55 protein-coding genes and 1 tRNA gene (2 of these 56 only partly in view) are annotated in these 56,803 nt (G+C 58.6%); 26 read left to right on the top strand and 30 right to left on the bottom strand.

The features are described 5' to 3' along the window. Together HGT1_RS02930 and phaR are read left to right on the top strand one after the other, a co-directional pair. Window positions 1–358, top strand: partial view of a phasin, PhaP gene (locus tag HGT1_RS02930; RefSeq protein WP_176248487.1) — the 3' portion only. 86 nt of this gene lie to the left of the window's left edge; 358 of the gene's 444 nt are visible here — the last part of the coding sequence; its start codon lies off the left edge, out of view; its stop codon occupies window positions 356–358. 134 nt (window positions 359–492) lie between these two features. After that, on the top strand, window positions 493–1,071 hold the full coding sequence (gene phaR / locus HGT1_RS02925; RefSeq protein ID WP_176248486.1) for a polyhydroxyalkanoate synthesis repressor PhaR: 579 nt from the start codon (window positions 493–495) through the stop codon (window positions 1,069–1,071). A 136-nt stretch (window positions 1,072–1,207) separates the two neighbouring features. On the opposite strand, the gene HGT1_RS02920 is transcribed toward phaR, so the two are convergent. The 16 genes from HGT1_RS02920 to HGT1_RS02845 all read right to left on the bottom strand — a co-directional run bounded on the left by HGT1_RS02920 (window position 1,208) and on the right by HGT1_RS02845 (window position 15,659). After that, a complete protein-coding gene (locus HGT1_RS02920; RefSeq protein WP_176248485.1) occupies window positions 1,208–2,386 on the bottom strand; it encodes a DegT/DnrJ/EryC1/StrS aminotransferase family protein in 1,179 nt (392 codons plus the stop codon). Between the two features lie 95 nt (window positions 2,387–2,481). Next, on the bottom strand, window positions 2,482–3,786 hold the full coding sequence (locus HGT1_RS02915; protein ID WP_176248484.1) for an FAD-binding oxidoreductase: 1,305 nt from the start codon (window positions 3,784–3,786) through the stop codon (window positions 2,482–2,484). 75 nt (window positions 3,787–3,861) lie between these two features. Continuing rightward, the gene (locus HGT1_RS02910) at window positions 3,862–5,220 is read right to left on the bottom strand and encodes a glutamine synthetase family protein (RefSeq protein ID WP_176248483.1); all 1,359 of its coding nucleotides are present in this window, start codon (window positions 5,218–5,220) and stop codon (window positions 3,862–3,864) included. Beyond that, window positions 5,220–5,900: a type 1 glutamine amidotransferase gene (locus HGT1_RS02905; RefSeq protein ID WP_176248482.1), complete on the bottom strand. Its 681-nt coding sequence runs from the start codon at window positions 5,898–5,900 to the stop codon at window positions 5,220–5,222. The genes HGT1_RS02910 and HGT1_RS02905 overlap by 1 nt, the downstream gene beginning before the upstream one ends. Window positions 5,901–5,910: 10 nt before the next feature. Then, window positions 5,911–7,245 carry a glutamine synthetase family protein gene (locus HGT1_RS02900; RefSeq protein WP_176248481.1) on the bottom strand — a complete coding sequence of 445 codons (1,335 nt, stop codon included), beginning with the start codon at window positions 7,243–7,245 and terminating at the stop codon, window positions 5,911–5,913. Between the two features lie 98 nt (window positions 7,246–7,343). Next, entirely contained in the window at window positions 7,344–8,150 is an 807-nt protein-coding gene (locus tag HGT1_RS02895) for an ABC transporter permease (protein ID WP_176248480.1), read from the bottom strand. Beyond that, window positions 8,147–8,953, bottom strand: a complete 807-nt coding sequence (locus tag HGT1_RS02890; RefSeq protein ID WP_255200086.1) for an ABC transporter permease — start codon at window positions 8,951–8,953, stop codon at window positions 8,147–8,149. The genes HGT1_RS02895 and HGT1_RS02890 overlap by 4 nt, the downstream gene beginning before the upstream one ends. A gap of 172 nt (window positions 8,954–9,125) precedes the next feature. Beyond that, the gene (locus HGT1_RS02885; RefSeq protein ID WP_176248479.1) at window positions 9,126–9,860 is read right to left on the bottom strand and encodes a transporter substrate-binding domain-containing protein; all 735 of its coding nucleotides are present in this window, start codon (window positions 9,858–9,860) and stop codon (window positions 9,126–9,128) included. A 29-nt stretch (window positions 9,861–9,889) separates the two neighbouring features. After that, the gene (locus HGT1_RS02880) at window positions 9,890–10,666 is read right to left on the bottom strand and encodes an ABC transporter ATP-binding protein (RefSeq protein WP_217902969.1); all 777 of its coding nucleotides are present in this window, start codon (window positions 10,664–10,666) and stop codon (window positions 9,890–9,892) included. 124 nt (window positions 10,667–10,790) lie between these two features. Next, complete coding sequence (locus HGT1_RS02875; protein WP_176248478.1) at window positions 10,791–11,231, bottom strand: TerB family tellurite resistance protein; 441 nt, start codon at window positions 11,229–11,231, stop codon at window positions 10,791–10,793. Between the two features lie 37 nt (window positions 11,232–11,268). Further along, window positions 11,269–11,706 carry a TerB family tellurite resistance protein gene (locus HGT1_RS02870; protein ID WP_176248477.1) on the bottom strand — a complete coding sequence of 146 codons (438 nt, stop codon included), beginning with the start codon at window positions 11,704–11,706 and terminating at the stop codon, window positions 11,269–11,271. Between the two features lie 106 nt (window positions 11,707–11,812). Then, window positions 11,813–12,106 (bottom strand): DUF1330 domain-containing protein, encoded by a 294-nt coding sequence (locus HGT1_RS02865; protein ID WP_176248476.1) that lies wholly within the window; start codon window positions 12,104–12,106, stop codon window positions 11,813–11,815. 9 nt (window positions 12,107–12,115) lie between these two features. Next, window positions 12,116–12,898, bottom strand: coding sequence for a 23S rRNA (adenine(2030)-N(6))-methyltransferase RlmJ (gene rlmJ / locus HGT1_RS02860; RefSeq protein WP_176248475.1), 783 nt, complete (start codon window positions 12,896–12,898; stop codon window positions 12,116–12,118). Window positions 12,899–12,919: 21 nt separating this feature from the next. Then, window positions 12,920–14,569 carry a CTP synthase gene (locus HGT1_RS02855; protein WP_176248474.1) on the bottom strand — a complete coding sequence of 550 codons (1,650 nt, stop codon included), beginning with the start codon at window positions 14,567–14,569 and terminating at the stop codon, window positions 12,920–12,922. Between the two features lie 178 nt (window positions 14,570–14,747). Then, window positions 14,748–15,107 carry a preprotein translocase subunit SecG gene (gene secG, locus HGT1_RS02850; RefSeq protein WP_176248473.1) on the bottom strand — a complete coding sequence of 120 codons (360 nt, stop codon included), beginning with the start codon at window positions 15,105–15,107 and terminating at the stop codon, window positions 14,748–14,750. A gap of 156 nt (window positions 15,108–15,263) precedes the next feature. After that, on the bottom strand, window positions 15,264–15,659 hold the full coding sequence (locus HGT1_RS02845) for a DUF6524 family protein (protein WP_176248472.1): 396 nt from the start codon (window positions 15,657–15,659) through the stop codon (window positions 15,264–15,266). A 194-nt stretch (window positions 15,660–15,853) separates the two neighbouring features. Between HGT1_RS02845 and HGT1_RS02840 the strand changes: the two genes are divergently transcribed. Further along, complete coding sequence (locus HGT1_RS02840) at window positions 15,854–17,146, top strand: adenylosuccinate synthase (protein ID WP_176248471.1); 1,293 nt, start codon at window positions 15,854–15,856, stop codon at window positions 17,144–17,146. Between the two features lie 61 nt (window positions 17,147–17,207). After that, window positions 17,208–17,438: a DUF2842 domain-containing protein gene (locus HGT1_RS02835; protein WP_176248470.1), complete on the top strand. Its 231-nt coding sequence runs from the start codon at window positions 17,208–17,210 to the stop codon at window positions 17,436–17,438. Between the two features lie 61 nt (window positions 17,439–17,499). Here the strand turns inward: HGT1_RS02835 and HGT1_RS02830 are convergent, their stop codons facing one another. After that, window positions 17,500–19,599: a hypothetical protein gene (locus HGT1_RS02830; RefSeq protein ID WP_176248469.1), complete on the bottom strand. Its 2,100-nt coding sequence runs from the start codon at window positions 19,597–19,599 to the stop codon at window positions 17,500–17,502. 137 nt (window positions 19,600–19,736) lie between these two features. Between HGT1_RS02830 and HGT1_RS02825 the strand changes: the two genes are divergently transcribed. Further along, on the top strand, window positions 19,737–20,426 hold the full coding sequence (locus tag HGT1_RS02825) for a thiamine diphosphokinase (protein ID WP_176248468.1): 690 nt from the start codon (window positions 19,737–19,739) through the stop codon (window positions 20,424–20,426). Here the strand turns inward: HGT1_RS02825 and HGT1_RS02820 are convergent. Continuing rightward, entirely contained in the window at window positions 20,362–21,291 is a 930-nt protein-coding gene (locus HGT1_RS02820; RefSeq protein WP_176248467.1) for a DMT family transporter, read from the bottom strand. The two genes, HGT1_RS02825 and HGT1_RS02820, sit on opposite strands and share 65 nt — an antisense overlap. A gap of 114 nt (window positions 21,292–21,405) precedes the next feature. Then, a complete protein-coding gene (locus tag HGT1_RS02815; RefSeq protein WP_176248466.1) occupies window positions 21,406–22,800 on the bottom strand; it encodes a diguanylate cyclase in 1,395 nt (464 codons plus the stop codon). A gap of 101 nt (window positions 22,801–22,901) precedes the next feature. Here HGT1_RS02815 and HGT1_RS02810 point away from each other — a divergent pair, with 101 nt between their 5' ends. The 5 genes from HGT1_RS02810 to HGT1_RS02790 all read left to right on the top strand — a co-directional run bounded on the left by HGT1_RS02810 (window position 22,902) and on the right by HGT1_RS02790 (window position 27,279). Beyond that, the gene (locus HGT1_RS02810) at window positions 22,902–23,183 is read left to right on the top strand and encodes a DUF3572 domain-containing protein (RefSeq protein WP_176248465.1); all 282 of its coding nucleotides are present in this window, start codon (window positions 22,902–22,904) and stop codon (window positions 23,181–23,183) included. After that, window positions 23,180–23,890 (top strand): HAD family hydrolase, encoded by a 711-nt coding sequence (locus HGT1_RS02805; RefSeq protein ID WP_176248464.1) that lies wholly within the window; start codon window positions 23,180–23,182, stop codon window positions 23,888–23,890. Before HGT1_RS02810 ends, HGT1_RS02805 begins: the two co-directional genes overlap by 4 nt. A gap of 107 nt (window positions 23,891–23,997) precedes the next feature. Then, a complete protein-coding gene (locus HGT1_RS02800) occupies window positions 23,998–25,560 on the top strand; it encodes a trimethylamine methyltransferase family protein (protein ID WP_176248463.1) in 1,563 nt (520 codons plus the stop codon). Window positions 25,561–25,705: 145 nt separating this feature from the next. Beyond that, on the top strand, window positions 25,706–26,293 hold the full coding sequence (locus HGT1_RS02795) for a heme NO-binding domain-containing protein (RefSeq protein ID WP_176248462.1): 588 nt from the start codon (window positions 25,706–25,708) through the stop codon (window positions 26,291–26,293). Continuing rightward, window positions 26,290–27,279, top strand: a complete 990-nt coding sequence (locus tag HGT1_RS02790) for a GGDEF domain-containing protein (protein ID WP_255200076.1) — start codon at window positions 26,290–26,292, stop codon at window positions 27,277–27,279. The genes HGT1_RS02795 and HGT1_RS02790 overlap by 4 nt, the downstream gene beginning before the upstream one ends. Window positions 27,280–27,393: 114 nt before the next feature. On the opposite strand, the gene HGT1_RS02785 is transcribed toward HGT1_RS02790, so the two are convergent. From HGT1_RS02785 to HGT1_RS02760, 6 genes are all read right to left on the bottom strand, one after another. Further along, window positions 27,394–29,019: an FAD/NAD(P)-binding protein gene (locus tag HGT1_RS02785; RefSeq protein ID WP_176248461.1), complete on the bottom strand. Its 1,626-nt coding sequence runs from the start codon at window positions 29,017–29,019 to the stop codon at window positions 27,394–27,396. Window positions 29,020–29,318: 299 nt separating this feature from the next. Further along, window positions 29,319–29,393 (bottom strand) — tRNA-Glu (locus HGT1_RS02780). Between the two features lie 75 nt (window positions 29,394–29,468). Further along, window positions 29,469–31,217 (bottom strand): single-stranded-DNA-specific exonuclease RecJ, encoded by a 1,749-nt coding sequence (gene recJ, locus HGT1_RS02775; protein WP_176248460.1) that lies wholly within the window; start codon window positions 31,215–31,217, stop codon window positions 29,469–29,471. 57 nt (window positions 31,218–31,274) lie between these two features. Beyond that, window positions 31,275–32,243 (bottom strand): class II fructose-bisphosphatase, encoded by a 969-nt coding sequence (glpX, locus tag HGT1_RS02770; RefSeq protein ID WP_176248459.1) that lies wholly within the window; start codon window positions 32,241–32,243, stop codon window positions 31,275–31,277. Window positions 32,244–32,284: 41 nt separating this feature from the next. Beyond that, window positions 32,285–33,586: a homoserine dehydrogenase gene (locus HGT1_RS02765; RefSeq protein ID WP_176248458.1), complete on the bottom strand. Its 1,302-nt coding sequence runs from the start codon at window positions 33,584–33,586 to the stop codon at window positions 32,285–32,287. Window positions 33,587–33,689: 103 nt separating this feature from the next. Beyond that, window positions 33,690–33,986, bottom strand: coding sequence for a hypothetical protein (locus HGT1_RS02760; protein WP_176248457.1), 297 nt, complete (start codon window positions 33,984–33,986; stop codon window positions 33,690–33,692). Between the two features lie 79 nt (window positions 33,987–34,065). Here HGT1_RS02760 and HGT1_RS02755 point away from each other — a divergent pair, with 79 nt between their 5' ends. Beyond that, the gene (locus tag HGT1_RS02755; protein ID WP_176248456.1) at window positions 34,066–34,653 is read left to right on the top strand and encodes a TetR/AcrR family transcriptional regulator; all 588 of its coding nucleotides are present in this window, start codon (window positions 34,066–34,068) and stop codon (window positions 34,651–34,653) included. A gap of 26 nt (window positions 34,654–34,679) precedes the next feature. Here the strand turns inward: HGT1_RS02755 and HGT1_RS02750 are convergent, their stop codons facing one another. Further along, window positions 34,680–35,591, bottom strand: a complete 912-nt coding sequence (locus HGT1_RS02750; protein ID WP_176248455.1) for a pirin family protein — start codon at window positions 35,589–35,591, stop codon at window positions 34,680–34,682. A gap of 189 nt (window positions 35,592–35,780) precedes the next feature. Here HGT1_RS02750 and HGT1_RS02745 point away from each other — a divergent pair, with 189 nt between their 5' ends. Beyond that, the gene (locus HGT1_RS02745) at window positions 35,781–36,731 is read left to right on the top strand and encodes an NAD(P)-dependent oxidoreductase (protein ID WP_176248454.1); all 951 of its coding nucleotides are present in this window, start codon (window positions 35,781–35,783) and stop codon (window positions 36,729–36,731) included. Between the two features lie 291 nt (window positions 36,732–37,022). Here the strand turns inward: HGT1_RS02745 and HGT1_RS02740 are convergent, their stop codons facing one another. From HGT1_RS02740 to HGT1_RS02730, 3 genes are all read right to left on the bottom strand, one after another. Beyond that, window positions 37,023–37,703 (bottom strand): nitroreductase, encoded by a 681-nt coding sequence (locus tag HGT1_RS02740; protein WP_176248453.1) that lies wholly within the window; start codon window positions 37,701–37,703, stop codon window positions 37,023–37,025. Between the two features lie 92 nt (window positions 37,704–37,795). Further along, a complete protein-coding gene (locus tag HGT1_RS02735; protein WP_176248452.1) occupies window positions 37,796–39,169 on the bottom strand; it encodes an L-serine ammonia-lyase in 1,374 nt (457 codons plus the stop codon). Next, the gene (locus tag HGT1_RS02730; RefSeq protein ID WP_176248451.1) at window positions 39,169–39,855 is read right to left on the bottom strand and encodes a glutathione S-transferase family protein; all 687 of its coding nucleotides are present in this window, start codon (window positions 39,853–39,855) and stop codon (window positions 39,169–39,171) included. Before HGT1_RS02730 ends, HGT1_RS02735 begins: the two co-directional genes overlap by 1 nt. A 236-nt stretch (window positions 39,856–40,091) precedes the next feature. Here HGT1_RS02730 and rpiA point away from each other — a divergent pair, with 236 nt between their 5' ends. The 7 genes from rpiA to HGT1_RS02695 all read left to right on the top strand — a co-directional run bounded on the left by rpiA (window position 40,092) and on the right by HGT1_RS02695 (window position 47,884). Further along, the gene (gene rpiA / locus HGT1_RS02725; protein WP_176248450.1) at window positions 40,092–40,880 is read left to right on the top strand and encodes a ribose-5-phosphate isomerase RpiA; all 789 of its coding nucleotides are present in this window, start codon (window positions 40,092–40,094) and stop codon (window positions 40,878–40,880) included. Between the two features lie 23 nt (window positions 40,881–40,903). Beyond that, the gene (locus HGT1_RS02720) at window positions 40,904–42,376 is read left to right on the top strand and encodes an FAD-dependent oxidoreductase (protein ID WP_176248449.1); all 1,473 of its coding nucleotides are present in this window, start codon (window positions 40,904–40,906) and stop codon (window positions 42,374–42,376) included. 69 nt (window positions 42,377–42,445) lie between these two features. Further along, a complete protein-coding gene (gene hflK / locus HGT1_RS02715; RefSeq protein WP_176248448.1) occupies window positions 42,446–43,666 on the top strand; it encodes an FtsH protease activity modulator HflK in 1,221 nt (406 codons plus the stop codon). Beyond that, on the top strand, window positions 43,666–44,565 hold the full coding sequence (gene hflC, locus HGT1_RS02710) for a protease modulator HflC (protein ID WP_176248447.1): 900 nt from the start codon (window positions 43,666–43,668) through the stop codon (window positions 44,563–44,565). Before hflK ends, hflC begins: the two co-directional genes overlap by 1 nt. Before the next feature lie 253 nt (window positions 44,566–44,818). Next, window positions 44,819–45,313 carry a GNAT family N-acetyltransferase gene (locus tag HGT1_RS02705; RefSeq protein WP_176248446.1) on the top strand — a complete coding sequence of 165 codons (495 nt, stop codon included), beginning with the start codon at window positions 44,819–44,821 and terminating at the stop codon, window positions 45,311–45,313. 259 nt (window positions 45,314–45,572) lie between these two features. Next, window positions 45,573–47,057 (top strand): DegQ family serine endoprotease, encoded by a 1,485-nt coding sequence (locus HGT1_RS02700; protein WP_176248445.1) that lies wholly within the window; start codon window positions 45,573–45,575, stop codon window positions 47,055–47,057. Window positions 47,058–47,197: 140 nt separating this feature from the next. Continuing rightward, window positions 47,198–47,884 (top strand): TetR/AcrR family transcriptional regulator, encoded by a 687-nt coding sequence (locus tag HGT1_RS02695; RefSeq protein WP_176248444.1) that lies wholly within the window; start codon window positions 47,198–47,200, stop codon window positions 47,882–47,884. A gap of 38 nt (window positions 47,885–47,922) precedes the next feature. Here HGT1_RS02695 and HGT1_RS02690 read toward each other — a convergent pair whose 3' ends face one another. Then, window positions 47,923–48,345 carry a Fur family transcriptional regulator gene (locus tag HGT1_RS02690; RefSeq protein WP_255200075.1) on the bottom strand — a complete coding sequence of 141 codons (423 nt, stop codon included), beginning with the start codon at window positions 48,343–48,345 and terminating at the stop codon, window positions 47,923–47,925. Window positions 48,346–48,518: 173 nt separating this feature from the next. Between HGT1_RS02690 and HGT1_RS02685 the strand changes: the two genes are divergently transcribed. The 7 genes from HGT1_RS02685 to HGT1_RS18270 form a co-directional block, all read left to right on the top strand. Then, a complete protein-coding gene (locus tag HGT1_RS02685; RefSeq protein ID WP_255200085.1) occupies window positions 48,519–49,373 on the top strand; it encodes a metal ABC transporter substrate-binding protein in 855 nt (284 codons plus the stop codon). Between the two features lie 13 nt (window positions 49,374–49,386). Then, window positions 49,387–50,283: a manganese/iron ABC transporter ATP-binding protein gene (locus HGT1_RS02680; protein WP_255200074.1), complete on the top strand. Its 897-nt coding sequence runs from the start codon at window positions 49,387–49,389 to the stop codon at window positions 50,281–50,283. Then, window positions 50,280–51,155: a metal ABC transporter permease gene (locus HGT1_RS02675; RefSeq protein WP_176248442.1), complete on the top strand. Its 876-nt coding sequence runs from the start codon at window positions 50,280–50,282 to the stop codon at window positions 51,153–51,155. The genes HGT1_RS02680 and HGT1_RS02675 overlap by 4 nt, the downstream gene beginning before the upstream one ends. Next, on the top strand, window positions 51,152–52,003 hold the full coding sequence (locus tag HGT1_RS02670; protein ID WP_176248441.1) for a metal ABC transporter permease: 852 nt from the start codon (window positions 51,152–51,154) through the stop codon (window positions 52,001–52,003). Before HGT1_RS02675 ends, HGT1_RS02670 begins: the two co-directional genes overlap by 4 nt. Window positions 52,004–52,095: 92 nt before the next feature. Then, complete coding sequence (locus HGT1_RS02665; protein ID WP_176248440.1) at window positions 52,096–53,253, top strand: acyl-CoA dehydrogenase family protein; 1,158 nt, start codon at window positions 52,096–52,098, stop codon at window positions 53,251–53,253. Window positions 53,254–53,993: 740 nt separating this feature from the next. Next, window positions 53,994–54,284, top strand: a complete 291-nt coding sequence (locus tag HGT1_RS02660) for a hypothetical protein (protein WP_176248439.1) — start codon at window positions 53,994–53,996, stop codon at window positions 54,282–54,284. 89 nt (window positions 54,285–54,373) lie between these two features. Next, window positions 54,374–56,803 carry the 5' end (the start) of a Hint domain-containing protein gene (locus HGT1_RS18270; protein WP_255200073.1) on the top strand. 4,542 nt of this gene lie beyond the right edge of the window, so 2,430 of the gene's 6,972 nt are visible here — the first part of the coding sequence; its start codon is at window positions 54,374–54,376; its stop codon lies off the right edge, out of view.

Here is a 56,803-nt window from a genome sequence, read left to right as displayed (position 1 = left end):
CAAAACAACGGCTACATTGAATGAAAAACTGTCCGGCGTTGCGCTGACAGCTGCCGAGAAATCTGCAGAAATCTCCAGCAAATGGCAGAAAGAAACTCTGGCCAAGCTGGCAGAAATGTCGAAAGCCAAGACCGAGCCAGCCGATTACGCAAAAGCAATGACAGATTTCACATCTGCCTCTGCCGAAGTTGCAGCCGAGCACATGGCCGCATTCGCCGAGATCGCAAAATCCGTCCAGATGGACACAGTCGAGCTGATGATGGCTGCGGGCAAGAACATGTCCGAAGAAGCAACAGCTGCCGTGAAAAAAGCGACAGACGACGCGACAAAAGCTACGAAAAAAGCCACAGCGAAGTAATTCGCCGTCAGGTTAGAGCACTTTCATGAGTGTTAGGGCAGGCTTGCAAAAGTCTGCCCTTTCTTTGTGCCCTTTCTTTTTGAAACGCGCTGCCCTAAGCTGCAATGCAGCACGCAATTTGGGAAGGATCCACCGTGGCCGACACAGACAAGCCTCTGCTTATCAAGCGCTACGCCAGCCGGCGGCTTTATAACACCGAAACAAGCGATTACGTCACGCTTGAGGATATTTCGGGCTTTATCAGGGATGGGCGCGAAGTTCAGATCATGGATTTGAAATCCGGCGATGATCTGACGCGCCAATATTTGCTGCAGATCATTGCAGATCACGAAAGCCGTGGTGAATCGGTTTTGCCGGTTGATGTGCTCAATGATCTGGTGCGCAGTTACATGTCACCTGGCGCAAGCGTTGTGCCGCAGTTTCTGAAAGCCTCCTTTGACATGCTGCGCGACGGCCAGTCGCGGGTGTTGGAGAACATCAACACGATCAACCCGATGTCGAAAATGCCCGGGTTTGATGTGATGCAGGCCCAGCAGGAAGCCTTTATGAAAGCCATGACCGGAAATATCCCGGCAGCATGGCCCGGCATGCCCAAGAAAGAGCCGGAGAGTTCTGCCAAAGCGGGCAAATCCGCCAAGGATCAGGACGAGAGTCTGGACGCGATCAAGCAGCAATTGGCCGACTTGCAGGAAAAACTGTCCAAGCTGAAGTGATCCTGCGGACGCACTGACGTGCGATTTCTATTTTTTGATCCGGATAATGCCTGAGCCCACCCCGTTAAAGGGTGGGCTTTTTGCGCAAGGCTGATGCCTCCGGCGGGAGTTTATCGGGCAAAATGAAAGGCCGTGTTCAAGCGGCTTGGGTACCTGTGGCGGTTTGAAGCGCGCCCAGAAGAACGTCGATCACCGCATCAAGATCGTTCTGGGTGAGTTGGACGGGCAGGCGGACGTCGCAGGCGGCCATCAGCATTTTACGGGTCTGTGGAAGCTCTGGCAGGTTTTCGATGAATTGCCAGTTCCAGAAGGCGCGGGCGTTATCGGTGCTTTGGCCAAAGACCTGCACTTTGACACCTGCCGCAGCACTGGCGGCGGCAAAGGCGCGGATGGTGTCATCGTCCAGCCCGACCATATTGAACTGGATCGAGTCAGGTGCGCGGGTTTCCGGGGCCAGCGGGGCAGGGACATTGATATGGGGGGAGGCGTTCAGTTTGGCTGCGACATAGTCGTGGTTGCGCAGACCGTCGGCAACGCGGCGTGGCAATTGCGCAAGTTGCGGGCGCACAAGGGCTGCGGACAGGTTGTTGAGCCGCAGATTGTAGAGCGGCAGTTTGTTTTGCCAGCGGTCGCAGGCGTCAGCGATGCCTTGGTGTTTCTTCCAGTTATGTTCATAGGCACCGGACATGATAATCGCGCGTGCGATCAGGTCGGCATCATCGGTGATCATGATCCCGCCTTCGCCGGCGTTGACCATTTTGTAGGACTGGAAGGAGAAGCAGCCGATCTTGCCGATCGTGCCGATTTTCTGCCCGTGCCATAGTGTGCCAAGCGAATGGGCCGCGTCTTCGATCACCGGGATGTTTGCCGCGTCACACAGCGCCATGATTGCGTCCATGTCGGAGGTATGGCCGCGCATATGGCTGATGATGACGGCATCAACCGAGGGCAGCTTGGCTTCGAAGTCTTTGATATCAATGCGGTAGTTATCGCCGACTTCGCATAGGACCGGCTGGCAGTTGGCATGGATCACCGATGAGGGCACCGCCGCGAAGGTGAAGCCCGGGATCAGAACCCGAGCATCTTTCGGCAGATCCAGCGCCATCAGCGACAGGAAAAGCGCGGCCGAGCAGGAGGAGACTGCAAGGGCGTAGCGGCTGCCCATCATCTGGGCGAATTCTGCCTCGAGCAGGGACACAGGTGCGTCGGCGGCTGCGGTATAGCGAAACAGATCGCCGGTTTGCAAAAGCCGTTCGATTTCGGCGCGGGCCTCTTGCGGGATGGCTTCGGCGCGGTGCATGTCTGGCAGGCTCATATTTCAAAATCCTGAATACTTGTTTTCAGAATTGTAAAACAAGCCTGCCCTCAGGCCAAGCGAATTCAGGAAGGGGCCGTGTTAAACATTTGTGACTAGAGGCCCAGTTTATCGCGCAAGCTGTACCAGGTCATCGCCAGTGTCAGCAAAGGTGTGCGCAGTGCGGCACCGCCGGGGAAGGGGGTGGTGGGGATCGTGCCCATCACATCGAACCCGTCACTGTCGCCCATTATGGCCTGCGCCATCAGTTGCCCTGCGTGGGTTGCCGTCCCGACCCCGTGGCCGGAATAGCCCGACGCTGACAGGATGTTCGGTGCCACGCGCGCAAGATAGGGCAGCCGTTTCATGGTAATGGCAAGGGTACCGCCCCACGCATAATCTATTGCCACGTCTTTGAGCTGGGGGAACACGACCGACATCGGTTTGCGGACTTTGGCTGCGATGTCGCTGGGGAATTTGTAGCCATAGCTTTCGCCGCCGCCAAACAGCAGCCGCCCGTCGTGGCTGAGCCTGAAGTAATTCACCACAAAACGGCTGTCAGCCACGGCGACGTCGCGGGGCAACACATCGCGCACCCGGTCGCCAAGCGGTTCGGTGGCGGCGATGAAATTGTTGATCGGCATCACGCGGGCAGCGACCTTGCGGTTCAATCCGCCCAGATAGCCGTTGCACGCCAATACCACATGGTCAGCCAGAACCTGCCCGCCATCGGTCTGAACCGTGACCTTTGCGCCTTCCTTGATGTGGTGCACCGCAGAACCTTCATAGATCCGCACGCCCGCCTTTTGCGCGGCCCGTGCCAACCCCAGGGCAAGGTTGAGCGGATGCAGATGGGCGGCCCCCATATCCAGGATGCCCCCCTTGTAATCGGGCGAAGGGCAGACCGATTGCAGGGCGGCACGGTCCAAGACCTCGATCTGGTCATAGCCATAGTGGTTTCGCAGATGGTCCGCATAGTCGTGCAAATGGCGCAGGTCGCTGGCGGTGGATGCGGTCCAGGCGACACCGGGTTTCAGATGGCAATCGATGTCATGCTCGGCAATCAGGCCCTTGACCAAGGCCTTGGCATCTTCGCCCAAGTCCCACAGCTTTTTCGCATGATCAATGCCCAGCATCTTTTCCAGCGTGTCTTGCTCAACCCGCTGGCCGCTGCCCAACTGCCCGCCGTTGCGCCCGGACGCACCGAAACCCACCCGCTGGGCATCCAGTAAAACCACGTCGCGCCCCGCTTGGGCCAGATACAGCGCCGCAGACAGGCCGGTATAGCCGGCCCCCACAACGCAAACATCTGCCTTGGTTGCCCCTTTTAGGGGGGGGAACTGTTGCAAGGGCGTGGCCGTGGCCGCGTACCAGCTGTCAGGATAGGCGGCTTTTCTATCATTCGCATAAAGCAGGTTCATTGTAAAAAGGGCTCCTTCCCCCGCTTCCAAATGGTTTTAAATCCTCGCCGAAGGCATCCGCCACCGGCGACCGGATCAAACGTTCATCAATAGGTGCTCGCGTTCCCACGGGGAAATGACTTGCAGGAATTCATCGTATTCGGCGCGTTTGACGATGGCATAGACCCGGGCGAAATCAGGGCCCAGAACCTTGTGCATCTCGGTGGCTTCCTCGAACAAATCCAGCGCCGATCCCAAAACCTGCGGGATGTCACCGTCGCCTTCATAGGCGTCGCCCTTGAATTCCGGTCTGGGTTGCTTCTTTTCCATCAGGCCCAGATAGCCACAGGCCAAGGATGCCGCGATGCCCAGATAGGGGTTGCAATCCATGCCGGCCAGACGGTTTTCAACCCGGCGCGACGAAGGTTTGGACAGCGGGACGCGAATGCCGGTGGTGCGGTTGTCGCGGCCCCACTCCAGATTGATCGGGGCGGCGTGGTCTTTGACGTAGCGGCGATAGCTGTTCACATAAGGGGCCAGCACGGCCAGCGCATCGGGCATGTGGTTCTGCATACCGGCGATGAAGTGGTAAAACGCTTCCGTTTCATCCCCGTTCGAATCCGAAAAGATATTCTGGCCGGTTTCGATGTCCAGCACCGAATGGTGCATATGCATGGCGCTGCCGGGTTCGTCTTCGATCGGTTTGGCCATAAAGGTGGCATAGCAATCGTGACGCAGGGCGGCTTCGCGGATCAAACGTTTGAAATAGAACACTTCATCCGCCAGCCGCACGGGGTCGCCGTGGATCAGGTTGATCTCAAGCTGGCCGGCACCGCCTTCCTGCGTGATGCCGTCGATCTCAAACCCTTGGGCTTCGGCAAAGTCATAGATGTCGTCGATCACCGGCCCGAATTCGTCAACGGCGGTCATCGAATAGGCCTGACGCGCCGCAGCGGGGCGGCCAGAGCGGCCCATCATCGGTTTGATCGCATGGGCCGGGTCCAGATTGCGGGCAACCAGAAAGAACTCCATCTCGGGGGCGACAATGGGGTCCCAGCCTTGCTTGTGATAGAGGTCAACCACGCGTTTGAGCACATTGCGCGGGGAATATTCCACCACATTGCCATCGCGGTCATAGGCGTCATGGATCACCTGAAGCGTCCAGTCGGCTGTCCACGGTGCGGCAGTGGCGGTCGACATATCGGGGCGCAGGATCATGTCTTTTTCAATGAACCCTTCGGCCCCTGCGGCTTCGCCCCATTCACCGGTGATGGTCTGGTAAAAGATGCTGTCGGGCAGGTGGAAATATTCCTGCCGTTCGAATTTCTTGGCAGGCACGGCTTTGCCGCGCGCGATACCGGGCAGATCGGGGATGATGCATTCCACCTCATCCAGTCGTTTGCCTTCCAGATACTCTCGGGCGGCTTGGGGAAGGTCGTCAATCCAGTCGGACATTATGGTCTCTCTTTTTTGAAGAATTCGGCAATATGTTTCGCGATATCCGCGTTATTCGTGGGGGCATCCAGTCGCGTGGCCGCGGCTGACAGTTGCGCGTCGGGAACCACACCTTTACCGCGGGTGCGGATCAGCCCGTCGATGAAATCGGCGTTGAATTCGGGGTGGGGCTGGATCGTCCAGATCTGGTCATCATACAGCAGTGCCGCATTGGCGCAAAACTCGGATGATCCCACGACCTGCGCCCCTTGGGGCAGGGCGGTGACCTGATCCTGATGCCATGCGTTCAGGGCCATCGGCTGACCGTTCACGGTGTATTCGGTGCGCCCGACAGACCAGCCGCCCGCGAATTTTTCGACCTTGCCGCCAAGGGCCTGCGCAATGATCTGGTGGCCAAAGCAGATGCCGACCAGCGGGCGACCGGTGTCGCGAATGGCAAGGATCAGCTGTTCTAGTGGCGGAATCCAGTCGTGATCCTCATAGGCTCCGAATTTGGACCCGGTGATCAACCACCCGTCTGCATCCACCGCAGAATCCGGAAACTCGCCATCGACGACCGACCAGATCTGAAAGTCGAAATCATGCCCGCCCAGCAGTTTGGTGAACATTTCACCGTAGTCGCCCAACTGGTCTTTCATGTTGTCGGGGGAATGGCCGGTTTGAAGTATGCCGATTTTCATCACGGTGCCCTTATACGGTGTCGAGATATATCTCGACCTGTTCTTGTGGGGTAAGCTCTTGCATATAATGGAGTTCTTGGCGTTTCGTCAGGACAAAGTTGCGGATCAGTTCGGGCGCGAAAATCCGCGCGACCTCGGGCGAGGCTTCGAATTTATCGATTGCGGTTTTCCAGTCGCCGGGAATCTGGGGCAGGTTGGCGGCATAGGCGTTGCCGGTAATCGGGGGGGGCGGATCAATCGCGTCTTCGATCCCGTTTATCGCGGCCCCCAAGACGGCGGCCAACATCAGATAGGGGTTCACATCGCCGCCCGATACGCGATGTTCGATCCGCCGTGCCTTGTGGCTGCCCGAAGGCACACGAATAGAGGACGTGCGGTTTTCATAGGCCCATGAAATACCTGTGGGCGCATGGGCACCCGGCACCATCCGGTCAAAGCTGTTGGCGTGGGGCGCAAAAACCAGCGACGATCCGGCCATCGCATTCATGCACCCTGCAATGGCGTGGCGCATGATGGCCGTGCCGTCAGGGCCGCCATCGTCAAAGATGTTGTTGCCGTTCTTGTCGAGCACCGAAAAATGCGTGTGCAGGCCGGAGCCGGGATAATCCTCATAGGGCTTCGCCATAAAGCTGGCGGCAAAGCCGTGGCGGCGGGCAAGGCCTTTGACCAGCATCTTGAAGAACCACGCATCATCGGCGGCGCGCAGGGCATCATCGCAATGCATCAGGTTGATTTCGAACTGGCCCAAGCCGGCCTCGGAAATGGCGGTATCGGCGGGAATATCCATTTCTTCGCAAGCATCATACAGATCGGTGAAGAATTCATCGAACTGGTCCAGCGCGCGGATCGACAGGGTTTCGGCGGCCTTGCGGCGTTTGCCGGATCGCGGTGACATTGGCACCTGCAATTTGCGGCCCGAATCGTCGATCAGAAAGAATTCAAGCTCGACCGCGCAGACAGGGGTCAGGCCGCGGTCTTTGAAACGTTCCACAACGGCGCGCAAGGCATGGCGCGGGTCACCGGCATAGGGGCGGCCATCCTCGTGAAACATCCAGATCGGCAACAGGGCTGATGGCGCATCAAGCCATGGCATCGGCAAAAAACCGCGCTCGGTCGGGAACAATACGCCATCGGCATCGCCGCTTTCAAACACCAGCGGGCTGTCGTCGATGTCTTCGCCCCAGATATCAAGGTTGAGGACAGACATGGGAAAGCGGGTGCCGTCTTCGACGACCTTATCGGCAAAGCGTGTGGGGATACGTTTACCACGGGCCTGACCGTTCAGGTCGGCGGCGGCCACACGGATTGTGCGGACCTGAGGATGTTTGCGGAGCCAGTTTTTCATAACACACCTTGTAAGCGGCGGGCATGAAACGGGTTTTTCGAAGGTCGAAAACCGGGATTGACGCCCACGCGCCAAATAATTTGATCAAAAGATTGATACTACCGTATCAGATTGGGACGCAAGCGAATTTTCCGAATTTGATTTTGCGGCAGGTGTTTGTTCAGCCGGCGGTTGATCAGCCCGAAGACGCCGATGATAACCAGCGTCAACATGATGAAATACATCGCTAAAATCGGATAGGGCACAAAGGGGTTGAACGTTTTGTCGGCAAAATAGCTGGCATAATACAGCGCATCGCCGCGCTGTTGCAGTGCGGGAAAGCCGGTAAAGAACACCAATGTGGTCGCGTGAAACAGGAAAATCGCTTCGTTTGTATAGGCGGGCCATGCCAGACGCAGCATCGTGGGCCAGATCACCCTCTTGAAACGCGGCCAGCCTGACATGCCATAGGCATCGGCGGCTTCGGTATCGCCCTTGGGAATGGAGTGCAGCGCGCCATAGAAAATCTCGGCGGAATAGGCGGAGGTGTTAAAGAACAAGACCACCAGCGCGCCCAGCCAAGCCGAGGTGAAGGCGTCAAAAAACGGATGCACGGATTTCAGGCTGAGAAACAGGAAGTAGCCAAAGAAGAACTGGATGAACAGCGGCGAGCCGCGAAAGATAAAGATGAACCATTCCGCCGGTTTGCGCAGCCACGGGTTCGGATTTGCCTTGGCCACGGCAAGGGCGGTTGCCAGCACAAAGCCGGACACCAGCGCGAAAAGCCCGAAATAGACGTTCCAGATCATGCCCGACCCGATCAGGGTGAACTGTTCACACAAGGTAAAGTCATTTCGCGGCAGCAAGCGTTCGCCGATTCCCAGAGAGCGGAGGCCGTAAGCCTGAACGGTTTCCCAGCAGCTCATGTCAGTGCCTTTCGCTGGGCTTCGCCACCGGCTGTGGCTTGGCCGCGCGTCAACCGGCGCATGATGCGGTCCAGCACGATTTCGGAGACACGGGTGAAGCACAGGTAAAATACCAGCAGCGCCAGAAAATACCACATGCGCCAGTCGGGGTGCGGAAAGTCGGTAAAGCGTGGCGTCTTCGCCCCGCCCAGTTCACGCGCCCAATAGACGATGTCTTCGACGCCCAGCAGGAACAACAGCGGCGTGGCCTTGATCAGCACCATCCACAGGTTGCCCAAACCGGGCAGGGCATAGACCCACATTTGCGGCACCAACACGCGCCAGAAGGTCTGGCGGGGCGACATGCCGTAAGCCTCGGCTGTCTCAAGCTGGGCATGTGGTACGGCGCGCATGGCCCCGTAAAGCACATTGGCCGAAAACGCCCCGAACACGATGGCAAAGGTCAGCACGGCCAGCGAAAACCCATAGGCTTCGTGGATCCATTGCGGGGAATTGCCCAAGGGCATCTTGGCCGCCTGACAGACAATGAAATCACTGCCCTGGCGCAGCGGTTCGTCCCAGTCGGGGCATTTGATCTTGTGACGCAGGTATTCGATGCCCTGATCCAGCGCGATCACAAAGAAAAGAAAGAAGGCAATGTCAGGCACGCCGCGCACGATGGCGATATAGCCCCGACCCAGCCATGACAGCGGCAAAATCCGCGACCGCGCGGCCATCGCCCCGCCAAAGCCAAAGGCCATCGCCGCAGGGGCCGTCACGGCCAGCAGCAAAAGCACGGTGCCGAACGCCCCATAGAACGCCAGATGCTTACCCGTGGTCAGGTAGCAGGTCAGCCAGGACAGGCCAGAAAGCGTTTGTGGATCGGTGCAGGCAAAAATAACGAAATGTCCCAAAAGGTTGCGCCGTTAGATGGCGTCTTGGTTTTGGATAAGGGGCGGGTGTGACGCCGCCCCCCATAGGATCAGAATTCTGATATCAGAATGTTTTCGCGCCTTCGCCAAACCATTTGATGATCAGCTTGTTCAGGCTGCCGTCGTCCTTCATGGACTGGATGGCCGCGTTAAACTTGTCTTTCAGCTCGGTGTCGCTTTCGCGCAGGCCAAGACCGATACCGCCGCCCAAAGGCACGTCATCGCCAACAAACATCAGCGCACCTGCGGATTCTTCGACAGTCGGTGCCAAAGCGTCCTTGTCAGCGAAAACAGCGTCGGCTTCGCCATTGTTCACGGCTGCAACGGTTTCGTCATAGGTTGCGAATTCCAGCAATGTGGCACCGGATTCGGCAACGTGGCCGGCTTGGATTGTGCTGGTTTGTGCAGCAACAACGCCACCTGCGATGTCCGCGTCAGCCGATTTCGCCGCATAGGCGGATGCCGCTGGCGGGAAGTAGTTCTGCGTGAAATCAATGACTTCTTCGCGGGCGTCTGTGATGCTCATGCCGGCGATGATGGTGTCATAGTTACCGGATGTGAGGTTCGGGATGATGCTGTCCCATTCGTTTGTGACCCATTCGCAGGTCAGCTCTGCGCGGGCGCACAGTTCGTCGCCGACTTCGCGCTCGAAACCGTCAACTTCGCCGGCATCGTTCAGGAAGTTATAGGGAGGGTAGGCCCCCTCGGTTCCCATGCGGATGGTTTTGCCATGGGCGTCGGCCATTGCGAAACCGGTGCTCAGCGCGAGGGCGGCTGTCGCCAACAGTAGTTTTTTCATTTTGAAGTCTCCCAACTTACTCGTTCAATTTACGACACGTGGCCCGGTGACAGGAACCCACGCAGACGTTCCGATTTGGGTGCGCCGAACAGCTGGTCCGGTGCCCCTTGTTCTTCGATCAGGCCCTGATGCAGGAACACGACATGGTCGGACACATCGGCGGCCAGATTCATGTCATGGGTCACGATCAGCATGGTACGCCCTTCGGCTGCCAGATCTTTGATCACTTTGATCACTTCCTGCTCCAGCTCGGGGTCCAGTGCCGACGTGGGTTCGTCGAACAGCAGGGCCTCCGGTTCCATGCACAGGGCGCGGGCGATGGCGGCACGTTGTTGCTGGCCACCGGAAAGCTGGGCGGGATAGACATCGCATTTGTCGCCGATGCCGACCTTGTCCAGATAGGCACGGGCCGATTTTTCGACCTCGTCGCGGTCCCGGCGCAACACCGTCAGCGGGGCCTCCATCACGTTTTGCAGAATCGTCATATGGGCCCACAGATTGAACTGCTGAAACACCATCGACAGGTTCGTGCGGATGCGCAGCACCTGTTTGGGGTCGGCGGGGCGGCGGTTATGCGCATCGCCCTTCCACTTCACCGGTTCCCCGTTAAAGATCAGATCCCCTTGCTGGCTGTCTTCCAGCAGGTTGCAGCAGCGCAGCAGCGTCGATTTGCCAGAACCGGACGAGCCGATCAGTGAAATCACATGCCCTTTGGGTGCCGTCATCGACACACCTTTCAAGACCTCCAAAGCGCCGTAGGCTTTGTGAAGGTTTCTGATCTCAATCACAGGGGGCTGTTGTGTCACGAGGCATCCTTGTTGCGCTGGTTGAGCGATTAAAGGTTATTCCGGGGGGAATTTGCAATCCGGAACTTGGTTTTTGCCTAAATAAACGGCGTTGACCCTGCGTAAAGCCAAAGGCTTGTGCAAACTAGCCGCGGTCTTCGATCCGCTGGCGGGCCATCGCGCTGTCCGTGTCGGTCACACCCAGCAGGTTTGTCACCAATCGCAGCAGGGCGTTTTCCTCGTCAGAGCGTGTGCCGTCGGCCAGCACGACCGCCCATAGCGTCTCGATCACGCCAAGGCGCGCGTCATAGGGGACGGCATCCTTGATGGCGCGGGTAAAGCGGACGGTATCGGGGGCTTCGGTCTCGAGCACTTCGGCCCGGGCGCGCAGGGCTTCGGCATCAGCCGGGGTCAGGCCATAGCGGTTGGCGGTGATCTGGTCTATGCGCGCCTTTTCAGCCGGGGCATAGTCATTGTCGGACTTGGCAATGCGGACCAAAAGGGCGGTCAGGGCCAGACGCGCATCGGCATCGGGCATTTGGGCGGGTTCGGGCTGTGTCAGCCGTTTTAGGAAATCTGCAAACATGAGGGTGATATAAAGCCGCCGCCAACAAAGGCCAAGCTTACAATGCCTTGAGCGCGTTTTCGCGGGCGGCTGCCATGTCCTGATCCGTCAGCCCAAGCGCTGTTTCAATGGCAAGCAGCTGGATTTCTTCGTCTTCGTCGCGGCCGCCATCCGCCAATGCCACAGACCACATCGCATCGCCAAGCGCCTTGCGGTCGGCATAGGGCACTTCCTCGCGCAGGATGGTGGCGAATTCCGGTGTGCCGGGGGCATGACGTTCCAACGCTTCGCAGGTGGCGCGCAGTTTGGCGGCATCCAGCGGCTTGAGGTTGAACGTGCGCCCAAGGATACGGTCGATCTGGCTTACTTCGGCTGCCCGGTAGCTTTTGTCGGCAAAGGCCACACGCACCAAAAGCGCCCCCAATGCCAGTTGCGGCGTGGGTTGGGGCAGGGGTTTGGGATCAGGTTTGCGACGTGGGAACAGGCGTTCGAACATGGGTGCTCACTAGGTGGTTTCGTTCAGGGTATTTAACACTGATTCTGCCGATCTGTTCCGCAAGAATCAGCGATGCAGAAAGACTGATGTATAAAGGACGCAACCCTTAGGGTGCATAGCCTTCGATGATGACCAAGGTGCCGTCCGACACGCTTGCGCGGATGTCTTTGGCCGCCTGATAACCGGCGCTTTCATAGCAGGCGATTGCATCGGCGAGGCTGGGGAATTCGACCACAACGATACGGGGCCGCGACGTGCCTTCGCGCACATCCGCAGTGGCACCGCGCACCAGAAACTTGGCACCGTAATCGGCAAAGGGTTTCGCATTTGCAGCGCGGTATTTGTCGTAAACAGCCGCGTCATGCACGTCTACATTGGCGATCCAGTAACCTTTGGGCATGGTGATTCCTTATCTTGGAAGGGATTTGAATTTCCCGGCCAGCTTAGCGGCTTCTTCCTTCAGACCATAGGGCGGGTTTATCACGAACATTCCCGATCCGATCATGCCATGCCCCGGACGGGCAGGGGCAAAGCCGACTTCGTGGCGCAAGGCATCAGGATGCGCGCCCATCAGCGCGCTGAGCATGGGCTGGTGCAGCTTGGAGGTCAGGATCGGGTACCAAAGCGCAATCACTCCGACGTTCCACGCCTTGGCCAGCTTGCCAATGTGGCGGGGGATATCGACATAGTCGGTCTTGATCTCGAAACTGGGGTCAATCAGCATCAATCCGCGCCGCGGGGTCGGGGGCGTCAATGCAAAGGCCATGTCGAACCCGTCGCGATAGTGGCATTTGACGTTGAAAGGCGACATCGCAAGATCAAGCGCGCTGAATTCACCGGGATGCAGTTCGGCCAGATGGATGTTGTCGGTCTCGCGCAGCAATTTCGCCGCGATCAGGGGCGATCCGGGATAGGAATCGGGGCCGTGATCCTGTGCGACAGCATCCAGCACACGGGTATAGCGATGATCCTTGCCGAACCAGCCGCGGGCGCGCCCGATGCCCTGCACCGCCTCGCCGGTCTTGAGGGCGGGCGCATCCGACAGATCATAAAGCGCGCGACCCGCATGGGTTTCCATATAGGTCAGCGGTTTGTCCTTGCGGGTCATATAGCCCAACATCCACGCCAAAAGGCTGTGTTTGTGAACATCGGCCAAATTGCCCGCATGGTAGATATGTTGATAACTTAGCATATTCGGCCGCCTTTTTCGAGATTAGACGAGCCGGGACATTTCCTTGGCCGCGCGGATGAAATCCTTGAACAACGGGTGCGGATCAAAGGGCTTGGACTTGAGTTCGGGGTGGAATTGCACGCCGATGAACCACGGGTGATCCGCCCATTCAACGATCTCGGGCAGCTTGCCATCCGGGGACATGCCCGAAAAAGTCATGCCGACTTTCTCGAGCTTCTCGCGGTAGGCCGTGTCGACCTCGTAGCGGTGACGGTGGCGTTCATCAATCGACGTCTTGCCGTAAATCTGGGCCACATGTGACCCTTCTTTCAGCGTCGCGTTATAGGCACCCAAACGCATGGTGCCGCCCTTGTCATCGCCGACTTTGCGTTCGACCTTGTGATTGCCCTGCACCCATTCCTTGAGGTGGTAAACAACCGGTTCAAAACGCTTTTTGCCCGAGGATTCGTGATCGAATTCTTCGGAACCGGCAGTGGCCAGACCGGCCACGTTACGCGCCGCTTCGATCACGGCCATTTGCATGCCCAGACAGATGCCCAGATAGGGGACCTTGTGTTCGCGCGCATATTGCGCGGCTTTGATCTTGCCTTCGGTGCCGCGTTCGCCAAACCCGCCGGGCACAAGGATCGCATGGTATCCTTCCAGATGCGGGCCAACATCATCGGCTTTGTCGAATACTTCTGCATCGACCCATTCGACCTTGACCTTGACGCGGTTGGCCATGCCACCGTGGGTCAATGCCTCGGCGATGGATTTATAGGCGTCTTCAAGCTGGGTGTATTTCCCGACGATGGCCACGCGGACCTCGCCTTCGGGGTTGTGCACACGGTCAGACACATCGCGCCAGACAGCCAGATCGGGTTTTGGTGCGGGCGAAATCTGGAACGCGTCCAGCACGGCCTGATCCAGACCTTGGGCGTGATAGGCCAGCGGCGCATCATAGATGGTTTTCAGATCATATGCGGCAACAACGGCTTCTTTGCGCACGTTACAGAACAGGGCGATCTTTTCGCGCTCTTTTTCGGGGATCGGATGCTCGGACCGGCAGACCAGAATATCAGGCGCGATGCCGATGCTTTGCAATTCCTTGACCGAGTGCTGGGTCGGCTTTGTCTTCAACTCTCCGCTGGCAGCCAGATAGGGCAGCAACGTCAGGTGCATGAAAATGCATTGCCCGCGCGGCTTGTCGTGGCTGAACTGGCGGATCGCCTCAAAGAACGGCAGGCCTTCGATATCGCCCACTGTACCGCCGATTTCACAGAGCATGAAATCAACCTCGTCATCGCCGATATGCAGGAAATCTTTGATCTCATTGGTGACATGCGGGATCACCTGAATGGTTTTGCCCAGATAGTCGCCGCGACGCTCCTTTTCCAGAACCGTGGAATAGACACGGCCTGAACTGATCGAATCCGTCTTGCGCGCGGCCACACCGGTGAACCGTTCGTAATGGCCCAGATCAAGGTCGGTTTCAGCGCCGTCATCTGTCACGAAGACTTCGCCATGTTCAAAAGGCGACATCGTGCCGGGATCGACGTTCAGGTAAGGGTCCAGCTTGCGCAGACGTACCGAAAATCCCCGCGCTTGCAGCAATGCCCCCAAGGCGGCAGATGCCAGACCCTTGCCCAGGCTGGAAACCACACCGCCGGTGATGAAGATATAGCGTGCCATGTGATCGAAGACCCCCGTGAAGTTCAAATTTGATGTGGCAAAAGCCAGCCAAATGAGCTGCGTAAAACCGCAGCACCACGGGACTTAAGGCTAACAGATTTAGGATCGGTAAGGCAAGGCCAAGTCGCAACATCCTGTTACGAAACTTGGCCTTGCCTCAAGCTGTTGTAGGGATTGATTAATCCGCTGTCGGAACCTGTGGCGTGTTATCGGCAGGTGTCGGCGGCAGCAGGCTGTCGCCTTCTGGCAAGGCCGGTGCGTCGTTCTGTGCAGCCGGTGCGGCACCCAAACGATCAATAACCGACGATCCGGCGGATTTCTCCGCGGCAATGATGGTCAGGGTGATCGACGTGATGATGAAAAGAGTGGCCAGCACCCATGTGATCTTGCCCATGGCAGTCGCCGCGGACCGGCCGGATACGGCACCGCCGCCGCCGCCGCCCATACCAAGGCCGCCGCCTTCTGACCGCTGTAGCAAGACAACGGCGATCAGGCCGAGGGCCAGAATGAGATGGACGATCAGGACAACGTTTTCCATGAATACCTACGGCTTTGGTTTGAACTTTGGAGGTATCTAGGCATGTTTGACCATGGGGGCAAGTAACGATTGCCCCTTGCGCGGCTCAAGGCGCTCCGGATGGCATCGGCGCGCTTGGCCCAGCGGCCAAGACGCCCCGCCCGCCATCCCGCCTATTCAGTCTTCGACGTCGTCGACATCTGCCTGGCCTGACACCGCGCGGCGCACGATGCTCCAGCTCAGTCCGATGCCCAGCACAAAGCTGAGCGCCAGCAGCCCCAGCCAGACATTGAAGTCGGAGTTGTCGAGCCTGAGCACCCCGTAATCGAATAGGACCCAGAGCCCGGCGGCCACGACCGCCAGCACCAAGATCATGCCAAGCCCGCCGATGGACCGAAGGGTGGCGCGCAGATAGATGACATATCCGATGAAAAGAAGCAGACCCAGCAGTACTGCGATAGACATGTTCATATGCCCGTAATCGCGCACCCAATTGATGTAGTTATAGTCGGTCGGGTTGAAGGTGATTGCGAGAAGCGCATAGGCGCAGAGCCATCTGATGATAAAACCCATTCAATTTGTTCCCTTGCTTCTCTGGCTTCCAAATATCCTCGCCGAAGGCATAAAAGTCTATGGGAGCTTCGAAAGAATTCGCCTTCGGCGAGGATATTTATGAGCCAGAGAAGCGAAGATGTCATTTTGCAGTTTCGGTTCCATGCTGGCGCGGCTATACCGACGCGGGTTTGCACCGTTAAAGGAATATCATCATGGCCAATGTTGTTGTCGTAGGCGCTCAGTGGGGCGATGAGGGAAAAGGCAAAATTGTCGACTGGTTGAGCGAGCGGGCCGATGTGATCGCGCGCTTTCAGGGCGGGCATAATGCCGGGCACACGCTGGTTATTGACGGTAAGGTCTTTAAGCTGAGCTTGTTGCCATCGGGCATTGTGCGCGGGGGCAAGTTGTCGGTGATCGGCAATGGTGTCGTTCTGGACCCTTGGCATCTGGTCAAGGAGATTGCGATTCTGCGCGAGCAGGGTGTGACGATCACCCCTGAAACCTTGATGATTGCGGAAAATACGCCGTTGATCCTGCCTATTCACGGCGAACTTGATCGCGCGCGCGAAGATCAGACCAGCGTTGCCAAGATCGGCACAACGGGTCGCGGTATTGGGCCGGCTTATGAGGATAAGGTAGGTCGTCGGTCGGTTCGGGTTGCGGATCTGGCGGATGATGCCACGCTTGAGCTGCGTGTTGACCGTGCCCTGGTGCATCATGATGCGTTGCGCCGCGGGCTGGGGCTTGAGCCGATTGACCGGGATGCCTTGCTGGCGGCCCTGCGCGAGATCGCGCCATCGGTGTTGGAATATGCGGCCCCTGTGTGGAAAGTGCTCAACGAGCAGCGCAAAGCCGGGAAACGGATTTTGTTCGAGGGCGCGCAAGGTGCGTTGCTTGATATCGATTTTGGCACCTATCCCTTTGTTACGTCATCGAATGTGATTGCCGGTCAGGCCGCGACGGGCACGGGAATCGGGCCAGGGTCCATCGATTTTGTCCTTGGAATTGTTAAGGCCTATACCACCCGCGTTGGCGAAGGGCCGTTTCCGGCAGAGCTGCATGATGCGGACGGGCAGCGTTTGGGCGAGCGGGGCCATGAATTTGGCACCGTGACCGGGCGCAAGCGCCGCTGTGGTTGGTTTGACGCAGTACTGGTACGCCAGACCTGTGCCACATCCGGTGTGAACGGCATCGCCTTCACCAAGCTGGACGTGCTTGACGGGTTCGAGACGCTCAAGATCTGTACGGGGTATGAGCTGGACGGTGCGACGCTTGAGTATCTGCCAACGGCGGCAGACCAGCAGGCCCGCTGCACCCCGATTTACGAGGAAATGCCCGGCTGGTCCGAATCGACCGAAGGGGCGCGAAGCTGGGCTGATCTTCCCGCCAATGCGATCAAATACGTGCGGCGCGTCGAAGAGTTGATTGGCTGCCCCGTTGCCTTGCTGTCGACCTCGCCCGAACGGGAAGACACGATTCTGGTTACGGATCCCTTTGCCGATTAGGTTTGACTTTGGGCGGTGCGACATCACCTGAAGGGATGCGCACCGCAACAGGAGAGTGACAATGGCATTGAGTTACAAGGCGCGACGCAGGTGGTCGCTGGTCATTCTATTGATCGGATTGCCCGCCTACATCATCGCGGCTGTCGCGGTGATTGCGTTGTTTGACAGGCCGCCTTTCTGGATCGAGCTTGTGGTCTATGTCGGGCTGGGCATCATTTGGGCGATACCGTTCAAGTTTGTGTTCAAGGGGGTCGGCCAGGAAGACCCGCAAAAAGCCGACACCCCGAAATAGAAAACGGCCCCACATCGGGGGCCGTTTTTTTTCGTCTTGTCACACCTGGTTGGCGACAGATTTAGCCAGCGGCGCGTTCTTCGGGTTGGAAACCGATGTCATCGGATGCTTTGAACCGGCCGCCATCAAGCTTCTTCAGCTTGCCTGCGCGCAGCAATTGACCAAAGGATCGCAGCCCTTCTTCGCGGCTGAACTCTTCTTGTTCGACCTGACGCACGGTGTTCATCAACTGCGGACGGGAGAACTGATCCAACCCTTCGACAAAGGACATATAGGCGGCTGCGGCTTCCAGCAGTTCGGACAGGGTGGATGCGCCCATGTCGGATGCGAATTCGGCAAAGCCACCATCGACGGATGTTGCGGATGATTCGACGGCTGCCACCGCTGCCACACGGCGGGGGCGTACGGGGGCTGCCGGTTTGGCCGCATTGGTGTCGATTCGCTGCTCGGCCACCAGTTTCAGGGGGGCAGGGCGTGCTTCGGCGGGGCGTTCCGTGCGCAGCGACGGGCTGGCCGGGCGGCGTGGTTTTACCACTTCGGCCAGATCACTGCGGTAAGCTTTGCCATCGGTATCCGGCGCATCGGCTGTGCCAAGGGCGATGTCGGCCTTTTTCGCGGCGACGGCTGCACGCAGATGCGAGATGGCATCGCGGCGCACGGCGCTTTCCGGATCGTCCATCTGATTGTCGGTTTCGGCCAAAAGGCGGCTCATGTCCGACCCTTTTCCATCCTCCAAAGACGGCAGTTTACGGCGCGGTTCCGCGTCTTGCGGGGCTTCGTCTGTGGCGACGTTACCTGACAGGCCAGCTTCGACTTCGGCCAGTTCGCGCGCCAGTTCGTCTTCCTCTTCTTTCGAGAGGGAGGATTCGGTTTCTGCGCCGGCGGTTTCTGTTTGGGCTGTTTCCTGCGCGGTGTCTTCCCGGATGCTCTCTAGGTCTTCGTCGAGGATGGATTCAACCGATGTTTCGTCGGCGTCGTCCAGATATTCCTCAAGGTCACCCTTGGCGAGTGCATTGTCCAGATCGGCGCGCTTGACCTTGATCACGCGGCCACGGGGGGCTGCGGCTTCGGGGGTTTCAAACAGGTTTTCAGCGGCAACATCGTCTTCGGCGGCGGTGTCATCTTCGGCAATGAGGCTGTCTTGCTGGTCATCTTCGGATGTGGTTTCGGCGTCAAGACGGCTCAGCAGGGCGCTGACGTCATCATCATCGTCGTCGGAAATTGCGGCCTCGGTTGCGTCATCGGCATCAAGCGCGGTTTCGATATCTTTTACAGCGTCGGCAACGAATTCCCGGTTTTCGACTTTGCGGGCCGGTTCTTCTTCGGCGTGCTCGTCCTCGGTATAGTCGGCCTCGATGACTTCGACTTCCTGACGGGACACGACAGAGCGGATGCGCTGCAATTTTGCGGCGATGCTGCTGTTGACCGGTGCCTCGGAAGGATCGCGAAGCGCGTCCTGATTTGCAGGTGCCGGGCTGGCGTGTTCGTCGAAAAATGCCTTGATATCCTCGTCGGGCTGACCGGGGACGATATCGACATCGCTCAGATCAACTTCTGGCGCAGCTTGTTCGGGCGCAGCAGGGGCAGGCTTGGAGATTTCAGCCTGATCGGCCACGGGGTGTTCTGCGGGCGCGGCTTGCGCTGGTGCGGCATCCGCCGGTTTGACCTCTGCAACAGGCTTGGCATCCGCTTGCGCCTCGGGGGCTTTCGCTTGCGCGGCGGCTTCTTTGGTCTGTGCGGCAGCGCTATGCAGGGCGTTCATTCTAAAGGCATCGTAATACCCCGACAGCTCATTCGGGCGACGCGGTGCAAAGGAGGTGGACACAATGGATGTGCCGCCCGCAACCGGAAGCATCATGCTGCTTAGCGGCGCGCTTGGGACCGGCGGGCTTGCGGGTTCTGCCTCCTCGCGGGCTTTCAGGACAATCTGGCCGTCCTGCTGATGCGCCACCACTTTGCGCGAAATTTCTTTCTGCGCGATATGGGCCAGCATTTCTGCATCCGGCTGCGGCGGCTCTGCCCCGAAATAGCGGTCTTCTGACGCAAGATCCCGGAAATACTCTGCGATCGCCTTCATTGTACCGAATGAATCGTCGAAGCCCTCCAACGTACACGAGAACGTGCCGTATGAGACCGTCAGAATTTTGTTGTTATTCATCATCGGATGCTCGTCCTCTGCGGTTTTGCAGCTTACTGTTTACCATAGTGTTCTAGACGAAAGCGGATCGAATCTGTGCCCAAGCCAGTATCATTTAGTGTCATCATTGTGGTCGTTTTCCAAAAACAGGGGAAAAAGCCTTGAAACGGCACATTGTCGCCAGCTTTGACCCAATCACGCTTGTCGGTGGTGGGGATGCGGATATCGAACAGCTTGCGGATGCACTTGATATTGCACCCGTTTGTGTGGCTGCCGATCGGGGGGCTGAATTGGCCCGCCGGGCCAATGTGCCGCTTCGGGCCGTTATCGGTGATATGGATTCCATCTCGGCAGACACTCTTTCGCAGATCCCCCCAGACCGGCAAATTAGAATAAGTGAACAGGAAACGACCGATTTTGACAAGGCCCTTCGCCATATTGACGCGCCGCTGGTCATCGGTGTCGGTTTTTTGGGCGGGCGTCTGGATCACCAGCTGGCGGCATTGCACATATTGGCGGTTCATGCGCACCGCCCCTGTATTCTGCTTGCCCAGACCGAGATTCTTTTCATCGCCCCCCCCGCAATCACGGTGCCTACAACAGCGGGGGATGTCATATCTATCATGCCGCTGGCCCCGGTGGCCGGGCGCAGCACGGGGCTGGAATGGCCGATTGACGGCATCAACTTTGATCCGCTGTCACGCATTGGCACCTCGAACCGCGCGACGGGGGCCTTCACCCTCGAGATGGCGCAGCCCCATGCGGTGCTGATCCTGCCGCGCCGGCTTATGCAGCCGGTTGCGCAAGCGCTTGTTTCTGTAGACGCCGTTGGATGGCCCCTTCGCGGATGATGATATAAAGCCCCGCGGCCATCGTGATCATGATGCCCAATGAGGCCAGCGGGTTCGGCAGATCGCCAAAAATCAGCAGACCGATAAAGGTCGCAATCGGGATTTCGAGATATTGCATCGGCGCAAGCGTGGCCGAGGGCGCATAGCGCAGCGACCAGGTCATCAACAGATGCGCCACACTGCCCAGCACCCCGATTGCCAGCAAAAGCGACCATTCCAACGCGTCGGGTGTGATCATTTCTACCGCCGCGATGTCCAGTTTCGGCCCGATCCAGATCAAGGGCAGCATCAGCGCCACCGCCATGGCCCCGCTGATGGCTTGCAGGCCGATCGGATCGGTCTGTTTGGCGATCTTGCGTGTCACCAGCATGAAGACCGAAAAATTGGCGGCGACAAACACCGGCAAAAGTGCGGGCCACCCGACCTCGGCAAAGCTGGGTTGCACCACCAGCAACGTGCCGATGAACCCGACGATGCAGGCCATGAGCCGTCTGCTGCCCACTTCTTCGGACAGGACATATTTGCCCAACAGCAACATGAAAAACGGCATCACAAACACAATCGCCACCGCATCGGCAAGCGGCAGATAGATCAGCGCGGTAAACATCGCGGCAATGCCCAGAATATGCAGCAAGGTGCGCAAGAAGGTCAGCCACAGCGTCATGCCCGTCATCCGCCACGTCCGATCCGTCAGAAAGACAATTGGCATGAGCAAGATCAGCTGGACCGCAAACCGCACCAAAACAACCTGGGCAAGCGGCACGGAAGCCCCCAGCAGCTTCGCCACAGCATCGCCAATCGGGGCAACAATGCAAAAACCAAGCATCAAAATGATGCCGATTAAGGGTCTGTCTGCATGTATCATTGGGTTGTTCTGGTTCAATTCAATCAACTATAGGATGTATTAAGGCTTTTTTAGCGTGAAATGCAAAAGCTTTCTTTATTTCGCATGGCGGTCAGTGGCCGACTTTTCAGGCATCTAGGCAGCCGGCCTGTCCAGCAAGACACAATTGCGGCCCATATTTTTTGCGGCATAAAGCGCCTTGTCCGCGCGGTCGATTGCCGCATTTGAAATGTCGTCACCAGCCAGGTCCGAACGGGAAATCAGGCACAATCCGATGCTGATTGTGACGGTCAATAACTTGGCAGAGCCGGGAATAACAAAGGGCGTGCGCTCAAACGCCTGGCGCAGCCGGTTGGCCACAGCGGTTGCCTCCGCTTCATTCGTGCCGGGCAGCAGCAGCAGGAATTCCTCGCCGCCGATCCGGGCCGCCATATCCGACGGGCGCAGATGTGTGCGCAGACGGCGGGCGGTTTCAACCAGCACAGCATCGCCTGCGGCATGGCCGTGTTCATCATTTATGCGCTTGAAATGATCCATATCGGCCATCATCACAGCAAAGGGCAGATCGTCTGAGGTCGCTTGCCGTGTCTGGCGGGTCATCTCGGCCAGGCCATAGCGGCGGTTATAAAGGCCGGTGAGCGGGTCAAATATCGCTTCGCGCAGGCCCAGTTCGACACTTGCGCGGATGCGGTCGATCTGGCGTTTGCGTTCCAGCAGGGCCGATAGCCGCAAATGCAGTTCTTTGACGTCAAAGCCTTGGGGCATCAGATCGTCCGCGCCCAGATCAAGCGCAATGGCTGCGACATCGGCGTTCTGGTCGGTTTGCACCACAATGATCCCGCAATGGCGGGTGCCCGCATTGGCGCGGATTGACGATATCAGGTGCATTTGATCGGTGACGCTGGTCTTGTCCGGTGTCAGCGCCAATACAAAAACGTCCGGCATCCCTTCGCCGGTCAGACGGGTCATCGCCTCTCCGACAGCGGAAACCGAAATCTTGTTCAGGTTATCCTGCCGCAGTTGCGCCGCCCAGATGTGGTTCAGCGCCTTGTCGGACCCGACAAGCTGGATATGCCCCGACATCTGGAAACACGCCGGTGGGTCGGCCAGACCAAAGGCGTGGCCGGTTTCGGCGCGCATCTGCCATTCTTCGGGGGAGTGATACAGACGGATCAGGCTGCGCACGCGGCTGAGCAAGAAGGCATCGACAAGCGGCTTGATCAGAACATCCTGCGCACCGCGCGACAAAAACCGCTGGCGCAAGGCGGAATCCCCCGTTTCGCCGATGGCGATCACAGGGGTGCGTTGTCCGCCTGCCTTCGGGGCCAGCCCGTCCAGAAGGGCCGTAGCGTCTGCATCACAAAGGTAGAATGCGGTTATGATAAGGTCCGGAGGGTCGTGATATGCCAGCGCCAATGCTTCGGCAACGCTGGTGGCCTGGCGCACATCAAAAAATGCAGTGCCCAATTTGGTCTTTAAAAGAATTCTGTTTGTGGCGATCGGATCAACGATCAGGATCTTGCCTTGCACTTGTTTTCCTTCCCCACAAAAATTATCAGAACAGGTGCTCTCTTGTTGATCGAATTAGTTAACAAAGTGTTGCCAAGAAATTTTACGTTAGGAAAAACCGCATGCTTACGCAGGAAGCCGCCGAAGCCATCGGGTTGCAGGCCTTGGCCTGGCTGGTGGCCAACGAAGACTTGCTGCCGGTGTTTATGGATGCAAGCGGGGCCAGCGCCGACGATTTGCGCACCCAGGCGACCGATCCCGGGTTTCTGGGGGCGGTGCTGGATTTCGTGATGATGGATGATGCCTGGGTCATCGCGTTTTGCGATACACTCCGGATGCCCTATGAACGGGTGATGCAGGCACGCCAGTCCTTGCCGGGCGGCGAACAGGTGAATTGGACATGACCATGATCAAAGGTATTCTTTTCGACAAGGACGGCACGCTGTTCGATTTCGCCAAAACCTGGGAGGCATGGGCACATGCGTTTCTGACCCGGCTCAGCAATAAAGACGCTGCACGCGCCACTGCGATCGGGGCTGTGGTCGGGTATGACTATAGTGCCAAACGGTTTTCGACAGACAGCATCGTGATCGCCGGTACCCCCGGTGATGTGGCCGGTGCGCTGGGGCAGCACGTTCCCGAACATTCGCGGCAGGGGCTGATCGACATCATCAACGAAGAAGCCGCACTGGCCCCGCAAAGCGAAGTGACCCCCTTGGTGCCGTTTCTGACGGTGCTGAAAGCGCGGGGATTGAAGCTGGGGGTGGCGACCAATGATGCCGAGGCACCAGCGCGGGCGCATCTGGACAAGGCGGGTGTGACGCATATGTTTGATTTTGTCGCCGGATTTGACAGCGGTTTCGGCGGCAAGCCCGAACCGGGGCAGCTGAACGGATTTGCCCAACAAGTCGGGCTGGCCCCTGCTGCCATTGCCATGATCGGGGACAGCACCCATGATCTGCTGGCTGCGAAAGCCGCAGGAATGACCCGTATCGGTGTGCTGACAGGTATGGCGTCGGCCGATGATCTGGCCCCCTATGCCGATGTGGTTCTGCCGGATATCAGCCATCTGCCCGACTGGCTTGACGCGTTGGATGCGCAACGCGGCTAGGCGGGGCAGACACGAGGCAGGCGCGAAAAACGACACTTCTCGTCGGTAATGGCAACGACCCCATGCGCAGGATCAGGCCTTCTGGAACTGATTTTCAGGAGGTTCACATGCCAGATACCGATCCGAAACGCAGAACCCGTGGCGGTGGCCGTGCAGGGGCCAAGACACGGCGCGGCACTTCCGTGATCGAACAGATGCCGTGGAACCCGCCAATTAACATCGACCGCCCCACAGAACCGCTGACCCCCGAAGGCGTCGAGGCGATCCATGACGGGGCCATGCGCATTCTCGAAGAGATCGGGATCGAATTCCTTAACCACGAGGCGCTGGATATCTTGCGCAAAGCCGGGTGTACGGTGAACGGTGAAAACGTCCGCATGGGGCGCGATTTCGTGATGGAATGGATCGCCCATGCGCCATCGCAATTCACCCTGACCCCGCGCAACCCGGACCGCCAGATCACCATCGGGGGCAAACATCTGGTGTTTGGCAATGTGTCATCGCCGCCGAACTATTGGGACATGTCGATTGGCACCAAGGTGCCCGGCACCCGCGCCATGTGTCAGGACCTGCTGAAGCTGACGCAATATTTCAACTGTATCCACTTTGCAGGCGGCTATCCGGTGGAACCCGTCGATATCCACGCCTCTGTCCGGCATCTGGACGTGCTGTATGACAAGCTGACCCTGACGGATAAGGTCATGCACGCCTATAGTCTGGGCAAGGAACGTGTCGAAGACGTGATGGAAATGGTGCGTATCGCGGGCGGACTTACCCACGAGGAATTCGACGCCACCCCGCGCATGTACACCAACATCAACTCCACCTCGCCGCTTAAACATGACATCCCGATGCTGGACGGCTGGATGCGGCTGGCGCGGCGCGGGCAGGGGTTGGTCGTGACACCCTTTACGCTGGCCGGTGCGATGGCACCTGTGACGATGGCGGGTGCCGTGGCACAATCGCTGGCCGAGGCGCTGTGCGCCGTTGTTTTGGCGCAGATCATCAACCCCGGATGCCCCTGTGCGATTGGCACCTTCACATCGAATGTGGATATGAAAACCGGCGCGCCTGCCTTTGGCACCCCTGAATACATGCGCGCCACCCAGATGACCGGGCAATTGTGCCGATTTTACGATCTGCCCATGCGGTCGTCGGGGGTATGCGCGGCCAACGTGCCGGACGGCCAGGCCATGTGGGAGACCTCCAACAGTCTGTGGGCCGCCGTGCAATCGGGTACGAACATGGTCTATCACGCGGCGGGCTGGCTTGAGGGCGGGCTGATCGCCAGCCCTGAAAAGTTCATCATGGATTGCGAGGTGCTCCAGCAGATCCAGCGCTATATGGACCCGGTGATCTGCGCGACAGGCCCGGATGAAATCGCCCTCGACGCCATTAAATCGGTGGGCAATCAGGGGCATTTCTTTGGCATCCAGCACACGCAGGACCGCTATACCGAAGCGTTCTATCAACCGTTTCTGAGTGACTGGAAAAATTACGAAGGCTGGGAGGCCGCCGGTGCCATCTGGACACCCGAGCGCGCGCATTTGATGTTCAAGGAAATCGTTGCCAGCTTTGAAGCGCCCCCGATGGAGGATGCGATCCGCGACGAGCTGGCGGATTTTGTGGCACGGCGCAAAGCCGAAGGCGGGGCACCGACGGATTTCTAGATCGCGCAACAAAGTCGGGTTCGTCTAAATTTCGAAGTAATTCCGAATTATTTAAAGCGGCAAAAACCGTGGGTGCCTTGGCGGCTTTTGCAATATGTTAAGGGCCTTTTCCCATGATCCCCCGTGACCAATGGGAAGGGATGATATGCACGGCCTCATTAATCGAAGCATTCAAAATTATGTTTGTGACACTTTTGGCAATGACGTCTGGGGGCAGGTGACAGGCAGCGCCGACTTGGCCATTATCGATTTTGAGGCGATGATGAGCTATGACGACGACGTGACGACGCGGCTTGTTGATGCGGTTTCACTGGTGATGGGGCGGCCCATTCACGAACTGCTGGAAGATCTGGGCACCTATCTTGTCTCGACCCCAAAGCTTGAAGGGGTCAGGCGTTTGCTGCGCTTTGGCGGCGTCACCTTCGAGGAATTCCTGCTGTCGCTGGATGATCTGCCCGACAGGGCAAGGCTGGCGGTCTCGGACCTTGATCTGCCCGAACTGGAAATAGACGAACGTGGCAACGGTTGTTTCGAATTGCTGTGCCGCGGGTCCGTTTCGGGGTTCGGCTATGTTTTCGTGGGCATGCTACGCGTCATTGCCGATGATTACGGGGCCTTGGTGCTATTGGATCACGAAACCGGCAAGAATGGTGTGGAAAAGATATTTATCACTCTGGTCGACAAGGATTTCGCCCAAGGGCGGCAATTCGACCTGGGTGCGCGCCTGGGATGACATCCCTTGCGCAAGCCGGGATGCTGGACGTGCTGTGCCCCATGCATGTGCTAGTGGAAAAAGACGGCACCATCAGCCACGCCGGACCGACAATTCAAAAGATATGCAAAACCGGCGCTTTGGTCGGTGAAGCTTTCTTTGACCGGTTCGCCGTCAAGCGGCCAAAGGGCATTGTCACGATGGATGATCTGCGTCGCAAGGCGGGCAGCAGGTTGCACCTTGCGCTGGAAGACGACCCCGGCAGTGATCTGAAAGCGGTCTTGGTGCCCCATGATCACCGAACAGGCAGCATGGTGATCAACCTGTCTTTTGGCATCTCGATTCTGGACGGGGTGCGTGACTATGCGCTGAGCAATGCCGATTTCGCCGCAACCGACCTTGCCATTGAAATGCTCTATCTGATCGAGGCGAAGTCAGCCGCGATGGATGCGTCCCGCCGGCTGAACCTGCGACTGCAAGGGGCAAAGATTGCCGCCGAAGAACAGGCGTTTACCGATACGCTCACGGGGCTTAAAAACCGGCGCGCGATGGATCACGTGTTGGCGCGGCTTGTCGGTAATCAGGCGAATTTCGCGGTTATGCAGATCGACCTGGATTTCTTCAAGGCGGTCAATGACAGTTTGGGTCATGCTGCGGGCGATCACGTCTTGCAGGCGGTCGCACAGATCATGGTCGAGGAAACCCGCAACGCCGATACCGTCGCGCGGGTGGGGGGCGATGAATTCACGCTGATCCTGCCTGACGTCGCAACGGAGCAGATGTTGCTGGCCATCGGCGACAGGGTCATTGAACGGCTCAAAAAACCGATCCTCTTCCAAGGACAGGCCTGCAAGGTGTCGGCCAGCATCGGAACCGTCTGGATTTTGGAAAACCACACCATGGACGCCAAAGATATTTTATCCGATGCAGACGTGGCGCTGTACCAATCCAAAAAGGCAGGGCGGTCGCGCCAAACCCTGTTTCGACGCAACGGGGCCCGCGTATGATCAACTCTCCCGATCACCAAAGGTCCCAGCACTTGGGGGCTTTGGTGACGCGCTGGCAGGCCGTGCGGGGGGCGGCGCAATCGGTGATGCCTACGGCACTGCGACCGGCGAGTTCTACCTGTCGCCAAGGATATGCTTCGCCACACTTCGGCCAAGCGCATCGCAATTCGCCAAGCCTTGGGAAAACGGATGCCGCTTGAGGATTTGCGGCATGGCAAGGCAGTAGACCGCCCCCTGAACCTTGCTGGGCAGCGCCAGTTCGAATGGTTCCTGCACCTCTTGGTCTGGATCGACCATCGCACCAACCAATGAAGGGAAGGGCAGGGCGGAAACAGGGGCTGCGGCCTGTCCACGGGCATCAATCAGCGCGTCAAATTCGATCGCTCCGTCGATGGTCATGACCGAAACGCCACCTGACACCGTGTTTTCGAAAGCCGACTCTGATCCGGTGGGAATGATCTGAAGCACACCCGCATCATACAAGGCCAAGACCCGGCGCACCGAAATATGCGGCACCGCAGCATAACAGTCGCCAAAGACCGGCATCAGCATATCGTTGAACCTCTGCCAGTCGCTGTCGTTCAAATGCTCAAGGACCAGCTCGAAATTCTCATGCCCCCGCAAAAGCGCATATCTGTGATGCTGCGTTTCCTTGAGGGTCTTGGATTTGATCGCCGCGTTCAAGCTCTCTCGAAGCGCGCGTAGACCGCCCAGCGTTTCGCGATGATGGAAATAAGCATCGGCAAAGCCGTTGATCGTCTGAGCGTCAGGCCCAAGCTCGGCCATGTACTGTGGGGCCGCGTCGTTCAGTTCTTGCACCATCAATGCAAACACCCGTTCAAGCAGCCCGTCGGGGCCTTTTTCCAGCTCTGCTGAAACTGCGTCGGGGTGGATATATGTCAGCGGCTCATAGGGGAAGGGGTAATAGAAATCCGGTTCCGGCATGATTCCCTTATGCGAAACCATCGTGATCGAAAGATCCTCGTGCCCTGCATCGGGGAACCAGCTTACTTTATCGCCGTCTTCGATGAACCCGCCATGCGCGTTGCCAAGGGCGACGATCACATCAATGGCCGACAAGGACGACCCCAACACCCCGATCTTGCCTGCGGGTTGATCGGTGATGTTCGTATAGGGCCAGGGCGACACCAGATCAGCCTGCCCCAGTGTGGGCGAGGACGGCCAGGAATGCCCTGTCGCCACCACGACCTGATCAAAGGTGAAAACCGATTTGCCATGAGGGGTTTGGATATCAAGGCTCATGCCCGTGCCCGTCGGGGTGATGTCGTGGACCTGATGCCTTGGCAGGACATTGATAACATGCCCGGCGCTGCGGCCAGCATCACATAAATCGCGGAATTCCGATTTCATATATTCACCCAGCAAAACCCGGGGATAAAAATCGCGCGCGTCGATGTCGTCCCGCGCCATGTCCCAACCGTCTAGGAAATCATCGTCCTGGTCATGCAGCCAAGACACCAGCGGTCGGGTGATCGACGGAATCTCGCGGCTGAACGCGTTGCAATACATGTAGTCGGCATTCATGCCCGAACGGTACGGCATGCCACAGCCCATTTGGTCACTGCCCTCGAAAATGGTCAGCTCGAACAAGGCATCGCCATTTAGCAGACCCTTGGCCGTGTACATGGCCATCGGTCCTGCACCGATGATCGCGACCTTTCGTGCAGATTTCACATCTGATTTGCCCAACCTGCACGTCCCCGTTTTAAGCGCTGTCATCTGACAACCTTTCATGGGGGTGAAAGTTCCCTAGGCCATCCACAGAAACGTGCCGCAAGCGTGGCGGGTAAAGTCCGGGGGAGAGCTCAGTGAGGGGAGCGTTAGCGAGGAAAATCGCTGTTGGCGCTGGGCGTTGCAAGGTGATGTACCGCCCGACCAGATGATATTTGAACAATCGGGCGGGGTTTCCTGCGCAATAAACGCTGCAGCACCTGGTTTCTCGTGCAAGGAACAGACGCTGCGCCGTGTTGCAGCCCAATGGGAATGGGCCAACAAGATCAAATGTTTTGAAGGACAAGTGGCAGCCCGTAGGGGAGTCGAACCCCTCTTTTCAGGTTGAAAACCTGACGTCCTAACCGATAGACGAACGGGCCACTTAGCTTGTGAGCGGTTCATTAGGCAATCGCGCGAAAGGGCGCAAGTGCAAATTGCCAAAAAACGAAAAACTTTTACGCAGGGGCCGCGTCTTCCAGTCGAAGTTGTACTGATTGCCGTCCGCGCCAGCTATTGATGTCCAACCGGCCGGCCAGGTGAAACCGTGCACCGCCGTGGTTTTCAAGCGCCGGACCAAGGGGGCCGTCGAATGCACCAAAAGCGATGGCATCCATTTTGACGCCAGCACCGCCGCCGCCATCGCCAAAGCTGATTTTCAGGTGGCTTTCGCCGACGCGCTTGGCAAAACGAATCTGCATATCGGCAAAGACGTAGCGCGGGGCAGGGGCACCGGCACCAAAAGGGCCCGCCTGTTCGATTTGCTCCGCCAGTTCAACGGTGGCAGCGGCCGGCATCAGCATCCCGTCAAGGCGCAGATCGGCGGCACCGGCCAGATGGGCACCTTGCTTCTCCAGCAGCTCTGCCAGACGCGCCATCGCGGCGTCCAGCTTGTCTTCGGCCACTGTCAGCCCTGCGGCCATCTTGTGGCCACCGCCCTTGATCAGCAATCCTTCGGCGGCCAGCCGTTGGATCGGCGCGCCCAGATCAATGCCCGAAACCGATCGGCCCGACCCTTTGCCAATGCCATCCTCGAATCCGATCACAACGGAGGGGCGGTTTGACGCTTCCTTGAGGCGCGAGGCAACGATTCCCACGACGCCAGGATGCCAGCCCGCACCCGATGCCCAGACCAGCGGCGCGTCAAAGCCGCGTGCCTCGGCCTGATCCAGCGCCACGGCGCGCACGGCGTTTTCAACATCGCGGCGTTCGGTGTTCAGGGTATCGAGCCGTTCGGCCAAGGCGGCGGCCTCGTGAGGGTCGTTGGTGGCCAACAGGCGCGCGCCAAGGTCCGCTTGGCCGATGCGCCCGCCCGCGTTGATCCGGGGGCCCAGCAGAAACCCCAGATGATAGGACGCGGGGGCGGTGTCCATGCGTGCAATATCGGCAAGTGCGGCCAGACCCACGCGGTCGCGCCGCGCCATCACCCGCAAGCCCTGACGTACAAAGGCGCGGTTCACCCCGATCAGCGGGGCCACATCGGCCACGGTGGCAAGGGCAACAAGATCCAGCAGCGCCATCAGATCTGGCCCGCGCGTGCCGGCCTCGCGCAATTGGCGACCCGCCTCTACCAACATCAGGAACACCACGCCAGCGGCGCATAGATGGGCCAGCGCGCCGTCCTCGTCTTGACGGTTGGGGTTCACCACGGCGACCGCATCGGGCAGGGTTTCGCCGCCAAGGTGGTGATCCAGAACAATGACATCCGCGCCCACGGCGGCCGCAATCGGCCCGTGCGATAGGGTTCCGCAATCGACACAGATGATCAGGTCGTGCTTGGCGGCCAGCGCGGCCATGGCCTCGTCATTGGGGCCATAGCCTTCGTCGATCCGGTCGGGGATATAAAGCGTCGCCTGACAGCCCATGTCGCGCAGCCAGACCAGCAGCAGCGCGGCTGAACTGCCACCATCCACGTCATAATCGGCAAAGACCGCGATGCGTTGACGGGATTTGACAGCGCCCAGAAACCGCGTCGCCGCCTTTTCCATGTCGCGCAGGGAACGCGGATCGGGCAGCAGGTCGCGCAAGGAGGGGGCAAGGAACTGTTCGGCCTCGGCGGCGCTTACGCCACGGCGGGCCAACACCTGACACAAGGCCTGAGGCAGGGCGGTTTGCTGCAACAGCACCTCGGTGGCGCGTTCGATTTCGACGCCGGGGCCGACCCATTTGCGGCCCGTAAGGGACGCATCAACACCTAAAAAGCTCATGCATCCCTCGATCCGTTTTTATCCATCATTCACGCAGGGGCCCTGCGCCTGGTCTGCTTAGTGCTGGTCAGCCGGTGTGCGGTAATTGATCCGCCGCACCGAACCGGATTTCGACCGCATGATCAGCGTTTCGGTTGTCAGCCAGCCGGGTTCGCGTTTGACGCCGGGCAGCAAGGTCCCGCCGGTCACGCCGGTCGCGGCAAAGATCACGTCTTGGGTGACCATTTCATCGCGGGTATAGATGCGGTCCAGATCGGTGATCCCGGCCTTGTCGGCGCGGCCACGTTCGTCATCATTGCGGAACAACAGGCGGCCATACATCTGCCCGCCCATACATTTCAACGCGGCGGCGGCCAGCACGCCTTCGGGGGCACCGCCTGATCCCATATACATGTCGATGCCGGTGCCGGGTTCCGAACAATGCATCACGCCGGCCACATCACCATCCGAGATCAACCGGATCGCCGCGCCGGTTTCACGGACCTGCGTGATCATTTCCTCGTGGCGGGGGCGCTCAAGGATGCAAACGGTGATGTCTTGCGGGGTGCAGCCTTTGGCAGCGGCAAGGGCCTGCACGCGTTCGGCAGGCGTCATGTCCAATGTGACCACATCGGCGGCGTAGCCCGGCCCGATGGCCAGCTTGTCCATATACACATCAGGTGCGTGCAGCATGGACCCGCGCGGCCCCATTGCAATCACGGTCAGCGCGTTTGGCATGTCTTTGGCGGTCAGCGTGGTGCCTTCAAGCGGGTCCAGCGCGATATCAACACCGGGGCCGTTGCCGGTGCCGACTTCCTCGCCGATGTACAGCATCGGTGCCTCGTCCCGTTCGCCTTCGCCGATGACTACAACGCCTGCAATATCCAGCAGGTTCAACTGCTCGCGCATGGCATTGACCGCCGCCTGATCCGCCGCCTTTTCATCGCCGCGCCCGATCAGCTTGGCCGATGCCAATGCAGCGGCTTCGGAGACGCGGGCAAGGCCCAGTGACAACATGCGGTCTTTGAATTCGGCGGAAGAGGTCATTTTTAACGGTCCTTTTAGAAATCAGTCTGGTTGAAACGGGGTCAAAGGTCTTCGATCCGCAGGGCAACGGGATCACTCGCCAGGACGCCTGTGCCTGCCATCGCGGTCAAGGCTTCATCCAGCGCGTTGCGGGTGGTTTTGTGGGTGACGATCAAAACCGGCGCATGATCGGTGCGGTGTTCGGTCTGGCGCATCCGGTCGATGCTGATGCCTGCTTCGCCCAATACGGTCGCGACCTTGGCCAGGGCACCGGGTTTGTCCAGCAGACCCATGCGCAGATAGAATGCTGCGGGGGCCTGCGACATGGCGGATGTGGCATCGGTCAGGGTGCTGGCCTTTTGACCAAACACCGGCCCCTGCCAGCCACGGGCAAGATCGCAGATGTCGGACAAAACGGCGCTGGCAGTCGGGCCTTCGCCGGCACCGGGGCCGCGCAACACGATCTGGCCAACGGCGTCGCCCTCAAGCACGATCATATTTGTGCCGCCGGACAATTGCCCCAACGGCGATGTGTCGGGCACAAGGCAGGGCTGCATACGTTGCTCAAGCCCGCGACCGGTCATCTGGGCAACCCCCAGCAATTTGATCTTGTAGCCCATGCCAGCGGCCGCGCGGATGTCTTCGATGCTGACCCGCTCGATGCCCTCAAGGTGAATGCCGTTGAAATCAACGCGTGACCCGAATGCGATCGACGACAGGATCGCCAGCTTATGCGCGGCGTCGATGCCGCCCACATCCAGCGCCGGATCTGCCTCAAGATAGCCCAACCCGTCCGCTTCGGCGAACACATCCTCATAGGGCAGGCCCGCGTCTTCCATGCGGGTCAGGATATAGTTGCACGATCCGTTCATCACGCCCATCACGCGGGTGATCTGATTGCCGGCCAACCCTTCGCTCAACACCTTGATCACGGGAATGCCACCCGCGACCGCCGCCTCATAGCGGATATTCTTGCCTGCGGCCTCGGCCTGTTCTGCCAGTGCCTGACCGTGGATCGCCAGCATGGCCTTGTTCGCGGTCACAACATTCTTGCCCGCCGCCAAAGCGGCTTCGGTTGCGTCCTTGGCCGGACCTTCGTCGCCACCGATCAATTCGACAAACACATCGACATCATCGCGCTTGGCCAATGCGACGGGATCGTCCTCCCATGCGTAGTCCGACAGGTTCACGCCGCGGTCTTTGCCCTTGCTGCGGGCGGATACGGCAGAAATGGTGATCGCGCGGCCTGTGCGTGCCTCAAGCAAAGCGGCCTGCTTGCGGATAATGCGCACAACGCCCACACCCACCGTGCCCAATCCGGCAATCCCAAGACGAAGTGGCCCAGACTGAAGCGGATGTGACATATGCAGTTCCTTTAAGATGATGCGCGGGCGCGCCAAGACTATTCTATGGCGGCGATGTAACGGGTTCAAACCCTACGTGCAACGCAGCCAGTTACAAATTTGCCTATCTCAGCCCTTGGGACAAACGCTGCTTTTCCACACCCGTCAGAACCGAGCCGCGCAACCGGGCCGCACGCGCCTGCAATCCGGCAACCCGGGCCGCCAAAGCCTGTTCGGTCTGGCCCGTATCAACCTGACCGGCAGTGGCCTGCGCCAAAAGCGGATCAACAGGCACCAAAGCGGGATATTGCGCGGCCAGCATTTCAGGCGTTGCACGGCTATCAAGGGCCGGAAACTGCGTGCAAGCGGCGGGCAGCAGCAGGGCAAGGGCGCAAAGGCCGGAAAGGGCGCGAGTGTTCATGGGGTCAATTCATGCACCAGCAACGGTTTTCGCGCAAGCGGGGTTTGCCTTTGAACACTTGTTCAATTAGCCTTTGATCATGGCACGCACGACCGGATCACATTCAGACATCACCGGACCCAAAGTCCGAGAGGCCGCCTTGCGGTTGTTCGCGAAAAATGGCTATGCGGCCGTGTCGATGCGTGCCCTGGCAAGCGAGGTCGGCGTGCAGGCCGGGGCGCTGTATAACTACACCCCCGACAAGCAAACTCTGCTTTTCACCCTGCTTTGCGCCCATATGGAAGAACTCCTGGAGGCATGGCAGGATGACATCGGGCTTTCCCCCCTGGACCGGCTGCGCAAATTCGTGGATTTTCACATCCGGTTTCACGCCGACCGCCCGGACGAGGTTTTCATTTCCTACATGGAATTGCGCAATCTGACGCCCGAGAATTTCAGCACGGTCGAAGCGCTGCGCCGCAAATACGAGGACCGTCTGGAAGATATCTTGCGAAGCGGTGCCGCGACGGGCGATTTTGCCATAGCTGACACCAAGATCGCGACCCTTGCCGTGATCGCCATGCTTACCGGGGTGAACACATGGTTCCGCGCCGGGGGCCGCCTGTCGCTGGATCAGGTCATTGCGCAATATTGGGATATGGTGCGCAAATCGGTGATGTCGGGGTAGGGCATGGCTGCCCGTACCCCGTTGATTTAATGGGCCGCTTTGATGAACGTGCCGTTGTTCAGATCGCGCATCGCCTGACGCAGTTCGGCCTGTGTGTTCATCACGATGGGGCCATGCCACGCGACAGGTTCATCAATCGGCGCGCCTGATATCAGCAAGAAACGCACCCCCTCTGGCCCGGCCTGCAAGGTCACTTCGTCGCCGGTACCAAAGCGGATCAACGTCCGATCGCCGCTCAGATCGCGGATGTTCACCTCTTCGCCGGCGATTTCCTTTTCCAGCAACACGCCAGAAGGTTTCGACGCATCTGCAAAGGCCGCCGCCCCCTCAAAGACATAGGCAAAGGCACGGCGGTAGGTGTCGATCCTGAAAGTCTTTTTGACACCGGCTGGCACGGTAATATCCAGATATTGCGGATCGGCGGCAATGCCATCGACGGGGCCGGTCTTGCCCCAGAATTCGCCGGTAATGACTTTGACGACGGTGCCGTCATCATCGGTGATCACCGGAATATCCTTGGCCGTGACATCCTGATAGCGCGGCGCGGTCATCTTTTGCGCGGCTGGCAAATTTCCCCAAAGCTGGAAGCCATGCATCTGGCCGCGCGCATTACCGTGCGGCATTTCCTGATGCAAAATGCCCGACCCTGCGGTCATCCACTGCACATCGCCCGCCCCCAGTGTGCCGACATTGCCCAGCGAATCGCCGTGATCAACCGTGCCGGCCAGCACATAGGTGATTGTTTCGATGCCGCGGTGGGGATGCCACGGAAAACCACGTTCGAAATCCTGCGGGCGTTCGTTGCGGAAATCGTCAAACAGCAAAAAAGGGTCCAGCTCGCTTGGGTCCTGAAAGCCAAATGCGCGGTGCAGCTTGACGCCCGCCCCCTCAAGGGTGGGAACAGCCGCGCGGGTCTCGAGTGTGGGTCTGAGGGACATTGTCGCTCTCCTATCATGGGTTGGGATGAAGATAGGGTCGTGCCGCCTGTCTCGCAATATCGCAGTCGCGAACCAAATCTGTGCAAATCCGCACCTTTGCGCAGTCAGCGGGGCAGGTGTCGCAAACAGGCGCGACCTGTCGGGGTTGGGGCGGTTCACCTATCGTTAACTTTAAAGGGGAGCAGGCAGATGAAAGTTGGGTTTATCGGGTTGGGCAATGTGGGCGGCAAGCTCTCGGGCAGTTTGCTGCGCAACGGCGTGGACCTTTATGTTCATGATCTGAATGCTGATTTTGTGGCGGCCAAGGTGGCGGCGGGGGCCAAGGATGGCGCATCGCCTGCCGATCTGATGCAGACCTGCGATGTGGTGATCACCTGCCTGCCCAGCCCGGCGGCATCGGCGGCGGTGGTAACAGAAATGCTGCCCCATGTCGGCCCCGGCAAGATCTGGATGGAGATGTCGACGACAGATGCCGCCGAGATCAAGCGCCTTGGCGCTGAGGTGATCGCGGCGGGCGGTGCTGCGGTCGATTGCCCGGTTTCAGGCGGCTGTCACCGTGCCGATACCGGCAACATCAGCATTTTCGCCGCCTGTGACAGACCCACGTTCGATCGCATCCTGCCATTGCTGACGCTGATGGGGCGGCGCGTTTTGCATACCGGGGATATCGGCACAGCCTCGGTTCTCAAGGTGATGACGAATTACCTTGCGACCGTGAACCTGATCTCGGTCTGCGAGGCGATGACGGTGATGAAAGCCGCAGGCATGGATTTGGCGACAACCTATCAGGCCATCGCGATGTCTTCCGGCACGTCCTTTGTCCATGAAACCGAAAGCCAGCTGATCCTGTCGGGGTCGCGGGACGTGAACTTTACCATGGACCTGATCCAAAAGGATATCGGGCTTTTTCAAAAGCTTGCGGATGATTTCGCGGTTCCCTTGGAAGTATCCCCGCTGATCATCGACATCATGACAGACGGGCAAAAACGCTATGGGGAGCGCGCACAATCCGACCGGATAATAGAACGGCTGGAGGACGCGACGGGCCTGAAAATACTGGCGGACGGGTTTCCACAGGAATTGGTCGATGATGAGCCCGAAGAACGCGGTTATGAGGTCACGGCGCGTTCATCTTTGTAAATTCTAATGTGATGGTGCAGCTGTGTCGTGCAAGGCATTGCGGCGGGTGGATTTCCCTTGATCTAAACCAAGGCAGATCAGGAATCAAAAGGGTCAAACTGTTAAGAAACCCCGCGCCACGCCCCGACGCCTTAATCATCTGTTCAAGATTAATTCACGTTAATTAATTCTGACGCAAAGCATGAGCAAAGCGCGGCCAAATGCTTGCAAAAAATATATTTTCCGGGCGGCGGCCGATGCCAGTTCGCCCGGAAATGGGCTGCAAAAAGTTAATCAAGCGGACGCCCGATTTCAGCTGTCAAAGCCCACGAACCGCGCCACAGCGTCAACGGGGCGGCGCACCGATTTCACGTCATTCGCCGAGAAACTTTCATCCGGCCACCCAAGCGCCACACAGGTCATGATCACCTGATCGTCGGGGATTTGCGCATGTTCACGCACGACCGGCGATTGCATGATCCCCTGACCGTTGATGACCGACCCCAACCCTTTGCTCCAGGCGGCAAGCACCAGACCATAGGTCACCGCCCCCAGATCGAAATGCGCGATGGTGCCGTTGTCATCCAGCGACTTGTCGAAACACACGACGATGGACACGGGCGCATCGAACTGGCGGAAACCGCGCATCACCCAATCCTGACGGCGTTCCTTGTCTTCGCGTTCAATGCCCATGGCGGCGAAAAGCTGTTTGGCAATGTCGACCTGTCGTTCGCGGTGCACACCGGCATAGGCCCCGTGATCGCTGATTTCGCGGACCGGCGGCACCCCTTGCAACATGCGGGTGGAATTGCCCTCGCGGACGTTTTCGAGCGGTTGGCCCGTCAGGACGTGAAAATGCCACGGCTGGGTGTTCATCGAAGAGGGCGCGCGGTTGGCCAGCGCAATGATCTCTTCCAGCAACTCGCGCGACACCGGGTCTTTGGTAAAACCCCTGATGCTGCGACGCCCCAGCATTGCCTGTTCCAGTTCCATGATGTCGCTCCCTACGTTTCCTGACAGACGTCAGCGTCTTGCAAAGGGCGGGCGGGGTCAAGCGCCGCTTTGCGCGCTGCCGCTGCGTCAGATCAGCAGTTGGGCACGTTCACGGCCAAGCCGCCAAGCGAGGTTTCCTTGTATTTTTCAGACATGTCCGCACCGGTCTGGCGCATGGTTTCGATACAGGCATCCAGCGGCACCAGATGCGTGCCATCGCCGCGCAGCGCCAGTGACGCCGCCGATACCGCCTTGATCGCGCCAAGGCCGTTGCGTTCGATGCAGGGCACCTGCACCAGCCCGCGGACCGGATCGCAGGTCATGCCAAGATGGTGTTCCAACGCGATTTCGGCGGCATTTTCGATCTGTTCGGGGGTGCCGCCCATCACGGCGCATAATCCGGCGGCTGACATGGCGGCGGCCGATCCGACTTCGGCCTGACAGCCTGCTTCGGCACCGGAGATCGAGGCGTTGAATTTCACAAGCCCGCCAATCGCTGCGGCCGTCAGCAGGAAGTCTTCGATATGCGCCTCTGACGCGCCGGGCACGTGATCGAGGTAATAGCGCAAGGTCGCGGGCATCACGCCTGCGGCTCCGTTGGTGGGCGCAGTGACAACCTGACCCCCGGCGGCGTTTTCCTCGTTCACCGCCATGGCGTAAACGCTCATCCAGTCGTTGATCGTGTGGGGTGCTTGCTGGTTCAGACCGCGTTCAGCCAGTAATGCGTCGTGAATGCCCTTGGCACGGCGTTTGACGTTCAGACCGCCGGGCAGGATGCCACCGGTCTCCAGCCCGCGATTGATGCAATCGTTCATCACCTGCCACAGGCGTTTGGACCCGTCGCGCAGATGCGCCGCACCGCCGCGTGATTCTTCGTTCGCGCGTTTCATACCGGCGATGGATTTGCCCGACGTCTTGGCCATCTCAAGCATCTCGGCGGCGGATTTGAACGGGAAGGGCACGGGCGCGCCTTCATCCGTGTCCTTGCCCGCGGCCAGTTCCGCCTCGGTCATCACAAAGCCGCCGCCGATGGAATAATACGTCTCGCGCAGGGTGACGTCGCCTTGGGCATCGGTGGCCATCAGCATCATGCCATTGGCGTGGCCGGGCAGCTTCAGATCATAGTCAAAGATCATATCCGTTTTCGGGTTGAACTTTAGCGCGCCGAAATCCGGCAGGGTGATCTGGTTGGTTTCGTGAATTTCGGCCAAGACGGCTTCGGCTTGCGCGTGGTCATATTCCTGAGGGGTGAAACCCGCGAGGCCAAGGATTGTGGCGCGGTCGGTGGCGTGACCGACACCGGTAAAGGCAAGGCTGCCGTGCAGCGACGCGCGCAAACCTGCAAATTTGAACGGTGACGCGCGCATCTGGTCCAGGAACCGCGCGGCGGCCACCATCGGCCCCATGGTGTGCGAGGAGGACGGACCAATGCCGACTTTGAACATATCGAAGACAGAGAGAAACATCAGGTGGCACTTCCTTGGGGTGGGGTGGCATATTGCGGGGCGGAAAACGGCGTGGGGCCAAGCCCTTCGGCCTTTTGGGCGGCAGCCGTACAGGGCAGGGTTTCAAGCGACAGGCACATCGCCTTGAGGTGGGGCAGATCATCCAGATCGAACCAGTCGTGGTCCTTTTGCACGGGGTACAGCACGCACCAGCGCAGCAAGGCGGCAAGGTAAAACTGGAGCGCCATGTCGAAAGGCCCCTGTGCTGCCCGTGCATCCAGCGATTTCAGATGACGTGCCAAGGCGGTTTGCATGGTGTGACGCAAGGCTGCCTGATGGGCGGGGTCGGGGCCTGCGTATTTTTCAGGGTAAAACGTCATGCGCAACGCCGGATGAACGGTGTTTGAGATGAAAAACAACCACTTGAGGAAATCTGCGCGTTTGGGGTTGTGGATTTTCGGGGCCAATTCGCCATGCCGGTCGGCAAGCCAAAGCAGGATCGCACCGGTTTCAAAGATCGCGCCATCGGGGCATTCCAGCACGGGGATCAAACCATGCGGGTTCAGTGCCAGATAGCCCGGCGACGTTTGCGCCGCTGTGGCACGGTCAACCAGAACGGTGCGATAGGGCTGGCCCAACGCCTCGAGCGCCAATCGGATGATAAGCGACGCGTTGTCGGGCGCATAATGAAGGATATAGCTGTTCATTTTGCTGTGTTAGCCGATTACGGGCGGGCAGAGCGATTGAAAACGACATATTCGCGCGCATTGCAGAAGGCAGCGCGGGAAAACGTGGCTGGTTTGGGCCGTAATGGGGCGCTACAGCGTGCTGCGGACACAAATTGCAGCATCGCGTAAACCTGTCGCGCCGTTGCGGGTTTTGAGGGGTCGCACCCACCGCCGTCAGAGTCTATAAGGGCAGCGATAAATCAGGAGTCGCTATCATGGCCGGAGAACTGTCACCAATTGACAAGGCGAAATTTGTAGCCGCGAAACGTGCCGCGCAATTTGTCGAAGACGGCATGCGCGTCGGGCTGGGCACCGGATCAACCGCTGCCTGGTTGGTGCGCTGCTTGGGCGAAATGGTGCGCGATGATGGTCTGCGGATCAAAGGTGTGCCGACATCGACCCGCACCGCACAGCTTGCCCGCGAAGTGGGAATCGAAGTCATCAGCCTGGACGAGGCGAAATGGCTGGACCTGACCATTGACGGTGCCGATGAATTTGACGGCGAACTGAACCTGATCAAGGGTGGCGGCGGGGCCTTGCTGCAAGAAAAAATCGTGGCGACGGCCTCTGACCAAATGGTGGTGATCGCGGATATCGGCAAAGAGGTCGAAACCCTTGGCGCATTCCCCCTCCCGATCGAGGTGATCCCCTTTGGCTGGCAAACGACCCAGGCCTTGGTCGAAGAAACGCTGATTTCGATGGATGTGCTGGGCCGTACGTCAACCTTGCGGATGAATGGCGACATTCCCTTTATCACCGACGAGGGCAATTACATCATGGATTTGCACCTGAACCGGATTGGCAATGCGCGCCAATTGTCGCTGGTGCTAAATCAGATGCCCGGCGTTGTTGAAAACGGGCTGTTCATTGATATCTGTGATGCCGTGGTCATCGGCTATGGTGATGGCCGCGTCGAAGTGCGCGACATCAACGAAGGTACCGTTGACCGTGACCGTATGGATTTCGTCGAGACGGATAACCTGTTTTCCGACCTGAACGACTAATAGATATTAAAGGCCCGCAACCAATGAGTGATTTCGATTTTGATCTGTTCGTAATTGGTGGCGGTTCGGGGGGCGTGCGTGCTGCGCGTGTCGCGGCCAGCGAACACGGGGCCAAGGTCGGTCTGGCCGAGGAAGACCGCTATGGCGGTACCTGCGTGATCCGGGGCTGTGTGCCGAAAAAGCTGATGGTGTTCGCATCGGGCTATGCCGGTTTGGCGGACGAGGCGCAGGCCTATGGTTGGGACATCAAGCCCGGCACCTTTGACTGGCATGCATTCCGCAAGCGTATGAGCGCTGAACTGGACCGTCTTGAAGCCGTGTACCGCAAGCTGCTGGCCGGGTCCGGCGTTGAAACCTTTGATGCGCGCGCCACGATCAAGGACGCGCATACGGTGGAACTGTCCACCGGCGAGGTGAAAACCGCCAAGCACATCTTGATTGCAACCGGTGGCCGCCCCGTGCGGCCCGATCTGCCGAATGCGGATTTGGGGATTGTGTCGGATGATATCTTTCATCTGGAACAGCTGCCCAAGTCGATCCTGATTGTTGGCGGTGGCTATATCGCTTGCGAATTCGCCTGCATCTTGCAGGGGCTGGGTGTCGAGGTGACGCAGTATTACCGCGGGGCGCAAATCCTGCGCGGTTTTGATGACGAAGCCCGTGGTCTGGTCGCTGAATCGATGCGCGAGAATGGTATCGACATCCACACCGGCACCAACATCGTTGAAATGGCGCTTGAACGGGACCGTGACGAAACCACCAACCCCGGCAATTCGGGCGCGGCCATGGGGGCCACCGTCGATCAGGCCGGAGAGTTGAACCGTCACAATGCTTCCGCCCGCGATGGGACACAGGGCCCGATCTGGGTCAAATCCACCAATGGCCGCGAAAAAGTCTTTGACATGGTGCTGTTCGCCACAGGCCGCACCCCGATGACCCAGGATATGGGTCTGGAAGAGGTCGGCGTGACCCTTGGCCGGGGCCGCGAGATCAAGGTGAACGAATATAGCCAGACCGGCGTGCCGTCGATCTATGCCATCGGCGATGTGACAAACCGCGTGAACCTGACACCTGTCGCAATCCGCGAAGGCATGGCGTTTGTCCAGACGGTCTTTGCCGGAAACCCGACACCTGTGGATCACGACCTGATCCCGTCGGCGATCTTTACCCAGCCCGAAATGGGCACCGTGGGTCTGAGCGAGGAAGATGCGCGCGACGCTGGACCGGTCGAGATCTATGTGACCTCGTTCCGCCCCATGCAAACCGCCTTTGCCGAACAGAACCAGCGCGTGATGATGAAACTGATCGTGTGTCAGAATACCCGCGTTGTCTTGGGGTGCCACATCGTCGCACCAAATGCGGGCGAGCTGATCCAGCTTGTGGGCATCGCGGTCAAAGCGGGGCTGACGAAAGAGCAGTTTGATGCGACATGTGCGGTACATCCGACCATGTCCGAAGAACTGGTCACGATGCGCACACCAACGCGCACAGCTTGAAATCCGGGCATCTATGCCCAAGTTTGAACGAGACGAGACCGCATTCGCGGTCATAATAGGGAAGAGTTAATGGCTGGAAATACAGGCGGCCCTTGGGGCGGCGGAGGAAACTCAGGCGGCGATAAACCTGGCGGTGACCAGAACAAACCGACTGGACAACGACCAACTGGCGGGGGCCGTGGCCCCGGTGGCGACAAACCACAAATACCGGAAATTGACGAGCTGGTGAAAAAAGGCCAGGAACAGCTGCGCGTTCTGATGGGCGGCAAGGGCGGCAACCGGGGCACCGGTGGTTCCGGCGGCGGCATGGGCAGCAACGGCCCGCGTTTCACCCGTGGCACAATCGGTCTGGGCGCTTTGGCGGCAGTCGTGTTGTGGGGGATGGCCAGCTTTTACACCGTGCGCCCTGAACAGCAGTCGATTGAACTGTTCCTTGGTGAATTTTCGGGCATCGGCACCGAAGGTCTGAACTTTGCGCCTTGGCCCGTTGTCACTGCCGAAGTCTTTGACGTCACCACCAACCGCGCCGAAACCATCGGTGCCGGCCGTACCGGTGGCGACAACGAAGGCTTGATGCTGACCACGGACGAAAACATCGTCGATATCGATTTTCAGGTGGTCTGGAACGTGAAGAACGCGCAGGATTTCAAATTCTCGCTGCGTGACCCCACGGCCTCTGTGCGGGCGATTTCTGAATCGGCCATGCGCGAAATCATTGCGCAATCCGAACTGGCACCGATCCTGAACCGTGACCGTGCCACAATCGAAGCAACGGCCCGCGAGCTGATCCAAACCACATTGGACAACCGCCAGACCGGTATCAACATCATCCGCGTCAACTTTAACAAGGTGGATCCGCCCAGCCAGACGGTCACAGTGACCGATGACAATGGCCGGGTGTCACAAGAATCCGTCATCGACGCCTTCCGCGATGTTCAGGCCGCCGAGCAGGAACGTGACCGGGTTGAACGTCAGGCCGACGCCTATGCCAACCAGCGTACCGCCGAAGCACGTGGTCAATCCGCGCAATTGCTCGAAGCCGCCGAAGGCTACCGCGCGCGCGTTGTGAACGATGCTGTGGGTGAGGCAAGCCGCTTTGAGGCGGTTCTGACCGAATATACGGCAGCACCCGAAGTGACGCGCAAGCGTCTGTACCTTGAAACGATGGAGAAAGTCCTGGGCGATGTCGACAAGATCATTCTTGAGAATAACCAGGACGGAGGCGGGCAGGGCGTTGTTCCCTATCTGCCGCTCAATGAATTGCGTAGCTCGAACCGGGGGTCAAACTGATGCATAAGGCAAATCTCATTATCCCCGTAATCGTGATTGCAGCGATTGCTGTATTGTCCTCGATCTTTATCGTTGATGAACGTGAAAAAGCATTGGTGCTGCGCTTTGGCCAGATCAAGCAGGTGCGTGAAACCGCGGGCATCGGGTTCAAAATCCCGCTGCTGGACGAAGTCGTGCGTTATGACGACCGTATCCTGTCGCTTGAAACCCCGATGATCGAAGTCACGCCAGCCGATGACCGTCGTTTGGAAGTGGATGCCTTCGTTCTGTACCGCATCGCGGACATCCGCCAGTTCCGTCAGGCCTTGGGTGCCGATGGGGCCCGTCAGGCTGAAATCCAGCTCAACGGTATTCTTGATGGTCAGATCCGTGCGGTTCTGGGTTCGCAAGGTGTCACATCGAACACGATCCTGTCGCCCGAACGGTCGGCGCTGATGGATCAGATCCGCGAACGGTCTGATGCACGTGCGCAGGCTTTGGGTCTGGATGTGGTCGACGTGCGTTTGCGCCAGACCAACCTGCCAGAGCAGAACTTTGACGCGACATTGCAGCGGATGATTGCGGAACGTGCCCGCGAAGCGACCGATGAACGCGCCCGTGGCCGCGAGGCCGCACAGCGTGTGACGGCCCTTGCGGATCGTACCTACGAGGAAATCCTGTCGGAAGCCCGCCGTGATGCCCGCATCATCGAAGGTGAAGCAGACGCCGCGCGCAACAAGATCTTTGCCGAGGCCTATTCCAAGGACGCGGAATTCTTTGAATTCTACCGTTCGCTGAGCGCCTATGAAATAGCGTTGCAGGGCAAGAACTCGACCATGGTGATGTCGCCGGACAGCGAGTTCTTCAACTACCTGCGCTCTGATCAGGGCAGCCGCTCGGTCGAGGGTGAAGGCAACTAAAGCCGCTCTCGGTGATCCAAGATTTGAAAGGGCCAGCCATCGCGCTGGCCCTTTTGGTTTTTGGGTTCAGGGATGGGCGCATTGTCGACCTTCGAGATGTAGCCTTCAGTCTAAGGCCTAGCGTCTGGTTTGAGCCCGATTGCACCAATTCGGCGATGCACATGAACAGCGGCTTTAGTCTGGCACACTGCAACAGCTTAGGTGTTTCAAGATAGGATTTCCGTCAAAGAACTTTGATGGTAAAAGTTCCATCATGAGAATACGTGATGAAATCCCCGGCGACGAAGCAGCGATATATACGCTAACAAAAATCGCCTTTGCACCAGTCGAAATGAGCGATGGCAGTGAACCGCAGATCGTTGATCGCCTTCGTGAAGGCGGTAACCTTGTCCTCTCACTCGTCGCTGTGGAGGAAGATCAGATCGTTGGCCATATTGCCTTTTCTCCGGTGACTCTATCGAGTTCTCAGGGACATTGGTTCGGCCTTGGCCCCGTTTCGGTTCAACCGGCGCGTCAACGTGCAGGAATAGGTCGGCAGTTGATTGAAAAAGGTCTGGAGAGGCTTCGGTCACTCGACGCCGCCGGTTGTGTCCTTTTAGGCGACCCGACCTACTATGGCCGCTTCGGCTTTTCATCTCCCGGTGATCTTACATACGGCGAGGTCCCCACGGAATACATGCTGGCGCTCGCATTCCAGACCGAGCGGGCCAAAGGCGAAGTGCTATACGCTTCCGCATTTGGAGGCTAACCGGCTTCTTGCCGATCTTCACTAAGAGGGGGCTTGAGCAAAGCATACCTTCGCCGAACGAACCTGAACCGTAACAAAGTTCGGGTAGCCCCCCAAACACACACTGAATCTTTGGTAACTTGATCTGCCCGCGCCCGATGCCTGTTGAATTGCGCGTGATCGACCCCATCTTTCAGCTTGCAGCACTGGAACTGCGGATGCACTCTGGTGTCAGGAAATGGGGGTCTTGTGGCCCCGCCCTTTGTTCAGGAGATGATGAATGCAGCCGAAGGCCGTATCCGTGTCAAAATCAATCGCCCCGTCGCCACAGTTCAAATGGCTGATGATGGGTATGCTGGCCCTTGCCTTTGTGCTGATGCAGACCGTCATGGCCTATGCCAAGCCGGAAAGCCTGGCACCGCTCGCTGAAAAGATCAGCCCCTCGGTCGTCAACATCACGACCTCGACCACGGTCGAAGGGCGTACCGGCCCGCGCGGCATTGTGCCCGAAGGCTCCCCCTTCGAAGATTACTTTCGCGAATTTCAGGACCGCAACAACGACGGCCAGACCCCGTCGCCGCGCAAATCATCCGCGCTTGGGTCCGGGTTTGTGATTTCCGAAGACGGGTATGTCGTGACGAACAACCACGTCATCGAGGGCGCGGACGAGATCACGATCGAGTTTTTCTCGGGCGAGGAACTGACCGCCAAGGTGATCGGGACCGACCCCAACACCGATATTGCCCTGCTCAAGGTCGAAGCCCCGAACCCGTTGCCCTTTGTCACATTCGGCGACAGCAACGCCGCGCGCGTGGGCGATTGGGTGATCGCAATGGGCAACCCGCTGGGGCAGGGGTTCTCTGTCTCGGCCGGGATCGTGTCGGCGCGCAACCGTGCATTGTCAGGCACGTATGACGACTACATCCAGACCGACGCCGCGATCAACCGTGGCAACTCTGGCGGGCCGTTGTTCAACATGGACGGGGCCGTGATCGGTGTGAACACCGCGATCCTGTCGCCCAACGGCGGCTCTATCGGGATCGGGTTTTCCATGGCGTCGAACGTGGTGACCCGGGTTGTGGACCAGCTCAAGGAATTCGGCGAAACCCGCCGTGGCTGGCTGGGCGTGCGCATTCAGGATGTGACGCAGGACGTGGCCGATGCGATGGGTCTGTCGACTGCAACCGGTGCCTTGATCACCGACGTGCCGGATGGCCCTGCAAAAGATGCGGGTCTGAAAACCGGTGACGTGATCATGAGCTTTGCCGGCGTCGAAGTCCAAGACACCCGTGGTTTGGTCCGTCAGGTTGGCAACAGCGCCGTGGGGGCCGCCGTGCGCGTCACGGTCCTGCGCGAGGGCAAAACCCAGACGTTGAAAGTCACCCTTGGCCGCCGCGAAGACGCAGAAGACGACAGCACCCCTGCTGCCGACCCCGAAGAAGGTGCAGAGCCGCAAGGCCCCGAAACAGTGTCCATGCTGGGTCTGACCGTCACTCCGCTGACCGATGACATGCGCGAAGAATACGACGCGGATGAAAGCACCAACGGTTTGGCCGTGATCGAGGTCGACGAGGCATCGGAAGCCTTCGAAAAGGGGCTGCGCAAGGGCGACGTGATCACAGAGGCAGGCCAGCAAAGCATCACAACGATTGCGGATCTGGAAGACCGGGTGACCGAGGCTCGCGATGCAGGGCGCAAATCCTTGCTGCTGCTGGTGCGCCGTGCCGGTGATCCACGTTTCGTGGCGATCGGCCTTGATGAATAATCCTTGATCCTGGATCGACGGTTTTTGAAACCCGCCTTTGCCCTGCATTGGCGGGTTTTGCTTTGTCGGTCTGGCGACACCTTCCTAGTTGTTTCACATATCGAAAGTAGCTAGGTTTCTTTGAAAAAAAGGAACTCTTGATGCCCGAAACCACGTCTGCGACCGTTTACCCCGAACGTCTTCACGCCCTGCGCAAGCAGACGTTGGCCGAGGCAGACATCACAAGCGTTCAGAACCAGGACCTGATCCAAAGCCGTCGCGAACAGATTTGCGATGCCGCGTTGGAGCTGTTTCTGGAAAAGGGGTTCGCGGCCACCACCATACGCGATATTTGCGCGCGCTCGGGTGTGAATCAGGCCAGCATCTATGACTATATCGCCAACAAGAATGACATCCTGCGCCGCCTGTTGAACCAGCTTTGGTTCCGCGAGGACGTGCCGACCCTGTCGGTGATGCTGCAAGATCAATCTGTGTCCCTTGAGGATGCGATTGAACAGTATTTCCGCGAATGCTGGGCCCATAAACGCAAGGGCACATTGTTAGCCTATCGTTGCGTGCCGCATATGCAAGCCGAAGATCGCCACGCGCTGCATGCCCGCGAATATGCCGCGATGAAGGATCTGGCCGATCAGCTGAGCCTGCGGCTGGGGATCGATACCGAAGACCGCCGCCTTGATATCGTGTCAAACCTGATGGTGTTTCTGTCGGCCTTCGGCCCCATGCGCGACTGGCTGAACCGTGATATTCCGAACGACCTGATTTTGCGCAGTGTCGCCGTTGGTGCCGCCGCGATGGTGCGGTCTTTGGTGGATGCAGACGCCAAGTAGGCAAGGTGTCACGCAGCAAGGCCCGCGCTAGGCCCATGTCACGTCTTGCGGGCGCGGATCACTGTATGGTGGCTGACGATCTGATACCCTAATTCGGCGGCCACGCGGCCCATAAGTTCGGCGATTTCGGTGCCGGGAATTTCAACCAGATCGCCGCTGTCGACGTCAACCAGATGGTCGTGATCGGTAGGGGGCGTCATTTCATAGCGGGCAGGGGCGTCATCCATCACCAGCTTGCGCACCAGACCGGCATTTTCCAGCACAGACATGGTGCGGTAAACCGTGGCGACCGATACCGTATCATCCAGCGCGCGCGCCTTTTCATACAGGTCTTCGACATTGGGGTGGTCATCGGTTTCAGACAGGATCGTCACTATTGACGCCCGCTGCGGGGTGACGCGCAGCCCTGCGTCGCGCAGCAATTGTCTGTAATCGGGGTCGTTTTCCAATGCGGTCACCATCCTTGCGTTGCCCTGACTTTATGCAAGTTTTTCCGTCCCTGCAAGTTTTTGCGAACTATTCTCATTCGCATATTTGACATCTGCGAATAATTCGCATTTACATGTAGCAAGGCAAATGGGGTATGGAGGCTTCGGTGAAGAAATCATTGTTATCGACGGTTGCTGCGGCAGTTATGATGGCGACCGGCCCCGTTTGGGCGGCGGATTTCAAGGTGGTGACAACCTTTACGGTTTTGGCCGACATCGCCCAGCAGGTGGCAGGGGACGCAGCCGAGGTGGTTTCGATCACCAAGCCGGGTGCCGAAATTCACGGCTATGAGCCGACCCCGCGCGATATTGTGGGGGCGGTCGATGCGGATCTGATCTTGTGGAACGGTATGAACCTCGAACTGTGGTTCGAACAGTTTCTGTCCAACCTTGGCGATATCCCGTCGGTGACTTTGACCGACGGCATTGATCCGATTTCGATCTCGGCCGGGGATTACGAAGGCAAGCCCAACCCCCATGCGTGGATGGGTCTGGATAATGCGCTGATCTATGTCGACAACATTGCCGCCGCTTTCGCGAAGTATGACCCTGACAATGCAGCGACCTATATGGCCAATGCAGAGCGGTATAAGGGCGAAATCCGTGATACGATCACCCCGCTGCGCGACCGCGTGGCGCAGATCCCCGAAGACAAACGCTGGCTGGTCACCTGCGAAGGGGCGTTCAGCTATCTTGCGCGCGATTTCGGGATGAAAGAGCTGTATCTATGGCCGATGAACGCTGACCAGACCGGCACACCGCAGCAGGTCCGCAAGGTCATCGACGAAGTACGCGCCAATGATATCCCCGTCGTGTTCTGCGAAAGCACCGTCAACACCTCGCCTGCCAAACAGATCGCGCGCGAAACCGGCGCGGCCTTTGGCGGGGTCTTGTATGTTGACAGCCTCAGCACCGCCGAGGGGCCAGTACCCAGCTATCTTGATCTGTTGCGGGTAACAGCGCAGACCATTGCGGACGGGTTATCGGAAAATTTGAAGTGATCGGAAAACAGATATGACGCGCGCCGAAATCCAACACGACGCTGAGCATTTCCCGCCCCAAGACAGCGGCATCTCTGCGCATAATGTGACCGTGACCTATCGCAACGGTCACACCGCGCTTTATGATGCGAGTTTCGAAATCCCGCGCGGTACGATCACGGCATTGGTGGGGGTGAACGGCGCGGGCAAATCTACGCTGTTCAAGGCCATCATGGGCTTCGTGCCCGCCGCCGCAGGCGAAATCAGACTGCTGGGCAAAACGGTGCGCGAGGCCCTGCGCGAGAACCTTGTTGCCTATGTGCCCCAATCCGAAGAGGTCGATTGGGCCTTTCCGGTGCTGGTGCAGGATGTGGTGATGATGGGGCGCTATGGCCATATGGGGTTTCTGCGCCGTCCCAAGGCCGCCGATCACGCCGCCGTGGACGAGGCATTGCGCCGCGTGAACATGACCGAATTCCGCGACCGCCAGATTGGCGAATTGTCCGGTGGTCAACGCAAACGCGTGTTTCTGGCCCGCGCTTTGGCGCAGGATGGTCGGGTGATCTTGTTGGATGAGCCTTTCACGGGCGTTGACGTCAAGACCGAGGACCAGATCGTCGCCTTGCTGCGCGAATTGCGCGACGAGGGCCGTGTGATGCTGGTCTCGACCCATAACCTTGGCTCCGTGCCCGAATTTTGCGACCGCACCGTGTTGGTCAAGGGGACGATCCTTGCCTACGGTCCGACCGAAACGGTCTTTACCCATGACAACCTTGAACTGGCGTTTGGCGGTGTGCTGCGCCACTTTACCCTGGGGGGGGACGACCTGCATGAAGACGATGACGGCCGCGAACTGCGGATCATCACCGACGATGAACGCCCCTTTATTCACTATGGCGAGGCCCGGGTGAAAACCGGGGACGACACATGATCGACCTGCTGCTAGAGCCGTTCGGCTACGGCTATATGTTCAACGCCATGTGGGTGTCGGCCATGGTTGGCGCGGTATGTGCATTTTTGTCCTGCTATCTGATGCTGAAGGGCTGGTCGCTGATCGGCGACGCGCTGAGCCACTCTGTCGTGCCCGGCGTGGCGGGGGCCTATATGCTGGGTCTGCCCTTTGCGCTTGGGGCGTTTCTGGCGGGCGGTCTGGCGGCGGGGGCGATGTTGTTTTTGTCGGGGCGTTCGGGGCTCAAGATCGACGTGATCATCGGCATTATCTTTACCTCGTTTTTCGGACTGGGGCTGTTCATGGTGTCGCTGTCGCCCATGTCGGTTAGTATCCAGACCATTATCATGGGCAATATTCTGGCCATCGCGCCGTCGGATATCATTCAACTGGCGATCATCGGGGTGGTGTGCCTGACGGTTCTGCTGCTGAAATGGAAAGACCTGATGGTCACGTTTTTTGACGAGAACCATGCGCGGTCCATCGGGCTCAAGCCGGACCTGCTGAAGGCGATATTCTTTATGCTGCTGTCGGCTGCGGTTGTGGCCGCGATGATGACAGTGGGCGCGTTTCTGGTGATTGCGATGGTGGTCACCCCGGGTGCCACGGCCTATCTGCTCTGTGACCGGTTTCCGCGCCTTATTATCGTGTCGGTGATCATCGGCACGCTCACGGGGTTTCTGGGGGCCTATGCCAGCTATTTTCTGGACGGTGCCACGGGCGGTGTGATCGTCACGTTGCAAACCGCGATCTTCCTGCTGGCGTTTGTCTTTGCGCCCAAACACGGCGTGCTGGCGGCGCGGCGCAAGGCGGCCCAGGCGTTGCAATCCTTGCGTCAAGAGGCCCGGTCATGATCGAGACCTTACTGTTCCCGTTCCAGTTTCCCTTCATGCAAAACGCCTTTTGGATCGTGCTGCTGGTGGCCCCGCCCACGGCATTGCTGTCGTGTTTTCTGGTGCTCAAGGGCTGGGCGCTGATGGGCGATGCGGTCAGCCATGCGGTGCTGCCGGGGGTGGTGCTGGCATGGATCACGGGCATCCCGCTGATCATTGGTGCCTTTGCCGCCGGTATGTCTTGTGCCCTGCTGACGGGGTATCTGAGCCATAACAGCCGGATCAAGCAGGACACCGTGATGGGGGTCGTTTTCTCGGGGATGTTCGGGATCGGGATCATCATGTACACGTCGATTTCAACCAACCAGCATCTGGATCACATCCTGTTCGGCAACATGCTGGGGGTCGGCCCGCAGGATCTGTGGACGGCGGGCATCATCTCGGCCTTTGTGACGGCGTTCATGGTGCTGAAGTGGAAAGACCTGCTGCTGCATGCCTTCGATCCGGCCCAGGCGCAGGCCAGCGGTCTGAGAACCGGCGTGCTGCATTACGGCTTGCTTGCGGTGCTGTCGCTGACCATCGTCTCGACCCTGACGGCGACGGGATTGATCCTTGCTGTGGCGTTGCTGATCACACCGGGGGCGATTGCGTTTCTACTGGTGCGCAGCTTTGGCCCGATGCTGATTGCATCGGTGGTGGTTTGCACGCTTTCGATGTTCGCGGGCACCTATCTTAGCTTTTTCATCGACAGTGCACCGGCCCCGACGATCGTGTTGATCCTGACGGCGGTGTTCATCGCGGCCTTCATGAACCGTCTTTACGTCACGCACAAAACCTCGCGGATCGCGGCAGAGGTTGACCCGCGCTGACAGACCGTCGCAGACTGCGAAAGATGCCGCAGGTATGTCAGGGGTCGCTTTGGCGGCAGGGCATCTGTGGCCAGTCCTGACGGAGGCCAGCCATGTCGATTTTTCCCCGCACGTTGTTCACAAACGAGCATGACCAGTTTCGCGACATGGTCCGCCGCTATTGCGAGGAAAAGGTAAAACCGCGTCTTGCCGAATGGGGCGAAAACCAGCGGGTTCCAAAAGCCGACTGGCAACAGGCCGGTGCCCTTGGCCTGTTGAACGCCTGGCTGGCCGAGGAATATGGCGGCATCGGCCAAGGCATCCTGTTCGACATCATTGTTGCCGAAGAACTGGGCCGCATCGGGGCGACCGGGCCGGGGTTTTCGCTGCATTCGCTGATTGTGACGCCTTACATCAACAATCATGGCAGCGACGAGTTGAAATCGCGCGTGCTGCCCAAGATGGTGACGGGCGACATTATCGGTGCAGTCGCGATGACGGAACCGGGAACCGGCAGCGATCTCGCCGCCATCAAGACCCGTGCCGAACCCCATGGCAACGGCTGGAAGATCAACGGGCAAAAGACCTTTATCACCAACGGGCAAAACGCCGATATCGTGGTGACGGCCTGCATCACCGACCCCGACAAGGGGGCCAAGGGCATTTCCCTTTTTGCGATTGAGCGCGACATGGAAGGGTTCAGCAGGGGCCGTAATCTGCGCAAGATCGGGCAGCACGGCAACGACACGGCTGAATTGTTCTTTGAGGATGTGTTCGTGCCCGCGGAAAACCTGATCGGTCAGGAGAATAGGGGATTTAGCTATTTGATGCAGGAACTGGCGCAGGAACGGTTGCTGATTTCTGTACAATGTCAGGCCCGCGCCGAGGGTATCTTTGACCTGACCGTGGACTACGTCAAAGAACGCAAAGCCTTTGGCAAACGTATCTTGGATTTTCAGAACACCCGTTTTGCACTGGCTGCGGTCAAGGCCGAGCTCATGGCGGGGCGCGCGTTTTGCGACGCGTTGATCCAGCTGCGGATCGACGGCAAGCTGGACCCGGTTCAGGCATCGGCGGGGAAATTGCACCATTCGGAACTGTTGGGACGGGTTGTGGACCAGTGTCTGCAACTGTTCGGCGGCTACGGATATATGGAGGAATACCCCATCGCGCAGGCCTATGTGGATGCGCGGGTCGAGCGTATTTATGCCGGTACATCAGAGATCATGAAAGAGATTATCGGCAGGTCACTTGACGCAGACCGGGCCTGAAAACGCTGCGCTGTCGCCGGGGGCGGGGCCGTCTTGAGCGCGCTGACCCGGTCAGTTGATGGCCCTAAATGGCGTGACGAGGTCTGGGCGGCGATTCGTCCAAAATAAGGCGTTTGGGTCCCGATCGTGAACAAACAGTGCTAATTTTTGGGCATTGGTTCCAATGTGGCTTGAACATATCGTGATGAAGCCGCCGCAGGGCCCCGCATCCAAGCTTTTTGTCCGGTGTTTCCATAAATGACACAATGAACCGGCTGTTTTCCCCAATTTGCTAATTTTCTCTTAATATGTGGGGGTTTCACGGGGGAGGCCGCAAAGCGTGTTTCAGGGCTATTGAAACAATAAACACGCGAGGGTTGATGTTACCCTTCCGGCACACTCTCTACCTATGATTTTATGACAATTTGCACTTAACCGTTATGGTATTTTTCCCTTCCAGCAACCTCTTGGCAAGGATATAAAGTAAAGGCCCAACTGGGGGGCAAAGTCTAAAGGTCACGGGGGCGGCCGCATTGAACGCGTACTTTTGTGTACGGGATAGATGTGTTCGCCATGCTGCTAAGCTGTCGAATGTTACATTGGCATAATTTGTGCCGTGTTAAGTCGCTTGCGACTTGTCTTCCCTTCAGAAGGGCCGAAGTTCACTGCGGGTCGTCGTTTGACCGCTGGAGTGCGCCTTGGGTTCATTGCGTTTGCTGCAATCTTGCAGCCCGTTCGGTTGACGGGTGGAGGAGAAGAAGATGATGACCAGATTTGAAAAAGTCGAGATGCTGAAAGCACCGATTGTACAAGCCGGAACCGACCACGGTCTGACCGGCGGCCCTGCCTGTGCATCTTCGTCTAATCACCCCATTCGCGTTAAAACGAAACCACATGTTTTTCCCATGAGCCTTGTCCACGGCACATATATTGCCCGTCTGTTTGCACGATTGCACCCAGTTGATTTGTTTAACCCATTAACCAGCGGCGGTGGAAGTTTTCCACGGTCGCGGCACGAAATTAAAGGCGGCGCACGGCGCGGCTTGAGCTGAATACGCTTCGCCCGGTGACCGGGCCTATCACAGATACGAGGCGGACAGCTCAGTCCTAGCGCGCCCAACCAGACTTTGGAGACGACCAAATGACACTTTTTCTTGGCAGCCTGATTGATCTTTGTTTCGGCACAAAGACAAGCTCGACACCAACACCACCCCCTACTGGCAAGGATGGTATCGTTGATGGTTCCGGCAATAATGATCTGATCAACTTGGCCTACACGGGCGACCCCGACGGGGACCGCGTGGATGCGAACGACGCCGTCTTTGGAAATGTCGGATCGAACGACGATATCATTCTGGCGCGCGGCGGGAACGACACGGTTCTGGCTGGCGAAGGCAATGACTCCGTCTTTGGCGGGTCGGGTGACGACAGCATTCTGGGTCAAGACGGCAATGACGTGTTGTTTGGTGACGGGGGTGTGTCCAACCTGGAAGATGCGGCACGCGAAAGCTTTGAATGGTCGAAAGCGCCCGACCCAAGCGGCAACGGCACCTCCATCGACGAAGATGACAACCTCAAGGCGGGCTTTGTGCAAAACACAGGCACCGTGAATGTGACATTCGAGCTGAAGACCTATTCGCCCTATAACTACGCCACCCAAGAATACACCTACGACCAGCAGAACGTATCGGGCATTGTCGGGGACGGCAGTGCAATCAATCAACACAGTGCGTTTGAGACATTGGCAAATAATTCGGGCAAAACAGCCTTTGAATTGCGCTTTGATCAGGCTGTTGGGAATGTGTCGTTCAATATCAACGATATCGACAATGGCGGCCAGGTCAAAGTGCTCGCCTATGATGCGGCTGGCAATCTGATCGATGTCGATCTGACCGGTGGTTCGGGCGTTCAGCTGATCGATTCAGATGGCTTGTTCGGTGTCGACACTGCCAAAAGCCTGGGCGGTGACGAAGCGGCAACCGGCTCGAAATACTCGGTAAACGTATCCATCGAAGGCCCGGTTTCGCGGATCGAATTCATTCACACCGCGACCACCTCCAGCAACTCTGGCGTCAACGTCACGGATGTCTATTTCGACAACCCGGCCTCGTTGATCCTGGATGACGGCACCTTTGGTGACGACACGATTTCGGGTGGCGAAGGTGACGATGTGATCTTTGGCGACAGCGGCAGCCAGACGGCGACCGTCCGCGAGAACTTTGAATGGGAAGGCGTCAGCGGTGCCCAAATCGACAGCGGTTTCACCCAGGATACCGGCAACGTCACCGTTACCTATGCGCGCACTGTTGATTCCGGCAGCCACGAGTCGGACGCAGGAACAGTCCTGCTGAACACCGACGGCATTGTCTCGAACGGTGATCCGGTTGATGACAACAGCTCGCTCCAGTCGATCACAAACGGCTATGGCAACACCGGCGAATTCAGCTGGGACTTCTCGACAGCCGTGACGAACGTTTCGTTCAACGTCAACGATATAGACACCGATGGTGTGGTCAAGATCACCGCATTCGATGTGGACGGTAACCCGATTACCGTAAACCTGACCGGTGGCTCCGGCCTGACATTGCGCGACACCGATCTGGTGGCGGGCGCTGATACGGCTGACAGCAATGGCGGCGACGGTGCCGTAAACTCGGGCACATATAACCTGAATGTCGACATTCCCGGCCCGGTAAGCCGCATTGTTCTGACGCATACGCAGGATGGCTATACCAACTCCGGCATCAACGTGACCGAGATGTACTATGACGCACTAACAGGCGAAGTCGGTGCAGGTGACGAGGGCGGCGACGACGTCATCATGGGCGATGCCGGCAATGACACCATCTTTGGCGAAGGCGGCAACGACTCCATCGAAGGGGGCTCCGGCACCGACTATATCGAAGGCAACAACGGCGATGACACCATCGCGGGCGGCACGGGCAATGACACCATTTATGGGGACAATAACGCCGCAGGTTCCCCCACGCCAACCGGCGAAACCGTGCGCGAAAGCTTTGAATGGGACAAGGCTCCCGATCCAAGCGACAGCACCGCCGTTGATAACAACGACAACCTGTCCGGCGGCTTCACCCAGGACACCGGCAACGTAGATGTCGCATTCTCGGTCACCAATGCGTACAAAACACCTGAAACAACATTCTCGACCGACCAGCAAAAGGTCCATTCGATCACCGGCGATGCCGAGGCGACCAACCCCTACAGCTCGCTGGCATCGCTTGCCAACGAAGACGGAGAACGCGCGACCTACAAGCTTGATTTCTCCAAGGATGTGACCAACGTCAGTTTCCGCATCAACGACATCGACAACGCATCGAAAGTCGTGATCGTAGCCGTTGGCCCCGATGGCACACGCACGCCGATCGACGTATCCACCGGCGGTGGCATCACGGCGCAGAACCTCGATGGCATCGGTGGCAATGAAACCCTGATCAGCACCGGCGGGGAGGGGGCCGATACCGATCCGACCTACTCCGCCTTGGTGAACATCGCAGGTCCGGTTGATTACCTCGAGATCACCCACACAATGGTGCAAACCCTGTCCCCGGGC

The sequence above is a fragment of the Sulfitobacter sp. HGT1 genome (assembly GCF_013282155.1).
In the GTDB taxonomy this organism is placed as follows: Bacteria; Pseudomonadota; Alphaproteobacteria; order Rhodobacterales; family Rhodobacteraceae; genus Sulfitobacter.
The sequence above is the reverse complement of the archived record's forward strand: the minus strand, read 5'-3'. Positions and strand labels throughout refer to the sequence as shown.

Excerpts from the sequence above, each read along its gene's own strand:
- HGT1_RS02920 (WP_176248485.1), bottom strand. The coding sequence starts at position 2,386 with ATGAGCCTGCCAGACATGCACCGCGCCGAAGCCATCCCGCAAGAGGCC.
- HGT1_RS02915 (WP_176248484.1), bottom strand. The coding sequence starts at position 3,786 with ATGAACCTGCTTTATGCGAATGATAGAAAAGCCGCCTATCCTGACAGC.
- HGT1_RS02910 (WP_176248483.1), bottom strand. The coding sequence starts at position 5,220 with ATGTCCGACTGGATTGACGACCTTCCCCAAGCCGCCCGAGAGTATCTG.
- HGT1_RS02905 (WP_176248482.1), bottom strand. The coding sequence starts at position 5,900 with ATGAAAATCGGCATACTTCAAACCGGCCATTCCCCCGACAACATGAAA.
- HGT1_RS02900 (WP_176248481.1), bottom strand. The coding sequence starts at position 7,245 with ATGAAAAACTGGCTCCGCAAACATCCTCAGGTCCGCACAATCCGTGTG.
- HGT1_RS02895 (WP_176248480.1), bottom strand. The coding sequence starts at position 8,150 with ATGAGCTGCTGGGAAACCGTTCAGGCTTACGGCCTCCGCTCTCTGGGA.
- HGT1_RS02885 (WP_176248479.1), bottom strand. The coding sequence starts at position 9,860 with ATGAAAAAACTACTGTTGGCGACAGCCGCCCTCGCGCTGAGCACCGGT.
- HGT1_RS02875 (WP_176248478.1), bottom strand. The coding sequence starts at position 11,231 with ATGTTTGCAGATTTCCTAAAACGGCTGACACAGCCCGAACCCGCCCAA.
- HGT1_RS02870 (WP_176248477.1), bottom strand. The coding sequence starts at position 11,706 with ATGTTCGAACGCCTGTTCCCACGTCGCAAACCTGATCCCAAACCCCTG.
- HGT1_RS02865 (WP_176248476.1), bottom strand. The coding sequence starts at position 12,106 with ATGCCCAAAGGTTACTGGATCGCCAATGTAGACGTGCATGACGCGGCT.
- rlmJ (WP_176248475.1), bottom strand. The coding sequence starts at position 12,898 with ATGCTAAGTTATCAACATATCTACCATGCGGGCAATTTGGCCGATGTT.
- HGT1_RS02855 (WP_176248474.1), bottom strand. The coding sequence starts at position 14,569 with ATGGCACGCTATATCTTCATCACCGGCGGTGTGGTTTCCAGCCTGGGC.
- secG (WP_176248473.1), bottom strand. The coding sequence starts at position 15,107 with ATGGAAAACGTTGTCCTGATCGTCCATCTCATTCTGGCCCTCGGCCTG.
- HGT1_RS02845 (WP_176248472.1), bottom strand. The coding sequence starts at position 15,659 with ATGGGTTTTATCATCAGATGGCTCTGCGCCTATGCGCTTCTCGCAATC.
- HGT1_RS02840 (WP_176248471.1), top strand. The coding sequence starts at position 15,854 with ATGGCCAATGTTGTTGTCGTAGGCGCTCAGTGGGGCGATGAGGGAAAA.
- HGT1_RS02835 (WP_176248470.1), top strand. The coding sequence starts at position 17,208 with ATGGCATTGAGTTACAAGGCGCGACGCAGGTGGTCGCTGGTCATTCTA.
- HGT1_RS02830 (WP_176248469.1), bottom strand. The coding sequence starts at position 19,599 with ATGATGAATAACAACAAAATTCTGACGGTCTCATACGGCACGTTCTCG.
- HGT1_RS02820 (WP_176248467.1), bottom strand. The coding sequence starts at position 21,291 with ATGATACATGCAGACAGACCCTTAATCGGCATCATTTTGATGCTTGGT.
- HGT1_RS02810 (WP_176248465.1), top strand. The coding sequence starts at position 22,902 with ATGCTTACGCAGGAAGCCGCCGAAGCCATCGGGTTGCAGGCCTTGGCC.
- HGT1_RS02805 (WP_176248464.1), top strand. The coding sequence starts at position 23,180 with ATGACCATGATCAAAGGTATTCTTTTCGACAAGGACGGCACGCTGTTC.
- HGT1_RS02800 (WP_176248463.1), top strand. The coding sequence starts at position 23,998 with ATGCCAGATACCGATCCGAAACGCAGAACCCGTGGCGGTGGCCGTGCA.
- HGT1_RS02795 (WP_176248462.1), top strand. The coding sequence starts at position 25,706 with ATGCACGGCCTCATTAATCGAAGCATTCAAAATTATGTTTGTGACACT.
- HGT1_RS02790 (WP_255200076.1), top strand. The coding sequence starts at position 26,290 with ATGACATCCCTTGCGCAAGCCGGGATGCTGGACGTGCTGTGCCCCATG.
- HGT1_RS02785 (WP_176248461.1), bottom strand. The coding sequence starts at position 29,019 with ATGACAGCGCTTAAAACGGGGACGTGCAGGTTGGGCAAATCAGATGTG.
- recJ (WP_176248460.1), bottom strand. The coding sequence starts at position 31,217 with ATGAGCTTTTTAGGTGTTGATGCGTCCCTTACGGGCCGCAAATGGGTC.
- glpX (WP_176248459.1), bottom strand. The coding sequence starts at position 32,243 with ATGACCTCTTCCGCCGAATTCAAAGACCGCATGTTGTCACTGGGCCTT.
- HGT1_RS02765 (WP_176248458.1), bottom strand. The coding sequence starts at position 33,586 with ATGTCACATCCGCTTCAGTCTGGGCCACTTCGTCTTGGGATTGCCGGA.
- HGT1_RS02760 (WP_176248457.1), bottom strand. The coding sequence starts at position 33,986 with ATGAACACTCGCGCCCTTTCCGGCCTTTGCGCCCTTGCCCTGCTGCTG.
- HGT1_RS02755 (WP_176248456.1), top strand. The coding sequence starts at position 34,066 with ATGGCACGCACGACCGGATCACATTCAGACATCACCGGACCCAAAGTC.
- HGT1_RS02750 (WP_176248455.1), bottom strand. The coding sequence starts at position 35,591 with ATGTCCCTCAGACCCACACTCGAGACCCGCGCGGCTGTTCCCACCCTT.
- HGT1_RS02745 (WP_176248454.1), top strand. The coding sequence starts at position 35,781 with ATGAAAGTTGGGTTTATCGGGTTGGGCAATGTGGGCGGCAAGCTCTCG.
- HGT1_RS02740 (WP_176248453.1), bottom strand. The coding sequence starts at position 37,703 with ATGGAACTGGAACAGGCAATGCTGGGGCGTCGCAGCATCAGGGGTTTT.
- HGT1_RS02735 (WP_176248452.1), bottom strand. The coding sequence starts at position 39,169 with ATGTTTCTCTCTGTCTTCGATATGTTCAAAGTCGGCATTGGTCCGTCC.
- HGT1_RS02730 (WP_176248451.1), bottom strand. The coding sequence starts at position 39,855 with ATGAACAGCTATATCCTTCATTATGCGCCCGACAACGCGTCGCTTATC.
- rpiA (WP_176248450.1), top strand. The coding sequence starts at position 40,092 with ATGGCCGGAGAACTGTCACCAATTGACAAGGCGAAATTTGTAGCCGCG.
- HGT1_RS02720 (WP_176248449.1), top strand. The coding sequence starts at position 40,904 with ATGAGTGATTTCGATTTTGATCTGTTCGTAATTGGTGGCGGTTCGGGG.
- hflK (WP_176248448.1), top strand. The coding sequence starts at position 42,446 with ATGGCTGGAAATACAGGCGGCCCTTGGGGCGGCGGAGGAAACTCAGGC.
- hflC (WP_176248447.1), top strand. The coding sequence starts at position 43,666 with ATGCATAAGGCAAATCTCATTATCCCCGTAATCGTGATTGCAGCGATT.
- HGT1_RS02705 (WP_176248446.1), top strand. The coding sequence starts at position 44,819 with ATGAGAATACGTGATGAAATCCCCGGCGACGAAGCAGCGATATATACG.
- HGT1_RS02700 (WP_176248445.1), top strand. The coding sequence starts at position 45,573 with ATGCAGCCGAAGGCCGTATCCGTGTCAAAATCAATCGCCCCGTCGCCA.
- HGT1_RS02695 (WP_176248444.1), top strand. The coding sequence starts at position 47,198 with ATGCCCGAAACCACGTCTGCGACCGTTTACCCCGAACGTCTTCACGCC.
- HGT1_RS02690 (WP_255200075.1), bottom strand. The coding sequence starts at position 48,345 with ATGGTGACCGCATTGGAAAACGACCCCGATTACAGACAATTGCTGCGC.
- HGT1_RS02685 (WP_255200085.1), top strand. The coding sequence starts at position 48,519 with ATGATGGCGACCGGCCCCGTTTGGGCGGCGGATTTCAAGGTGGTGACA.
- HGT1_RS02680 (WP_255200074.1), top strand. The coding sequence starts at position 49,387 with ATGACGCGCGCCGAAATCCAACACGACGCTGAGCATTTCCCGCCCCAA.
- HGT1_RS02675 (WP_176248442.1), top strand. The coding sequence starts at position 50,280 with ATGATCGACCTGCTGCTAGAGCCGTTCGGCTACGGCTATATGTTCAAC.
- HGT1_RS02670 (WP_176248441.1), top strand. The coding sequence starts at position 51,152 with ATGATCGAGACCTTACTGTTCCCGTTCCAGTTTCCCTTCATGCAAAAC.
- HGT1_RS02665 (WP_176248440.1), top strand. The coding sequence starts at position 52,096 with ATGTCGATTTTTCCCCGCACGTTGTTCACAAACGAGCATGACCAGTTT.
- HGT1_RS02660 (WP_176248439.1), top strand. The coding sequence starts at position 53,994 with ATGATGACCAGATTTGAAAAAGTCGAGATGCTGAAAGCACCGATTGTA.